The organism is Trinickia mobilis, from assembly GCF_017315705.1.
Classification (GTDB): Bacteria; Pseudomonadota; Gammaproteobacteria; order Burkholderiales; family Burkholderiaceae; genus Trinickia_A; species Trinickia_A mobilis.
In genome coordinates this window covers 57,672-114,776 of sequence record NZ_JAFLRF010000016.1, presented here as the reverse complement: position 1 = coordinate 114,776, position 57,105 = coordinate 57,672, and the positions used below count along the sequence as shown (strand labels likewise).

Sequence of the window (57,105 nt, the reverse complement as noted above, 5' to 3'; positions counted from 1 at the left end):
ATCATTTGACGGACGTGGGTAACAACATACAACGAACGATACAACGATAAAAGTCCGGATTCGACCGGCATTCACCGGATTTTCCGGGACGCTTCTGCGACAACAAAAAACCCGCGGAGCCAATAGCCACGCGGGTTTCGGGGTACTACAGCAGATCACTGCGGAACTGCTTGGAAGCAAGTCGCGAAACGGAATGGTGGGTGCTGAGAGGCTCGAACTCCCGACCTACGCCTTGTAAGGGCGCCGCTCTACCAACTGAGCTAAGCACCCATCCCGTGATTCGCATGAACACGTGGCTAACGTTCGTAGTAAACCGCACAACCCCGTCAACCAGCGAGTCGACTAGTTTAGCGCATCTTTCAGCGCTTTGCCAGGTCTGAACTTTGGAACTTTCGCTGCCTTGATCTTGATCGCCGCCCCGGTGCGAGGATTGCGGCCCGTGCGCGCTGTACGCTTGCCGACGGCGAACGTACCGAAACCCACGAGCGTAACCGAGCCGCCCTTCTTCAACGTGCCTTTGACTCCTCCGATCACAGCATCGAGCGCACGTCCCGCTGCCGCTTTCGAAATGTCGGCTTGTTGCGCGATGTGGTCGATCAATTCCGTCTTATTCATTCCAAGCCCCCGAGAATGGTTGTTGGGCAATCATGAAAAAAGCGCCATCAGGCGCGGGAAAATAGAGCACAGCAGGCGCTGAGCCTGCCCATTAGAAGTGGCCGAAACACCCGTGTCAACAAGGGTTGCGCCGGATTTGGAATACCTTTATTAGAGTTGTTTGACAGCGTTGCATGGGACCCGAGCAACCGCTGAAGCGCCGACTCGGGTCGACATAAAAAAGCCCGCGGCTAGGCCGCGGGCGATCAGTGCAAATCGGCTGCCGATCAGTGTTTGACGACTTCGGCAGCGCCGGCGTCCGTTGCTGCTTCGGCGACCGGCGCCGCTTTCGGCTCCTCTTCGGGCAGCGCCTCGGGCACCCGCTCGAGCGCGAGTTCGAGCACCTTGTCGATCCAGCGGACCGGCACGATTTCGATGGCGTTCTTCACGTTGTCCGGAATCTCCGTCAAATCCTTGACGTTTTCTTCCGGGATCAGTACAAGCTTGATGCCGCCGCGGTGCGCCGCGAGCAGCTTCTCCTTCAAGCCGCCGATCGGCAGCACTTCGCCACGCAGCGTGATTTCGCCCGTCATTGCGACATCGGCGCGCACCGGGATACCCGTCAGCACCGACACCAGCGCGGTCGTCATCGCGATACCAGCCGAGGGACCGTCTTTCGGCGTCGCGCCTTCCGGCACGTGGATGTGGATGTCATGCTTCTCAAACGCCTCGTCCTTCACGCCAAGACGACGCGAGCGCGAGCGCACGACCGAACGCGCGGCCTCGACCGACTCCTTCATCACGTCGCCGAGCGAACCAGTGCGGATCACGTTGCCCTTGCCCGGCATGACCGCCGCCTCGATCGTCAGCAGATCGCCGCCGACTTCCGTCCACGCGAGCCCCGTGACCTGGCCGATCTGGTTTTCCTTCGCCGCCAGACCGAAGTCGTACTTGCGTACGCCGAGGAAAGTGTCGAGGTTGCTGCCGTCGACCTTCACCGCACCCTCTGCCTTCTTCAGCAGAAGCATCTTCACGACCTTGCGGCAGATCTTCGAAATTTCACGCTCGAGCGAGCGCACGCCTGCTTCACGCGTGTAGTAACGAATGATGTCGCGAATCGCTTGTTCCGCGACCTCGATCTCGCCTTCCTTCAGGCCGTTGTTCTTCTTCTGCTTCGGCAGCAGGTAGCGCTGCGCAATGCTGACCTTCTCGTCCTCCGTATAGCCGGACAAACGAATGACTTCCATCCGGTCAAGCAACGGCGGCGGAATGTTCAGCGAGTTCGACGTCGCGACGAACATCACGTCCGACAGATCGAAATCGACTTCGACGTAGTGATCGGCGAACGTATGATTCTGTTCGGGGTCGAGCACTTCGAGCAACGCCGACGACGGATCGCCGCGGAAATCCATGCCCATCTTGTCGACTTCGTCGAGCAGGAAGAGCGGATTGCGCACGCCGACCTTGGTCAGGCTCTGCAGAATCTTGCCCGGCATCGAGCCGATGTAAGTGCGGCGATGGCCGCGAATCTCGGCCTCGTCGCGCACGCCGCCCAGCGCCATGCGCACGAACTTGCGATTGGTTGCGCGTGCAATCGATTGGCCGAGCGACGTCTTGCCGACGCCCGGAGGCCCGACGAGGCACAGAATCGGCGCCTTCACCTTGTCGACACGCTGTTGCACCGCGAGGTATTCGAGAATGCGTTCCTTCACTTTCTCGAGACCGAAGTGATCTTCGTCGAGCACGCGCTCGGCGTTCGAGAGGTCGTTGTTGACCTTGCTCTTCTTGCGCCACGGAAGGCCGATCAGCGTATCGATGTAGTTGCGCACGACCGTCGCTTCAGCCGACATCGGCGACATCAGCTTCAGCTTCTTCAGTTCTGCGTCGGCCTTCTTCTTCGCTTCCTTCGGCATGCGCGCGGCGCTGATGCGCTTCTCGAGCTCTTCGAGATCCGCGCCCTCTTCGCCTTCGCCCAGTTCCTTCTGGATCGCCTTGACCTGCTCGTTCAGGTAATACTCGCGCTGGCTCTTTTCCATCTGACGCTTCACGCGTCCACGGATGCGCTTTTCGACCTGGAGAATGTCGATCTCGGCTTCGAGTTGCGCGAGCAGATGCTCGAGGCGCTCGACAACCGGGAACATCTCTAGGATGTGCTGCTTCTGGTCGAGCTTGAGCGGGAGGTGTGCGGCGATCGTATCTGCGAGGCGGCCGGCTTCATCGATGCCCGACAGCGACGTGAGAATTTCCGGCGGAATCTTCTTGTTCAGCTTCACGTACTGATCGAATTGCGACACGATCGCGCGGCGCAGCGCTTCCGTTTCGGCGCTGTCGGCGTGGTCGGGTTCGAGCGGCATCACTTCGCACGAGAATTGCGTTTCCTGCTCTTCGATCGACAGCGTCTTCGCGCGCTGCAGACCTTCGACGAGCACTTTCACCGTGCCGTCGGGCAGTTTCAGCATTTGCAGGATGTTCGCGATACATCCTACTTCGTACATATCTTTTTCGGTCGGCTCATCCTTGGCCGCCGTCTTTTGTGCGACCAGCATGATGTGCTTGCCGCCCTCCATGGCCACTTCGAGCGCCTTGATCGACTTCGGGCGGCCGACGAAGAGCGGTATCACCATGTGCGGGAAAACAACGACATCGCGCAGCGGCAGCAGCGGGAGCGTGGTGCGCTCCGAAGGGAGGAGTTGGGTTCCTGACATTTCATTTCCCCATGAGTGGAATCAGTTCTTTCAGTAATTGAGGCCAGCGCTAGCGATTGCAAGCCTTCGCAAGTGGGAAAAGTTCAGTGCAGTCAAAAAACAGTCAGTGTTACCCACACGATAAACGAAAAAAGCCGCTCACGTCGCCATGAACGGCTTTTTTATGAAACTCACCGAAAGCCGATCAGTTCGAACCCGCCACTTTCGGCGCGTCCTCATAGATCAATAACGGTTTGCCATCGCCGTCGATGACATTGTCATCGATGATGACTTTGCTGACCCCTTTCATCGTCGGCAGCTCGTACATCACATCGAGCAATGCCTGTTCCAGAATGGAGCGCAGCCCGCGCGCGCCGGTCTTGCGTCGAATCGCCTTGCGCGCCACGGCCTGCAGCGCGGCCGGCCGGATCTCGAGCTCGACGCGTTCCATCGCGAACAGCTTGTGATATTGCTTGACGAGCGCGTTTTTCGGCTCGACGAGAATCTTCATCAGCGCGGCCTCATCGAGCTTGCCGAGCGTCGCGACCACCGGCAGACGGCCGATCAATTCAGGGATCAGACCGAATTTGATCAAGTCTTCGGGCTCGACCTCGCGCAGCACTTCGCCTGCGTCACGATCCTGCTTGCTTTTCACGGTCGCGCCAAAGCCGATGCCGGTTTTCTCGGTACGGTCGGTAATGACTTTTTCCAGGCCGTCGAACGCGCCACCACAGACAAACAGAATGTTGGTCGTATCGACCTGAATGAAATCCTGGTTCGGGTGCTTACGGCCGCCTTGCGGCGGCACCGACGCCATCGTGCCCTCGACGAGCTTCAGGAGCGCCTGCTGCACGCCTTCACCCGACACGTCGCGGGTGATCGAGGGGTTATCGGACTTGCGGCTGATCTTGTCGATTTCGTCGATGTAGACGATCCCGCGCTGCGCCTTATCGACTTCGTAATTGCAATTCTGGAGGAGCTTCTGAATGATGTTCTCGACGTCTTCGCCGACATAGCCGGCTTCGGTCAGCGTCGTCGCATCCGCAATCACGAACGGCACGTTCAAGAGGCGCGCGAGCGTCTGCGCAAGCAGCGTCTTGCCCGAACCGGTCGGGCCGATCAGGAGAATGTTGCTCTTCGACAGCTCGATGTCGTCTTTCTTGTCGAGATGCTTGAGCCGCTTGTAGTGGTTGTACACGGCCACAGCAAGAATCTTCTTCGCGCGCTCCTGCCCGATCACGTATTGATCGAGGATGTCGCGAATTTCCTGCGGACTCGGCAAGTCCGATTTGGACAGGCCCGCGTCGGTACCCGCGCCCGCTGCTTCGTCGCGAATGATCTCGTTGCACAGATCGATGCATTCATCGCAGATGAACACCGACGGGCCCGCAATCAGTTTTTTCACCTCATGCTGGCTCTTCCCGCAAAACGAGCAATACAACAGCTTCTCGCTGTTCGAACCTTTCTTGTCCGCCATGGATATATGAGCCTCCGGACACTCGAATGACATGGTACGCCGTTTCCCGACCTCTCCAAACACGGGGTCGGAACAAATTGGCGAAACGTGCGTATGACGGCGTCTTGCCGCCGGCGCTCAGACCTATTATCGACTATTTCACGGCGCCGCTTGAGTCGGCATTCGCCCTATTTAGGGACGAATGCCGATTGGATCAAGGACGCTTGTGCATCACCTGGTCGACGAGCCCATAAGCCTGCGCGTCGTCGCCCGACATGAAGTTATCGCGATCGGTGTCGCGCGCAATGCGCTCGACCGGCTGCCCCGTGTGGTGCGCCAGCAACTGGTTCAGCCTTTCCTTCAAATACAGGATCTCGCGCGCCTGAATTTCGATGTCCGACGCCTGACCGCGAGCGCCGCCCAGCGGCTGATGGATCATCACGCGCGCATTGGGCAGCGCGAAACGCTTGCCCTTCGCGCCGGCAGCCAGCAGGAACGCGCCCATGCTGGCGGCGAGGCCCATGCATAGCGTCGAGACGTCCGGCTTAATGAACTGCATCGTGTCGTAGATTGCCATCCCGGCCGATACCGAACCACCCGGGCTGTTGATGTACAGGTTGATGTCCTTGTCCGGATTTTCGCTTTCGAGGAACAGCAACTGCGCAACCACGAGATTCGCGGTCTGGTCGTTCACTTCGCCGACCATGAAGACGATGCGCTCTTTCAGCAGCCGCGAGTAGATATCGTACGAACGCTCGCCCCGGCCGCTCGTTTCCACGACGATCGGAACGAGCCCGAGCGCCTGCGCTTCCAGATCCCGCGGCGCGTGGGAGGCCAACGTGTCCAGCAATTGAGCGCGTGAGGTCATGCAATGGGTCCTTGTTCGGAATTAGTCTTGAAACGGCAAGCAAAGCGGCGAGCGACTCTGCAGCACACGCTGCGCCCAACGCCGCAACAGAAAAAAAGGCGTGCAGGCCGTCGCTCCGACAGCCGGCACGCCGTTGCACCGACGCTTAAGCTTGCGCTTGCGCCGTTGCGCTTGCCAGTGCTTCGAAGCTTACTTCCTTGTCCGTCACCTTGGCCTTGCCGAGCACGAACTCGACGACGTTGCTCTCAACGACGTACGCTTCCATTTCAGCAAGGCGCTGCTGGTTGGAATAATACCAGCGGACGACTTCCTTCGGGTCTTCGTAGCTTTTCGCGAATTCGTCGACTTCGGCGCGAATCTGCTCAGGCTTCGCTTCGAGTTTGTTCTCCTTCACGAGCTCGGCGAGCACGAGGCCGAGCTTCACGCGGCGCTCGGCTTGCTCCTTGAACATTTCGGCCGGAATCGGCGCGTCGGCTGCGTTCGGCACGCCGCGTTGCGCGAGATCCTGACGGGCCATCTCGACAAGGCGCTGCTGGTCTTGTTCGATCAGCGCGTTCGGCACGTCGAGCTCGGCGATCTTCAGGAGCGCATCCATCACTTGATTCTTGACGATGGCCTGCGTGCGGCGCTTCGCTTCGCGCTCGAGGTTCTCCTTGATCTCCGCGCGCATCTTCGTCAGATCGCCATCGGCGATGCCGAGCGACTTCGCGAATTCTTCGTCGATCTCCGGCAGGTGCGGCCATTCGATCTTCTTCATCGTGATCGTGAATTGCGCCGTCTTACCCGCCACTTCCTTGCCGTGGTAGTCCTCGGGGAACGTCAGGTCGAATTCGCGTGCTTCACCTGCCTTGACGCCGGTTGCCGCCTTTTCGAACTCCGGCAGCATGCGGCCTTCGCCGAGCACGAAGCCGAAGTCTTCGGCGCTGCCGCCTTGGAACGCGACGCCGTCGATCTGGCCGACGAAGTCGACCGTCACGCGATCGCCTTCTTGCGCCGCGGCGTTCGCGCCGCCGTCGCCGTGCTCGCCGGCTTCGCCGCGCGCGTGGTAGTGCACGCGCTGCTTGCGCAGGATGTCCAGCGTGCGGTCGATTTCCGCTTCCGTGATCGTGGTCACGGTGCGCTCGATTTCCGCTGCGGTCACGTCGCCCAGCTTCACTTCCGGATAGACCTCGAACGTGGCGTCGAACGCAAACGCTTCATCGCCCGCGCCCTCCTTCGGGCTGAAGCTCGGCTGGCCGGCCACGCGCAGGTTCTCGGCGCGACTGATGTCGAAGAATTGCTTGCCGACCTTGTCGCTCAACACTTCGGCCTCGACCTGGCCCGAATACTGTTGCGTCACCATCTTGAGCGGCACCTTGCCAGGGCGGAAACCCGGCATGCGAACGTTCTTCGCGAGTTGGCGGATACGCGAGTTCACTTCCTCCTGCACCACGTCTTTCGGAAGGGAAATCGTTACGCGGCGTTCGAGCTTGCCGAGGTTTTCTACAACGTTAGCCATGGCTTCAATCGTCCTAAAATTATTCAAGCGAATCAGTTATCTATTCCGCGCCGTGCCGATGTGTCGCGCCCGGATTCGCGCTGCAGCGGAGCGTCGGCATGCGCGTTGCGCAACTCGTGCGCCGCAGCCGCGTGCGCCACGAACCCGCGACCCAGGGCTTTACGCGACGTCCTCGCCTACCGATTTCTCGCGAGCAGCGTTCCCGCCGCTGTCCCGCTATTTGCTGCGCCTTTTGCCCGTTCGTTGCCGGATCTTCCTTGCCGGTTGTTTGCCGCTTAATCACCGGATTCTCACCCGCTTCCTTTGCTACCGGCAGCACGGTTTGGATCGGAAGAATCGAGTATTCTAGCAAACTATTTGTCCGGCCAGCCCAGATTCAGCGCTCTCGCACAACCCGCGCGCTGAATTGAGCGCCGTTCGGACTGTTTTTACATCTTGCGGACTAATCAAATCGGTCGGCGGCGCGCAATATAGCGCCAATCTCCGCTATGCCGTCAGGCTTATTCGGGGATGCACGTGCTGCTGATAAGCTAACGCACAAGGTCGCGACCGCGCCTGGCCCGGGGCCGGCCCGCGCGGCCGGCCGAGCCTTCGCAACGACACCAATTAATTCAGAGTCACTATGCCGAATCCAACGCCCTCGCCCGTCGTCGTCGTCGCTCCCGATTCCTTCAAAGGTTCGCTCTCCGCCGAGCAAGTCGCGCAAGCCATCGCCGACGGCATCCGGCGCGCGCGGCCGGACGCCGTGGTGCGCCTGTGTCCGATGGCCGACGGCGGCGAAGGCACGCTCGACGCGATGCTCGTGCGCGGCGGCGAGCGCCGCGTGCTGCGCGTGCGCGGCGCGTCGGATGCGGCGCGCGACGCGGCCATCGGACTTTTGCCTGACGGCAGCGCGATCGTCGAGACAGCCGAAATCGTCGGCATCACCGACGAAGTCGGTATGAGCGTGCCGGTCGAGGCGCGCGACTCGCGCGGGATGGGCGAAGCGATTCGCGCGCTGCTCGATGCCGGCGTGCGCAAGTTCTTTGTCGCGCTTGGCGGCAGCAGCACCAACGACGGCGGCGCGGGTCTCCTGGCCGGCCTCGGCGTGAAGTTCTTCGATGCCGGCGATCGCGAGCTCGCGCCGACGCCCGAACAGCTTGCGAAGCTCGCGCGCGTCGATGTGTCGCAACTCGATCCGCGGCTGGCACAGGCGTCGTTCGTGGGCATGTCCGACGTCGACAATCCGTTGACCGGCGAACACGGCGCAACCGCGGTCTTCGGCCCGCAGAAAGGCGTCAAGCCCGACCAGGTGGCGCCCATCGACCGTGCGCTCGCCAGCTTTGCCGATCTGATCGAGCCTGCACTCGGCCGCACGGTCCGGGATCAGCCCGGTGCGGGCGCGGCCGGCGGGCTCGGCTTCGCCCTTCACCTGCTCAGTGCGCGCTTCGAGCCGGGCGCGGAGGTCGTGGCGGCGCAAGTCGGGCTCGGCACCGCCCTCGAAGGCGCGAACTGGCTCATCACCGGCGAAGGCCGCTCCGATGTGCAGACCCTGCACGGCAAGGCGCCCTACATCGCATGCGCCCATGCGCGCGCGGCGGGCGTGCCGGCAACGCTCTTGTCGGGCGCAGTCGATGCCGCCGCGCTGCCGCGGCTGTCGGAGCATTTCACCGGCTGCTTCTCGCCGGCGCCCGGCCCGATCACGCTCGAAGTTGCGATTCGCGATGCTGCGCGGCTGCTTGCGAACGAGGCCGAGCAGCTCACGCGCTTGAAGTACGGTTCGTGAAGTTCGTGAAATAGTGCGTTGACCGGCCCACCGGATGCGGCAACAATTCCACCGCTAGCCGCATCCACCAAGACGACCAACGGGAGCACTATGAAGGCCGCCGCCAAAGCCGGGCTCGATCAGTTCTTGACATATCGCATGCATGTGCTGAACAAGTTGTCCGATCGCGGAATCAGCGAGCTCTATCAGACCAAGCTCGACATCACGCTTCCGGAGGCGCGGGTGATCGCATCGGTCGGTTCGTTCGGCCCGTTCTCGATCATGGACCTCGCAAAGCACGCGAACCTCGACAAGAGTCAGGCGAGCCGGGCCGCCGAGGCGCTGATCAAGCGCGGTCTGGTCGAACGGGAAACGAGCGTCGATGACGGCCGCGTCGTGCTCATTTCACTGACGGAGGAGGGCCGCGTGCTCTATCGCAAGGTCATGCCGATCGCGCGCAAGTGGAACGCCGATTTGTTCGATTGCCTCGACGAAAAAGAACGCGAAGCATTCGGACAGGCCCTCAACAAGGTGATCGCGCATGCGCTGCCGAATGCGCAATGACGTGGAGATCACGCAAGAAAAAGCGCGCCGCGGCGCCGAGCGTCACGCGCCAGTCACAGTCCGCTATTCGCAGCGCGTTGGCGCAGCAGGCCGAGCACGGCGTCGCAGAAAGGCGTCGGCACGCCGAGCTTGCGGCCCAACTCGGGAAACACGCCGAGTATCGGCCCGATTTCGAGCGGCCGCCCCGCCTCCATGTCCTGCAGCATCGATGTCTTGAACGCGCCGAGCTTGCGCGTCACCGCGACGCGTTCCGGCGCCGCCATGCCCGTCGACAACCCTAGCCGCGCGCCGATCGCCTCGGCCTCCTCCATCATCCTCAGCACGAGCGCATGCGTGAGCGGATCGTCGAGCAGGCGATCGGCCGTCGAACCGGTCAACGCGGAAAGCGGGTTCATGTTCATGTTGCCCCACAGCTTCGCCCAGATCTCGCTTCGGATGTCGTCCGACGCGCTTGCGTCGAAGCCTCCCGCCGCGAGCGCCGAAGCCAGCTCCTGCGCACGCCCGGCGAGTGACTTGCGCGACGCGCCGACGATCAGCCGGTTGCCGCGCCCTCGCCGGATCACGCCTGGCGCGTCGCAAGACGACGACAGATGCACGACACAGCCGATCGATTGAGCGCACGGCAAGGCCGCCGAAACCACGCCGTTCGGTTCGACGGCATCGATCGATTGGCCAGACAGCGGCCCCTCCTCGCCGTCGAGAAACCACCAGGGCAAGCCGTTCATCGCCGCGACGATCGTCGTGTCCGCGCCAACCAGCGGACGCAGGCTCGCTGCGATATCCGGCAACGCCTGCGCCTTGAGCGCGATCACGACGCAGTCTTGCACGCCGAGCACCGCGGCATCGTCGTTCGCATTGACAGCTACGCTCGTCTGGCTTTCGCCATCGATGATCCGAATGCCGTTCGCGCGAATCGCGGCGAGCGTCTTGCCGCGCGCGAGCACGCTGACGTCGTGCCCCGCGCGCGCGAGCGCCGCGGCGAGCAGTCCGCCGATCGCTCCGGCTCCCACGACTGTCGTCCGCATTGCCTGATCTGCTTGTGGCGCCATGAGATGTCACTCCTTGTAAGACGGGTCGATGCGCTCGACCCGGCGCAGCAGCGCGTCCAGCACGTCCTGGCCCGCGCCGTATTTCGGATCGAATTGCAGCGAGTCGCGCGCGCAGCGCGCGGCGACCTCTGCCGCGATGTGCCGCGCGGGACCCAGCGCCGCAGTCGCAAGCTGGATCTCGCAGGCGCGATTGAGCGTCCACAGACGCGCGAACGCCTGAGCGATCGTCGTACCGATCGCAAGCAGTCCGTGGTTGCGCAGGATCAGGAGACGCCTGTCGCCGAGGTTGGCGAGGAGCCGCGGACCCTCGTCGGCGCGCACCGTGATGCCCTCGAAGTCGTGATACGCGACCATCCCTTCGAGCTGTGCGGAATAGAAGTTCGAATTCTCGAGGCCGGCCTCGGAGCATGCGACGGCAAGGCCCGCCGTAGTATGCGTGTGCATGACGCAATGCGCGTCCGGCAGAGCCCGGTGAATCGCCGCATGCACGACGAAACCCGCCGGATTCACGCGATGCGTCGACTCACCGATCACGCGCCCCTGGAGATCGATCTTGACGAGATTCGACGCGGTGACTTCCGTGTAGTGCAAGCCAAACGGATTGATCAGGAAATGCGTGTCGGGGCCGGGAACGCGCAAGGTGATGTGGTTGTAGATCAGCTCGGTCCAACCGAGCATCGCGAAGATGCGGTAGGTGCCCGCCAATTGCTCGCGCAACGCGCGCTCGTCGGCGGTCAGGTTTGCGGATTCGGCGACTTCCATCTCGATCTCCTCGCGTGCAGCACGTGAGAACAGCGCTTCGATCGAACCAGAATAGGTGAAATTAGTTGTGCGCGCAACCAAATCGATGCGTTACGGCGCCAGTTTGAAAAGCCGGACGGATCACGTTCGCCTTCCAGAATCCTCAGAAAGAGCAGACAGCACAAAGCAAACGCGCATAAAGCGCGCGGGCCGTGCAAATGGCGACAAGCGGAGAATATCGATCGACAAAAGTCGTGGTGCGAGGAGCGGGACTCGAACCCGCACACCCTTGCGGGCGTCAGGACCTAAACCTGGTGCGTCTACCAATTTCGCCATCCTCGCAATCGGCTGCCGCGCATTGCACGCGGCGTCCGCTGTATGGCGCGCTTTTCGCTGCTCGCCCCGCCTCGCGGGCCGGGCGATCTTCGCATCGAAAAGTGCAAGCGCGAGATTCTAACTGATTCGCACGGCGTTGTCTGCAACTCTCGACACGCCTCGATGCTAGAATTCCCGACTGCCCGCATGGCGACATGCGCGCCCCTTGCGGCGCAATCCGCATCCTCCAAGTCCCCGCTCAAGTGAATTTCGACGAATATTGCCAGCAAAAAGCGGCGCCGCCCGGCTCGAGTGCTTACTACGCGCTGCGCCAGGCGCCGCTGGCACGCCAGCCTCTTCTCACCGCGCTCTTTGCGCTTCGCCGCGAACTCGAAGAAACCGTGCAGGAAACGAGCGACCCGACCGTCGGCCGCACCAAGCTCGCCTGGTGGCAAAAGGAGACGGCGGCGCTGGCCGCGGGGCAGCCATCGCATCCGGTATCGCTCGCACTCGCCGCGCACTGCAGCGACGTGCGCGCGGAAGAAGACGCGCTGCAGGCGCTCGTCGCCGGCTTCCAGATGGACCTCGATCAGGCGCGCTACCTCGATTTTCCGAATCTGCGCCGCTATATCGAGCACGTCGGCGGAACCTTCGCCGCGACGGTCGCGCGCGCCACCGCGCGCGATCCGCACCATGCCGCCGAATGGGCGAAACCGATCGGCAATGCGCTGATGCTCGCGCAGTTCGTGCAGGAACTGGGCAATGACGCTCGACACGGCCGCATCTATGTTCCGATCGATGAATTGCAGCGCTATCAGGTGACGGCAGCCGATTTGATCAATCGGAAATACAGCGCAGCGTTTACCGAACTGATGCGCTTCCAGACGGGTCGCGCCCGCGACGCGCTGAAGACGGCGCTGGCCGGCATTCCGATCGCGGAACGCGGCACCCAGCGCACGCTGCGCGCGCAGGTGGCGCTCGCGCTGTCCGTGCTCGACGAAATCGAACGCGACGGCTACCAGGTGCTGCACCAGCGCATCGCACTGACGCCGATCCGCAAGCTGTGGATCGCCTGGCGCGCCGCGCGCAAACGCTAGCCGGCGCGATCCTGGCGGTGCCGCGAAATGCCGTCCGCGCCGCGCGCTAGACCCGCAGCAATGGCAGCGGCTCGAAGCGCTGTCCAAGAACGCTCGACGCGTCGAGCCCCCACCACGGTCCGAGCACGGTCGCATAGATCTGCCGGAAGTCCACGCCGACGGGCAGGTTGCCATTCCCATCGAGCCGGGCAAGATCAGGCGCCGCGCCGTATAGTCCGCCGCGCACGAGTCCGCCCGTCACGAAGTGAGGCGCCGCCGTCCCGTGATCCGTGCCGTTGCTCTCGTTTTCGCGCGGGCGCCGGCCGAATTCCGCGTACGTCACCACGAGCGTGTTGTCCCAACGGCCGAGCTCGATCAGCGCCGAACGCATCGACGCGAAGCCGTCCGCAAGCTGCTTGAGCAAGGCGGCCTGTTGGCCGGGCTGGTTCTGGTGAGTATCGAAGCCGTTCAACGTGAGACGGATCACCGCGACGCCTTGCCCTGCTTTCGGCCGTCCCTGCGGCGTGTCGCATGCCGCGAGCACCTGCATCGCCGTCTTGATCGACGTGCCGAACGCCCCCGGAGCAAAGGCGGTCTTCAACGGATACTGGCCGTCGCGCGCCGCGCCGTTGACGGCGGGCCGCAACCGGTCGGCTGCCTTCACGATGTCGTTCTCGACGTCGAGTATGTGCTCGAGCTCGGGGTTGCGTTCGTGCAGCGAAACCGGCGTCGCGAGACGCGACGCGCGCACGAACTGCGTCGGATTCACGAGCGCGATCGCTCGCGCGCCGTTGGCGAGCGGACCCATTTCCGCGCTGCCGATCACTACGCCATCGGCCGCGAAAGTCGACGGCACGGGCGCTTCCGCGAAGGCACGCGTCAGCCACCCCTCGCGCAGATATTCGTCGGAGCGCGACGCCGTATCCCAGATCTCGATCGAGCGGAAATGTGACAAGTTCGGTTGCGGATAGCTGAGGCCCTGGACGATCGCCAATTGCTTGGCCTGCCAAAGCGGCATCAGCGTTTGAAGCGACGGATGCAGCGCGGTGCGATCGTCGAGCGGAATCATCTGCTCGCGCTTGATGCCGATGTTCTTGCGCAGCGTCCGGTAGGCTGGATCGGCGTAGGGAATGACGGTGTTCAGCCCGTCGTTGCCGCCCTTCAGCTCAACGAGGATCAGGAGGTTGCGGTAAGTTCGCAGCGACGCGCCCGCGGCATTGCGCCGCGGCTCGCCGGCGAACGACAACGGCCGCCAAAGCGATGCGCCGCTAGCGGCGGCTGTCGCAAGGAAATCGCGTCTCTTCATTGCAGCTCCTCGTTCGATTGTCGCGTTGCAAGCGAAGTGCCCCCACACGTTCGCGGCGTTTTCATCGCTGTCGCCCGCTCCTGCGCGCGCGTTCGTTGAGCGCGCGGGCGGACTTATTTAAGCTGGTAGGCCGGGTCCATCAAAAGCGCCTCGAGATAGGCACTGCCGGTCGAGTCGGTATCGATCGCATCGACCGGCGCAATCGGCAGGACCGCATGCTGCAATTGCAACTCGGCCGACAGCCCCGGCTTGCCGCTCGGCGCCGCGCCGAATTGCGCGAGCCAGCCGTCGAGATCGAAGCGCATGCTGCCGGGTCCGGCTTTTGCCATCGCTTTCTGCGCTCGCGTGTTTGCCGCTACGGTCGGGCTCGCGGCGGCCATTCCGCCACCGGCCATGCTGATGCCGGGAGAGCCTGCGCCCGCCGCGCCGAGCTTCATCGGATGCAGCTTGCCCGGCTCGGTCGCGCGGAACAACTGCTCGACGAATTGCTTGCGCGCGAGCAGCGTCGAGCTGTTGATCCACGCCTGCCCGCCCGGCCATCCCTTCACGTTCGGCGGATAGAACAGGTTTTCGCCGAGGTTGCGAATGGCGCCTGCGAATGGCTCCGTGCCGTCATAGGCAACGTCGAATTCGCGCAGCGTCCCGACGACGAATTCGACCGGCGACTTCACCAGCACGCCGCGGTTGTCCTCGTTCCAGAACGCGTCGGAAAGGAACAGCCCGCGCAGCGCCACTTTGATGTCGTAGCGGCTCGCCCTGAAGCGATCGGCGATCGGCGCGATCTGCACCGCGTCCGGCGCCTCGGAAACGAACTCGCGCCAAAGCTCCGTGGTCACGAGCGTCGCCGTCTCGGGCTGAGCGAGCAGGATGTCGAGCACCTGGTCGCCGTCGAACGGGCCGGTTCGGCCAAGCACGGTCTTCAGGCCGTCGTCATGCAACTGCGGCCGGAAGACGAACGCCTGCGTGTCGGGATCGACGGCCCAGCCGGTATACGCGCGCGCCGCTTCCGATACGTCGTGCTGCGAGTAGTGGCCTTCGCCGAGCGTGAAGAGCTCCATCGCCTCGCGCGCGAAATTTTCGTTCGGTCGCCCCTTGCGATTGCTCGCACCATCGAGATAAAGCAGCATCGCCGGGTCTTTCGCGACGTCATGCAGCATGACCCCGAAGTTGCCGAGCGCTTCGCGCCGCAATAGCACGTCCTGCGCGAGCATCACCTGCGGATAGCCGACCTTGTCCTGGCCCGACGTGAAGTGGTTGTGCCAGAAGAGCGTCATCCGTTCGGTGAGCGGCGACGGCGTGACCACCATCTCGCGCACCCACCACGCGCGCAGCGCTTCGTAGCGCTGACCGCGCGTCTGCTGTTCGGCGCGACGCTCGTCGGGCATCCGTTCGCGCTGCTCGGCGCGCGTCGGGATCGGCTCGCTGGCCCAGACCGGCAACGGCGTGACGGCTTGCGTACGCGCAGCCCCGAGCACTTTATCGACCGCCTGCTCGCGCGAGAGGCCAACGTATGGAGCGACTTCGTTGGAATCGGGCGCGAAGCCCACGCGGGTCAAAAAGAAGCGCGCGTCGTTCGCGTCGAGAAGCGGCTGATCGGGGCCATCGGGCACGGCAACGTGTGCCTTGTGATGCTTCGCCTTGAGCGAATGAACGGCGCTCGCGGCTTGCGCTTGCGCGTCGGGCATCGTCAATGCCGACACGGCGGCCGCCAGCGCCAGGACGCACGTGGCCATCGACAGCCTGATCTTCAAAGCGGATTGGATTTTCATCGTGTGTCGCTCGGAGCATCGGATCGATAGTCTGCCGGCAACCTAAATCACTACGGGGATTGTGCTACTCAACGGCACGTTCCGCCGTCAAGTTGACGATGAAATTGCTACGAAATTTTTCGACGAGCACCAACGTTTAATCTGTTGAGTTAAACGTTTGCGAAGTGAAATTTACGCATTGGAATTGCGCAATATCGAGCGGAGCGAATCAGCGCTTGTAAAGCTCGCGCACCGCGTCTTCAATATGCTGGCGCAGCAAGCGCCGCTCTTCCGGCGTCATGTGGCCATCGCGGCGCTGTCGATCAAGATCCGGCGGGACGGCCGCACGCACGATGGCTTCGGACGCGGGGCGATCGGGTGGCGTGGGGTGATCCGCACGCACCGCCTGAGCCACCTTGCGGCGATATGCCTGATGCCACTGGGATGGATGTTCTTTGAACGATTCGGCGTGAACGCAAATCGGACTGGCCGCGCTGGCGAGTCCGCCGGCCAAAGCTAGCGCGACCACTTTGATGCGCGCATTCGGCCAAACCCCTCCGGTCATCTTGTTCCCTTCGTCGTGCGGCAACCGGCTACCTCGAATTACTTGTGCGAACCCGGTGAGAAAGTCGGGTGTATCGGATGTGAATAAGTGATATGGGTTGAAGTATCTACTGAACGGCCGCCATCCGTAAAGGAGTGTATGCAAGCATGCTTTACGCCGTGCCACTTGCCAGGTAAATTTTGTAACTGACTGTAACCCAGGAAATCCCGCGCCCGCGCTCACCTTTCTAATCGCGCTAAGATGCCGACCATGGAAACCAAAAACCCTTCGAAAATCCTTGTAGTCGACGACGATCCGCGCTTACGCGACCTGTTGCGGCGCTATCTCGGCGAGCAAGGCTTCAACGTGTACGTTGCCGAAAACGCCCCGTCGATGAACAAGCTGTGGGTCCGCGAGCGCTTCGACCTGCTCGTGCTCGACCTCATGCTGCCCGGCGAGGACGGGTTGTCGATCTGCCGGCGCCTGCGCGGCAGCAACGACCGCACGCCGATCATCATGCTGACGGCCAAGGGTGAAGACGTCGACCGCATCGTCGGCCTCGAAATGGGCGCCGACGATTACCTGCCGAAACCTTTCAATCCGCGCGAGCTCGTCGCTCGCATTCACGCGGTGCTGCGCCGCCAGTCGCCGTCGGAACTGCCGGGCGCGCCGTCGGAAACGACCGAAGTGTTCGAGTTCGGCGAGTTCGCGTTGAATCTCGCCACGCGCACGCTCACGAAGTCGGGCCAAGAAATTCCGCTCACCACCGGCGAGTTCTCCGTGCTGAAGGTGTTCGCCCGCCATCCGCGCCAGCCACTGTCGCGCGAAAAGCTGATGGAGCTCGCACGGGGCCGCGAATACGAAGTGTTCGATCGCAGCCTCGATGTGCAAATTTCGCGTCTGCGCAAGCTGATCGAGCCCGACCCGGGCAGCCCGCGCTTCATTCAGACCGTTTGGGGCCTCGGCTACGTCTTCATTCCCGACGGCGCGGCTTGACGCGCTTTCTGGCGTACTCACTCCATAAGAAGGGCTCATGCGCATCGACCGGCGCCTGATGACGCACGCGTTCGGCGGGCTCTTCTGGCGAACCTTCCTGCTGATCGCCCTGCTCATCGCAGTCAGCCTTGCCGCGTGGTTTCAAAGCTTTCGCGTGATCGAGCGCGAGCCGCGCGCGCAGCGCGTCGCGCTGCAGCTAGTCGCGGTCGTCAAGCTCACGCGTACCGCACTTCTCTATTCCGATCCCGACTTGCGGCGCGCGCTATTGCAGGATCTGGAGAGCAATGAGGGCGTGCGCGTCTATCCGCGCGAAACCACCGACAAGTACAAGCTGCAGCCCGACGAATCGCTCAACCGGCTGATCGAGCATGACATCCGCGGGCGCCTTGGCGAGGATACGGTCATCGCGCAATCGGTCAACGACATCCCCGGCGTCTGGATCAGTTTCAAGATCGACGACGACGATTACTGGGTCGCCCTCGACCGCGATCAGCTCGATAATGTGACGGGCCTGCAATGGGCCGGCTGGGGTGTCTTTGCGCTCGCGCTGTCGCTCTTCGGCGCAGCGTTCATCACGAGTCTCGTGAACCGGCCGTTCGCGCGTCTTGCGATAGCGGCGCGCAAGGTCGGCTCGGGGCAATCGCCTGAGCCGCTGCCCGAGAAAGGCATGGGCGTGGCGGCGGAAACCAACCGCAGCTTCAACCAGATGGTGCGCGACCTCGAGCAGCTCGACGCCGACCGCGCCTTGATGCTCGCGGGCATCTCGCACGACCTGCGCACGCCGCTCGCGCGTCTGCGTCTCGAAACCGAGATGAGTCCGTCCGACCAGGCGACGAAGAACGCGATGATCGACGACATCGAGCAGATGGACATGATCATCGGCCGGTTCCTTGACTACGCTCGTCCCGTGCAGCGCATGCCGGAACCCGTCGACCTTTCGTTGATCGTAGGAGAAATGGCGTCACGCCTGGCCACCGAAGATGGCGTGCGGCTGATCACGCGGCTTGCGCCGTCGGCAGTGATCGAAGCCGATGCGACCGATGTGCGGCGCGTGGTCGGCAATCTGCTGGAAAACGCCCGCAAGTACGGGCACAGTGAAAACGACGGCATCCCGCACATCATGCTCGAGACGCGCGTGTCGCATTCGCGGGTCGAGTTGTCGGTGCTGGACGAGGGCCCAGGCATCCCTGAGGATCAACTGCCGCTCGTCACCCGCCCGTTCTATCGCGTCAATACGGCGCGCACGCAGGCGAGCGGCACCGGTCTCGGCATGGCGATCGTGCAACGGCTCGTGGGCCGCCACCGCGGCGCGCTGCGGCTGCGCAACCGGTCGCCCGGCCCGGGACTGGAAGTCACGATCGAGTTCCCGCTCGCCCGAGGCGGCTAAAGCCGCCCAGTCACCCATCCCCTAGCACAGGAGCAGTGGCGGGCGCCACCGCGAGGTCTTTCGCTGCACCGCAATAAAAACTATCCGCCTCATTAGGAAAAATCTATTGGTGGAATAATATAATAGAGCCATAGCTTGACCTGTGTAACGCAGACGTTACAGCGAGCAAGTAGCTTGAACCGGAAGTTTTCCCAACCTCACACAGGAGTATCCGCATGAAGACCGTGGGCGATAAACTCGAAGCTTTCACTGTTACTGCCGCCAAGCCTGGCTTTAACCACCCCGAAGAAAACGGCCAATCGGCGTTCGAAGAAATCACCGAAACGTCGTTCCCGGGCAAGTGGAAAATCATCTATTTCTACCCGAAGGATTTCACGTTCGTCTGCCCGACGGAAATCGTCGAGTTCGCGAAGCTTCAAAAGGACTTCGCTGAGCGCGACGCCGTTCTGCTCGGCGGCAGCGTCGACAATGAGTTCGTGAAGCTGGCATGGCGCCGCGAGCACAAGGACCTGAACAAGCTGAACCACTACGCGTTCGGCGACGTGAAAGGCGAGCTGATCGACCAGTTGGGCGTGCGCGACAAGGAAGCCGGCGTGGCCCTGCGCGCGACGTTCATCGTCGACCCGGACAACACGATCCAGCACGTTTCGGTGAACAACCTGAACGTCGGCCGTAACCCGGAAGAAATCCTGCGCCTGCTGGACGGCCTGCAAACGGACGAGCTGTGCCCGTGTAACCGTGCAGTCGGCGGCGCAACGATCTAAGCCTTGCTTCGGAAAAAGCCCGCTAAGCTTCAAAGCCGGCGGGCTTTTTTATCGGCAAACCGATAGGAGAAGTCAATGGAATTCTTGGCGTGACCGCACGACCTTCATTTCGGCTGGACGCGCGCGAGCAGCACCGCCGCCTGAGCCTCGATTCCCTCGCCTCGCCCCAGATAGCCGAGCTTCTCATTGGTCTTCGCCTTCACGTTCACGCGGTCGAGCGGTAAGCCAAGATCTTCGGCGACGTTCGCCCGCATTGCATCGATGTGCGGCGCAAGCTTCGGCGCCTGCGCGATCACCGTGCTGTCGACGTTCTGGATCGCAAAGCCCGCCTGCGCAATACGCGCCGCGCACTCGCGCAGCAGCACCCGGCTGTTCGCGCCGGCAAAGCGCGTGTCGGTGTCCGGAAAGTGGCGGCCGATGTCGCCGAGCGCGGCCGCGCCGAAAAGCGCGTCGGTGATCGCGTGCAGCAGCACGTCGGCGTCCGAGTGGCCGAGCAGGCCCCGGTCGTACGGCACCGTCACGCCGCCGATGATGAGCGGGCGCCCCGGCACCAGCGCGTGCACGTCGTAGCCTTGTCCGATTCTGAAATCCATCCGTGAGTCCGTTTATTCGAGTGAGTTGCAGGATAGGGGGTGCTCGATCAAGCGCCGGCAGTGTGGCGGCTCGCGGACCGGCTGAGGATCGCCTCCGCGAGATCGAAGTCTTCCGGATACGTGACCTTGAAGTTGCGCAGGCTTCCCTGCACGAGACGCGGCGCGTGGCCGAGCCATTCGATCGCGCTCGCCTCGTCGGTCAGATCGTGGCCATCCTGCTGCGCGCGCAGGATCGCCTCGCGCAGCATGCCGGCGCGGAACATCTGCGGCGTCTGCGCCTGCCACAGGCCGTTGCGCGATTCCGTGCGGGCGATATGCTCGCCCGTGCCGGCGTCGACGCGCTTGAGCGTATCGGCGACCGGCAGCGCCATGATCCCGCCTACCGGATCGTCCTTCAGCGCAGCGATCAGCGAGCGGATCAGCGCCGGCGTAATCCCGGGGCGCGCCGCGTCGTGCACGAGCACCCAGTCGGTGTCGGCTGCGCCGAAGTCGGCGAGCGCGGTCAGGCCGTTCAGCACCGACGCCTGGCGCGAAGCGCCGCCGCAACGGCGCACGGCGAAGCGCAGGCCGGCGAAGCGGCGTGCGTCGAAGTGCTGATCGTCGGGGGCGATGACGACGAGCGTCTGCGCGAATTCGCTGCACGCGTCGAACGCGGCCAGCGTGTAGTGCAGCAGGACGCGGCCGGCGACGGTCCGGTATTGCTTGGGCATCGGGGCGCCGGAACGGCTGCCGGTGCCTGCGCAGGGAATCAGGGCGAAAAGACGCGGGGTCACGGAAGTCACTGAGGTCGATGAGGTTGCAGGGTAAGCGAGCCGCGAAGTCAAAAGTAAAGGACGGATTTTATAATAGGCCTTCGCCTGATTGCCGAGACCCGCGTAGACTTGCGGATTCCGCTTGTGCCGGGTGGTTTCGCCTGTATTAACGGCCGCACCTCTTCATCTATGTCCCCAAACGCCGCACCGTCTTCGCCGTCTTCCTCGCCCGTCGCGCTCGTCAAGCCCGGCCAGCGCTTCGCTTTCGACGGCACGCATGGCTCGTCCGACGCCCTTCTCATCGCCCGCTATCACCTGACGTGGCGTGAAGAGGTGCCGCTTCTCGCCGTGGTCTGCGCGAGCGCGGTCGACGCGCAGCGGCTCGCCCAGGAAATCGCCTACTTCGCGCCGAACGCGCGCATCCGCGTGCTGCCGGACTGGGAGACGCTGCCCTACGACACGTTCTCGCCGCACCAGGACCTCGTGTCCGAACGGCTCGCGACGCTGCACGATCTCGGCGAGGGCCGCTGCGACATCCTGCTCGTGCCGGCCACGACCGCGCTCTACCGGATGCCGCCCGCCGCGTTCCTGGCCGCGTATACGTTTTCGTTCGCGCAGGGCGAGCGCCTCGACGAGGGGAAGCTCAAAGCGCAATTGACGCTCGCCGGCTACGAGCACGTGAGCCAGGTCGTGCGGCCCGGCGAATACTGCGTGCGCGGCTCGCTGATCGACCTCTATCCGATGGGCTCGCCGCTGCCGTACCGGATCGATCTGTTCGACGACCAGGTCGACTCGATCCGCGCGTTCGATCCCGATACGCAGCGCAGCCTCTATCCGGTCGGCGACGTGCGGCTCCTGCCGGGCCGGGAATTTCCGTTCGACGAAGCGGCGCGCACCGCGTTTCGCAGCCGCTGGCGCGAGGAGTTCGAAGGCGACCCGAGCCGCTCGCCGATCTACAAGGACATCGGCAACGGCGTGCCGTCCGCGGGCATCGAGTACTACTTGCCGCTTTTTTTCGACGAGACGGCCACCCTCTTTCACTACTTGCCGGAACGCGCGCAACTGGCGTTCGTCGGCGACCTGGACAGCGCGATCCGGCGCTTTACCGCCGATACGAAGCAGCGCTTCAACTTCCTGTCGCACGACCGCGAGCGCCCGATTCTCGAACCGCAGCGCCTGTTTTTGACCGACGACGATTTCTACACCCTCGCGAAGCCGTTCGGGCGGCTCGTGCTGCCCATGAACGGCGGCGGCGCATGGGCCACGCCGTTGCCGAATCTCGCGATCGACCGCCACGCCGAGGATCCCGTTCTGGCACTGCGCGCCTATCTGGACGCGACGCCCAACCGCGTGCTGTTCGCCGCCGAATCCGCGGGCCGCCGCGAGACCATCGCGCAGCTGCTCGCCGAAAACCACGTGCGCCCCACGTCGAGCGACAGCTTCGAAGATTGGCTGACGAGCGACGAGCGCTTCGCGCTCGGCGTCGCGCCGCTTGCCAACGGCTTTGCGCTGCCGGGCGAAGGCTACGCGATCGTCACCGAGACCGAGCTGTACGGCCCGCTCGCGCGCCGCGCCGGACGCCGCCGGCAGGAACAGGCGAGCAACGTCGACTCGATGGTGCGCGATCTGTCGGAGCTGAAGCTCGGCGACCCGGTCGTGCATTCGCAGCACGGCATCGGCCGCTACATGGGCCTCGCGACGATGGACCTCGGCGAAGGCGACACCGAGTTCCTGCACCTCGAATACGCGGGCGACAGCAAGCTCTACGTGCCCGTCGCGCAACTGCATGTGATCTCGCGCTACAGCGGCGCCGATCCGGAAAGCGCGCCGCTGCATTCGCTCGGCTCGGGCCAGTGGGAAAAAGCGAAGCGCAAGGCCGCCCAGCAGATCCGCGATACCGCCGCCGAACTGCTGAACCTGTACGCGCGCCGCGCGGCGCGCGAAGGCCACGCGTTCAAGCTCGATCCGCGCGACTACGTGAAGTTCGCCGAGAGCTTCGGCTTCGAGGAAACGCCCGATCAGGCCGCGGCAATCGCAGCCGTGATCGGCGACATGACGAGCGGCAAGCCGATGGACCGGCTCGTCTGCGGAGATGTCGGCTTCGGCAAGACCGAGGTCGCGCTGCGCGCCGCGTTCATCGCGGTGATGGGCGGCAAGCAGGTCGCGCTCCTCTCGCCGACCACCTTGCTCGCCGAACAGCACACGCAGACCTTCTCCGACCGCTTCGCCGATTGGCCCGTGCGCGTGGCCGAACTGTCGCGCTTCAAGTCGGGCAAGGAAGTGAACCAGGCGATCTCACAGATCAACGAAGGCAGCGTCGACATCGTCATCGGCACGCACAAGCTGCTCTCGTCCGACGTGCAGTTCAAGCGGCTCGGCCTCGTCGTCATCGACGAAGAACACCGCTTCGGCGTGCGGCAGAAAGAGGCGCTCAAAGCGCTGCGCGCCGAAGTCGACGTGCTCACGCTCACCGCGACGCCGATTCCGCGCACGCTCGGCATGGCACTCGAAGGCCTGCGCGATTTCTCGGTGATCGCGACCGCGCCGCAAAAGCGCCTCGCGATCAAGACCTTCGTGCGGCGCGAGGAAGAAAGCGTGATCCGCGAGGCGATGCTGCGCGAATTGAAGCGCGGCGGCCAGGTGTACTTCCTGCACAACGAAGTCGAGACGATCGAGAACCGCCGCGCGATGCTCGAAGAACTCGTGCCCGAAGCGCGCATTGCCGTCGCGCACGGACAGATGCACGAGCGCGAACTCGAGCGCGTGATGCGCGATTTCGTGGCGCAGCGCGCGAACGTGCTCTTGTGCACGACGATCATCGAAACCGGCATCGACGTGCCGAGCTCGAACACGATCCTCATCCATCGCGCCGACAAGTTCGGCCTCGCGCAGTTGCACCAGTTGCGCGGCCGCGTCGGGCGCTCGCACCACCAGGCGTACGCCTATCTGCTCGTGCACGATCCGCAGGCGCTCACGAAGCAGGCGCAGCGCCGGCTCGAAGCGATTCAGCAGATGGAAGAGCTCGGCTCGGGCTTCTATCTGGCGATGCACGACCTCGAGATCCGCGGCACCGGCGAGGTGCTCGGCGACAAGCAATCGGGCGAGATCCAGGAGATCGGCTTCCAGCTCTACACCGACATGCTCAACGACGCGGTGAAAGCGCTGAAAGACGGCCGCGAGCCCGACTTGACCGCACCGCTCGCCGCCACCACCGAAATCAACCTGCACGCGCCGGCGATCCTCCCTGCCGACTATTGCGGCGACGTGCAGGAGCGCCTGTCGCTCTACAAGCGCCTCGCGAATTGCGAGCACAACGATGCGATCGACAACATCCAGGAAGAGCTGATCGACCGCTTCGGCAAGATGCCGCAGCAGGCGCATGCGCTGATCGAGACGCATCGGTTGCGGCTCGCGGCAAAGCCGCTCGGCATTTCGAAGATCGACGCAGGCGAGGCCGTGATCGGCCTGCAGTTCATCCCGAACCCGCCGATCGACGCGATGCGGATCATCGAGATGGTGCAAAAGCACAAGCACATCAAGCTCGCCGGCCAGGACAAGCTGCGCATCGAGACGCGCAGCCCCGATCTGGCGGTGCGCGTCTCGACGGTCAAGGAGACGCTGCGCGCGCTCGGCACGCCGTCGAAGCAAGGCGCGCAGGCGGCTGCCACGGCACGCTGAGCGAAGCAGCGCCGACGCTGCACTGCCGCATCGCATCCTCTCCCTGCGATCGCCGCGCGCCGATGGCCGCCCGGCGAGAGTCGCCCCGCGCAAACTCCCTGCCGGTCGCAAGCGCCGTACCTCGCTCGCGGCGCAAAGAGCGTTCGCCGCCTCGCGAGCGCTTTGGGGCGCACTGATTTTTCGGTATGATCGAAAGACTAACGAGCCGGAGTCTTCTCATGTCACAGATCGCTGAAACGGCGCATCTCGTCACCCCCGCCTCCTCGCATCTGCAGCCTTCCTCCCCCGCTTCTTCTCCTCCGTCGCCCGTCAGCCTGCCTTGGGTCGAGCGTCTCGTATCGATGAATACGACGAGCCGCTTGCCGAACCTGGGCCTGATCGAAACCGTGCGCGACGCGTTGCGCGAGCGCGGCGTCGAAGCGACGCTCACGCACGATACGCGCGGCCACTGGGCCAACTTGTTCGCCACCGTGCCCGCGCACGACGGCGGGACGAACGGCGGCATCGTGCTGTCGGGGCATACGGACGTGGTGCCCGTCGACGGCCAGCCATGGGACAGCGACCCTTTCAAACCGGAAACGCGCGACGGCAAGCTCTACGGGCGCGGCACCTGCGACATGAAAGGCTTCATCGGCGCCGCGCTCGCGCTTCTGCCCGAGATGCAGGCGACGAAGCTGGCAAAGCCGATTCACTTTGCGCTGTCGTTCGACGAGGAAATCGGCTGCGCCGGCGCGCCGCTCATGATTGCCGATCTGCAAAAGCGCGGCGTGAAGCCGGACGGCTGCATCGTCGGCGAGCCCACGAGCATGCGCCCGATCATCGCGCACAAGGGCATCAACGCGTACCAATGCTGCGTGCGCGGCCATGCGGCGCATTCGTCGCTGACGCCGAAGGGGCTCAACGCAATCGAATACGCAGCGCGCTTGATCTGCCATATCCGCGACATCGCCGAGCGCTTCCGCGCCGAGGGTCCTTTCGACGAGCTCTACGACGTGCCGTTCACGACCGCCCAGACGAGCACGATCGAAGGCGGCAACGCGCTCAACACCGTGCCCGCCGAGTGCCGCTTCGTGTTCGAATTCCGCAACCTGCCGACGCTCGATCCCGAGCCGATCTTCAAGCGCATCGAAGACTACGCGCAGCGCACGCTGCTGCCGCAGATGCAGCGCGAACATCCGAACGCCGCGATCGAGTTTTCGAAGATCGCCGCGGCGCCAGGTCTCGATGCGTCGGAACAGGCGGCGATCACGCAGCTCGTGCGCGCGCTCACCGCGAATCAGGAGAAGCGCAAGGTCGCCTACGGCACCGAAGCGGGTCTCTTCGCGCTCGCCGGCGTGCCGAGCATCGTCTGCGGCCCCGGCAACATCGAGCAGGCACATAAGCCCAACGAGTACGTCGAACTCGATCAGCTGGTTGCCTGTGAGCGCTTCTTACGCAAGTTCATCCATAGCATGTCGGTGGAGGCGCACGCCTGACGCGTGCGCCGGTTAGCGCGACCGAGCACCGCCGATCCCCAACAAAACACACGCCCATGTCCACTGCCACGCCGCAGCACACGAATCACACGATTGACGGCGAACCGATCCCCACGCTGGACGCGATCGCCACGCAGCACTTCGCGCTCACGCCGTGGGTCATGCGCACGCCGGTGTTCGAGCGTCAGGATTTTCCGTCGCTCGAAGGCACCCACGTCAACTTCAAGTTCGAACTGCTGCAGGCGAGCGGCAGCTTCAAGGCGCGCGGTGCGTTCACGAACCTGCTCGCGCTCGATGCCGCGCAGCGCAGCGCAGGCGTGACGTGCGTGTCGGGCGGCAATCATGCGGCGGCCGTGGCGTACGCCGCGATGCGTCTCGGCATCAGCGCAAAAGTCGTGACCTTCCGCACGGCGAGCTCCGCGCGCATCGCGTTGTGCAAGCAATATCGCGCGGAAGTCGTGACGGCCGATACGGTCGCCGAGGCGTTCGAACTCGTGCGCCGTATCGAAGCCGAAGAAGGCCGCTACTACGTGCATCCTTTCAACGGCTACCGCACCGTGCTCGGCACCGCGACGCTCGGCTACGAATGGGCCACGCAAACCCCCGATCTCGACGCGGTGATCCTGCCGGTCGGCGGCGGCGGCCTCGCAGCCGGCGTCTCGACGGCGCTGCGTCTCGCCAATCCGCGCGTGCACGTGTATGGCGTCGAGCCGGAAGGCGCCGATGCGATGGGCAGGAGCTTCGCCGCGAATCACACGGTCAAGATGGGCACGATGCATACGATTGCCGATTCGCTGATGGCGCCTTATACCGAGCAATACAGCTACGAGCTTTGCCGGCGGCATGTCGACCGCCTCGTCACCGTGTCGGACGATGAATTGCGCTCGGCGATGCTCAAGCTCTTCGCTAATCTCAAGCTCGCGGTGGAGCCCGCCTGCGCGGCGTCTACGGCGGCGTTGCTCGGGCCGCTGCGCGAGACGCTGCAGGGCAAGCGCGTCGGCTTGCTGTTGTGCGGGACCAATACGGATCCGGTGACGTTCGCGGCGCAGATCGAAAGCGCAAAGCCCTGACGCGCGTTTGCACGCACCGCTGCGCCGCCCTGCCCTTATCCACAGATTGTGTTGACAGAGTTGTTGATAAGCTCTGGGCTAATCGCGTAAGTGGTTGAGCACGCAACGAATTCCGGCGCTGACTTCCGACGCTGAAAATGAAGCGGCCCGCGGTGCGCTCAGTCGCGCGTTCCGCGGGCCGCATCCATCGCATGGGTTGCGTGGCGTGATGTCAGATCAAGGCTTGTTGTCCTCGAACAGGTTCATGATCTGCTGCTTCTCGGTCGACGACACGTCCGGCGTCTGAAGCCCCGCCGGTCCGATGCTGCCCACTGCATCGCTCGCCGCCGCGAGCGCGTTCCCCGATTCGAGGCCGATGCTCGCAACGAAGCCGTTGCCCGGCACCATGTCCGCGTAATACAGCTCGCCGTCGACGGTCGTCACGCCATCGGGCATCGGCATCTCCTGCTGCGGCACGCCGCGCAGCGCGAGTCCCATGTAGTCGACCCAGATCGGCAGCGCGAGCTGCGCGCCGAATTCGCGGCTGCCGAGGCTCTTCGGCTGGTCGTAGCCCATCCAGGCGACCGCGACGAGCGACGGCTGATAGCCCGCGAACCAGCCGTCCTTCGCATCGTTGGTCGTCCCCGTCTTGCCCGACAGGTCCGAACGGTGCAGCACGTTCGTGCCCGCGCCCGTGCCCGACGTCGCCACCGAATGCAGGAGGCTGTTCATGATGTAGTCGTTCGCGGCGCTGATCGTGCGCGGCGCGTTCTGCCCGGCGACGATCGGCTGCGCCTTCGAGACCGGCTGGCCGCGCGCGTCGTCGACTTCGGCGATCAGATACGGGTTGATCCGGTAGCCGCCGTTCGCGAACACGCTGTACGCCCCCGCCGATTGCAGCGGCGTGACGAGACCCGCGCCGAGCGCCATCGGCAGGTACGGCGGCGTCTTGTCGGGATCGAAGCCGAACTTCTGCGTGACGTAGTCCTGCGCGTACTTCGTGCCGATGTACGAGAGGATGCGGATCGACACGAGGTTCTTCGACTTCTCGAGCGCGACGCGCAGCGGCATCGGGCCATCGGGCTGGTCGTCGTCCTTCGGCTCCCACGGGTCGCCGCCCGGCGTGCTCGGCGGGAAGTACAGCGGCGCATCGTTGATGATCGTCGCCGGCCCGAGGCCCTTGTCGAGCGCGGCCGAATAGATGAACGGCTTGAAGCTCGAACCCGGCTGGCGCCACGCCTGCGTCACGTGGTTGAACTTGTTCTTGTTGAAGTCGAAGCCGCCGACGAGCGCGCGAATCGCACCGTCCTGAGGCGTCAGCGACACGAGCGCGCCCTCCACCTGCGGCAACTGCGTGATCTGCCATTCGCCATCCTTCGCCCCCGGCATCACGCGAATGATCGAGCCGGGCCGGATGCGCTGCGTCGGGTTCGCGCGCGGGCTCAATGCGGCCGCGACGAACTTCAGGCCATCGCCCTTCACCGTCGCGGTCGTGCCGTCGACGAATTGCGCCGTCACCGACGCCGGGCTCGCCGCCGTCACGACAGCCGCGACGATCTCGCCGTTGTCGGGGTGATCGGCGAGCGCGTCGTCGATCGCCTGATCGCGGTCGTCGGCGTCGCCCGGGAGCTGGATGTAGCCTTCCGGGCCGCGATAGCCGTGGCGCCGCTCGTAGTCCATCACGCCCTTGCGCACCGCGCGATACGCGGCGTCCTGGTCGGCCGAATCGATCGTCGTGACGACCGAGAGGCCGCGCGTGTAGGTCTCGTCCTTGTATTGCGCGTACATCAACTGGCGCACCATTTCGGCGACGTACTCGGCATGCACGCTGTACTCGTTGCCCGCGGCCTTGGTGTGAATCTCTTCCTTCACCGCTTCGTCGTATTGCGCCTGCGTGATGTAGTTCAGGTCGAGCATGCGCTTCAGGATGTATTCCTGGCGGATCTTCGCGCGCTTCGGATTGACGATCGGGTTATACGCGGACGGCGCCTTCGGCAGGCCCGCGAGCATCGCCGCCTGGGCGAGCGTGATGTCTTTCAGGTCCTTGCCGAAGTAGACCCGTGCCGCAGCCGCGAAGCCGTAGGCGCGCTCGCCCAGATAGATCTGATTCATGTAGAGCTCGAGAATCTGATCCTTCGTGAGCGCACTTTCGATCTTGTACGCGAGCATCATTTCGTAGATCTTGCGCGTGTAGGTCTTCTCGCTCGACAGGAAGAAGTTGCGCGCCACCTGCATCGTGATCGTGCTCGCGCCCTGCGATGCGCCGCCGTGCATGAAGTCGGCGAGACCCGCGCGCAGGATGCCGATGAAATCGACGCCGCCGTGCTCGTAGAAGCGGTAGTCCTCGATCGCGAGCACCGCTTTCTTTTGCATGTCCGGAATGTCCTGGAAACGCACCAGGCTGCGGCGCTCTTCGCCGAACTCGCCGATCAGCACGTGGTCCGCCGTATAGACGCGCAGCGGCACCTTCGGCCGATAGTCGGTCAAGGCGTCGAGCGACGGCAGCTGCGGCGCCATCACGACGAGCGCGTAGCCGACGATCAGCGCGCCGACGACAGCGAGCGTCGCGAACAGACCCGCAAACGTGAGCGCGATGCGCGCGCCAAATGAGCGGCCGCGCGGTGCGGATGGGCGTTCGGTGCTGCGTCGGTTGTGATCTCGGTCGTCTGCCGATTCTTGCGAGGATTGCGGTCGTTTAATGATAGGCATGACTGGAAAGTTGGACGCGGCTCGCCGCGCCTAGTGCGCGCTGGCTTGCGCGCGAGTGGATCGTGATCGTAACGTCATGGCATCGTGCGTGCGTGGCACGCGTGTCCCGTATGTCCATTTAGGCCGGCTGTATTTTCGAGACCTGCCCGGCAGCGCTCCGCCCCCCGGCGAAGCCCGCCGCACGGAGCCAGACGTGCGATGCAACAGCGCATTTTAATAAAACCGGACGGCTGTCAACAAACTTTTTTTGTAAGAATTCCCTAGTGGTCGGACCCTGTGCCGCCGTACCGAGGGCTGCCGCACAGACCGGGGCGATCGGCCTAACTTATCAACAGAATATGTTGAAAGCCCTGTGGAAAAAAGGCAGAAAACGTCATCAACTCGTTGATGCCGCAGACATTTGGCGGGCTGCACGTTTCGCGCCTCCTGAACTCGCCTTATGATGGAAAACGTTCTGCACCGCCCGCCGTCAGGCGCACAACGTCTAGCGCATCAGAGTCGAACGAACGCCCGCGAGCCGACCATGAACAAATCCAGTGAACGCATCGTCATCTTCGTCACGCCTGCGCAGAAGCTCGCCATTTCGACGAGCGCGCAGCGTCTTGGCATCAGCGTGAGCGAGTTGATCCGGCGTGCCGTGCTCGAATTCGAGGCGACGGGCGATCAGGTCAAGGCGGCGAGCATCGTCGACCGTCTCCATGCGCCGCAAGCGCCCAATGCGCTGAACGAGACCTTGCGGCGCGTGGCGAAAGGAGCGCCCGCCGTGCGCCATGCGGCGCCGGCGGCTTCGGCGGACCGGCCCGACGACGGCACCCCGCCGCGCGCTTCGCTCGGCGCGTCGGTCGCGCGTGCGATCGCCAAGGCCAACGACGAGACGCGCTTCACGCAGGAAGCGGTCGAAAGGGTTACGGCAAAAAAAGCGGCGGAGCAGACGCGTCCGCCCGCCAAAGCTGCCGCTCCGAAAGCGGTCCCGCCGAAGCTCAGCCCGCCGCAAGCGCGGATCGAGACCGACGGATCCGGCGCCGAAGTTGCCTCCAATTCGGCTGACGGCGACGTCCCCGGCGCCGCCGAAGAAGGTGGCAGTTTCGCTTGATGTGAATGCTTTCAAATCGAAAGTATTCATAACGGATTAAAGGGGCGATTCGCTAAAGCATTCCATTTTCATGCCGGATTCCATGGCGTATTTTTACCGTTTGCCTCGCTTGATCCTGCGACGCCCAAAATCTTCGCCATCCGCTGAAATCGATACGCAGCGTGCGTTTAAGCATTTTTTAAGCGATCGCATGCTGTAATATCCGCCGCGTAAAGCACGAATCACACTGACACTTATGCACCGAGCGCAGGCGCGCCTGTCACGGCATCCTCATAAAATGGCCGCACGACTATTGCAATTCGCCCGCCTGCCCCGACATCAGCGTCGCGTGCGTCCATGCGGCGCACGCAATGCGGCGCAACGGCGCACCGGCGTAAAGTATCGATTGCTCGCAGCGCTATTCGGCTTTGGCGCCGATTTCAATCCACGGAGGAATTCATGTCGCTTTTCGATAGCATTTCGCGCACGGTCAAAGGTCTTTTGAACGACGCTGCCGATTCCGTGCAAGACCCGTCGCGCGACGCGCGCCAGATCGTGCGCGAGCTCGACGACAGCATCGCCAAGGCGGAAAACTCGCTGATCGAGATCGAAGCGCAGGTCGCCACGCAGCAAAGCAAGCACGATGTGGCTGCGGAAAAGGCGAAGAAGTACGAAGACGGCGCGAAGCGCGCGCTGCAAACGGGCGACGAAGGCCTCGCCCGCGAAGCGCTCGCCGCGCAGGCGAATGCGGAAACCGAGCGCGATGCGCTCGCGAGCGAGCTCGCCAAGCTCGAACCGTCGGTCGCTCAGTTGAAGTCGCAGATCGCCGACATGCGCCAGCGTCGCAACGACCTCAACGCGCGCTCGAGCATCCTGCAAGCAAAGCAGGAAATCGCGCAGGCGAAGGACGTCGCCGCGACCGCGCTCGGCGGCATCGGCGGCAAGAACCTGTCGGAAGACTTTCAGAAGCTCGAAGACAAAGTCGAGCTGTCCAACGCGCGCTCCGATGCGCGCCTGAATTCGGCCGATACCGCAAGCGGCAAGGCGCTCGACGACAAGCTCGCCGCGCTGAACCGCGGCCCGTCGGTCGAGGATCGCCTCGAAGCGCTGAAAAAGCAGTTGAATACGCCGGCGGAGTGACGCCGCAACGGCGCTGCCGCTGACGCCGCTTGCGTCAGCCGCCTGACCATCGGGCATCGCTCGCGCAGAACTTCCGCGCGCGGTGCCCGTCGCAAGAATATGTCGATTGCCATGGAGACGGGCGCTCGCCGCCCGGTCCGCATCATGAAGAAATTTCTCGCAGCCGCTGGGATGTCGCTGATGCTGGTGTCGGCCGCGGCCTTTGCCGTGCCGAGCGCGCAGCAAGTCGAGCGCGCGATGGCGCAGGGCAACTGGCAGCAAGCCGATACGGAACTGAGCCAGGTGCTCGAAGCGCATCCGAACAACGCGCACGCGCATTACCTCTACGGGCAGGTGCTCGATCGCGAGGGACGCTACGCCGACGCGCTCGCGCAAATCCAGCAGGCGAAAGCGCTCGATCCGCAGATCCGCTTCACCAATCCGACGAATTTCGCGCAAGTCGAGGCGCGCATCCGGTCCCACGCGAAGACGGGCAGCGTGCCGCAGCCGCGCACCTCGGTTACGTCCGGCACGGCGAATTCGTTCGCGCAAACGCAAGCGATGCCGCAAACGAGCGAACGGCATGGGCCGTCGACGGCGGCTTGGGTCGGCATCTTGCTGCTGTTCGTCGTGATCGCGTTCGTGCTGCGCTGGACACTGCGCCGCGCCCGCTCGACCGAAGACGGCCGTGCCGGCGAAGATCGCCGCGCCCAATTGAAGCGCGCGACCGATTTGCTGAACGCAGTGCGCTCCCTGAAGCTCGACGTGCGTCTTTCGACGGCGCCGGGGCATGACGCGCTCGCGAACGAAGTCGAGGGTGCGGAGAACCAGTTGCGCGATCTCGTCGAAGCGCTCTCGAACGGCAAGAACCCGGTGGCGCCGTACCAGATCGAGGCGCTCGAAAAGCAGGTCGCGAGCCTCAAGGCGCGCGCCGAAGGCCGGCCCGATCCGAACGCGGCGCCCGCGCCCGGGCAGTCCGCGTATGCGCAGGAAGCCGAACGCTTCGGGCAGGCGCAGCAACCGCCCTACGCCCCTCAGTATCCGCAGCAGCAACAGCCGACGATCGTCGTGCAGCAAGGCGGCGGTTTCGGCGGCGGCATGGGCGGCCTGCTCACCGGCGTGCTGCTCGGCGAAGCGCTGTCGGGCAACCGCGACCGCGTGGTCGAGCGCGACGTGATCGTCGATGACGAAACACGCCGCCGCGAAGCCAGCGACGCCGATAACGGCGGCGTCGATTTCGGCCAAGGCTCAAACGACTGGAACGACGACGGCGGCGGCACCGACATGGGCAACAACGACGACTCGGGCGGCTGGACCGATACGTGAAGCCGCGCCCCTCGCCCCGCATCGCGATCGTCGGCAGCGGATTCGCCGGCATCGGCATGGCGATTCACTTGAAACGCTTGGGGCTGACCTCGTTTACGGTCTACGAGGCGGCGCACGACATCGGCGGTACCTGGCGCGACAACACGTATCCCGGTACCGCCTGCGATATCCCTTCGCACCTCTATTCGTTTTCGTTCGAGCCGAACCCGTCGTGGTCGCGCGCGTTCGGGCAGCAGCACGAAATCCTCGCCTACCTCAAAGGCTGCGCGCGCAAGTACGCGATCGAGCCGTTCATTCGCTGCAATACGCGCGTCGAGGCGGCCCGCTTCGACGACGCACGAGGTCTGTGGCGGCTCGAACTCGGCGGGGGCCCCGGCGCTCAGGACCCGGCGAGCGTCGAAGCCGACATCGTGATCGCCGCGAGCGGCGCGCTATCGCGTCCGGCGATGCCGCAGATCGAAGGCATCGAACGCTTCGAAGGCAAGCTCTTTCATTCCGCGCGCTGGGACCACGGCTATCCGCTCGAAGGCAAGACGGTCGCCGTGATCGGCACCGGCGCGAGTGCGATTCAGTTCGTCCCGCAGATCCAGCCGCTCGTCGCGCGCTTGCATCTGTTCCAGCGCACCGCGCCGTGGATCATGCCGAAACAGGACCGCGCGCTCGGCGAGCGCACGCAGCGCCTCTTCAAGCGCGTGCCGTTCACGCAGCGGCTCGTGCGCAGCGCGCTCTATTGGCAGCACGAATCGCGCGCGCTCGCGTTCGTCGCGCATCCGAACCTGATGAAGTGGCCGATGAAGTTCAGCTTGAGCTACCTGGAGCGGCGCATCGCCGACCCGGTGCTGCGCGCGAAGCTCACGCCGAACTATCACTTCGGCTGCAAACGCGTGCTCTTGTCACGCGACTTCTATCCGGCAGTCAGCCAGCCCAACGTCGACGTCGTCACGACGCCGATTCGCGAGATCGTCGGCGGCGGCATCGTGACCGATGACGGCACGCACTATCCTGTCGACGCCATCATTTGCGGCACCGGTTTTCAGGTGGGCGACGCGGGTGCGCCGTTCGAAGTGATCGGCGCGCAAGGCGCGGATCTCGACGCACTGTGGCGGCAACAGGGCCCCGAAGCGTATCTCGGCACGAGCGTCGCCGGCTTTCCGAACTTCTTCATGCTGACGGGCCCGAACACGGGCCTTGGCCACAATTCGATGATCTACATGATCGAGTCGCAGATCGCGTACATCGCCGATTGCCTGCGCGCGTTGCGACGGCGCGGCGCGCGCACGATGACGCTCAAGCACGACGTGCAGCGCGCATTCAACGAGCGGCTGCAGCGCGGCACGCAACGTTCGGTGTGGGCCACCGGCTGCCACAGCTGGTATCTGTCGGGGAGCGGCAGGAACACGGCGCTGTGGCCCGGATTCACGTTCACGTTCCGGCGCCGCACGCGGCGCGTGCGTGCCGCCGACTATCACTTCGCGCGCTGAGCGCGCCCCACGTAGACGAGCGTGTCGTAGACGAAATCGACGAAGCCGTCTTGCGCGTCCTTGTCGAACAGCTCGCGCAGGCTCGCCATCATCGGCTCGTAGTTCGCATGTCCGGGCTTCGGCGCATACGACGACGACGCGAGACGCCCCCTGAGCCCGTCGAAATCGAGCCGCTGGACGTTGTCGAACACGCCCTTCTTCACGAAGTCCGCGCCGAACCACTCGGACATCCACACGTCGCCCGGATAGCGGTCGGCGACTTGCGCGTAGTCGAGCGAATAGCGGCGCAGCAGCGCTTCGTAGTCTTCGAGAAACGGCGTGCCGGCCACGCGCCGGAGATTCCAGATCAAGGCGATCGATCCGTCCGGTTTCAGGATCCGCGCGAACTCGCGCTTGGCGGCCGCCGGATCGAACCAGTGGAACGCCTGCGCCGCGATGACGAGGTCGACGCTCGCATCGGGCAGCGTCGTCGCTTCGCCGGTACCGGACACGCTCCGGTAATGGACGAAACCGCTAAGCCACAGATCGGCCGCCTGCCGCATCGCTTCGTTCGGCTCGACGGCGGCGACCGGATGGCCCGCGTCGAGAAAAAGCTTGGCCGAGATGCCGGTGCCCGCGCCGATATCGGCGACGCGCGCATCGGCAGCGAGCTTGCAGGTGTCGTGCAGGAACGCGACGATCTCGCGCGGATACGTCGGCCGGTATTTGACGTAGTCGGCGACGCGGTCGGTGAAGCGTTGGGTGGAGTCGATGATCATAGGCGTGGTCCTGGGTCGGCGGGAGCAGTGGGCTGACGTCGAACGTTACCGCAAGCGCGCCTCGCGTGCAGCCGCGCCGTGCCGGTCGCGTGTCCCGCCGGCAGCCGCATTCGAGCGCGCCGATCGATCCAATCGCTCAACGCCCTCCCAAAAGCTGCAGCAAGCGCCACAGGAACTTGCACACCAGCACGATCAGCTCCCACAACTGCGCGAGCTGGTGCCAGCCTGCGGCACGCGGCGCATCGATCACGTCAGTACGCGGCGCGACGCGGCCAAGCGCGGCATATCGGCCGCATGCTCGGCCACGCGAAACACGGCCACCGCCGCTTCCAGCTGCGCCGCCTGCTCCTCGAGCGAAGCCGCGGCCGCCGCCGCTTGCTCGACGAGCGCGGCGTTCTGTTGCGTTACCTGGTCCATTTGCACGACGGCGCGATTGATTTGCTCGATCCCTGTCGATTGTTCGGTCGAGGCGGAGCTGATCTGGCCGATGATGTCGGTCACGCGCCGCACCGCCGCGACGACTTCCTCCATCGTCGAACCCGCGCGCGCGACAAGCGCGCCGCCCGCCTCCACCCGGTCCGCCGACGCGACGATCAGCGCCTTGATCTCCTTCGCGGCGCTCGCGCTGCGCTGCGCGAGGCTGCGCACTTCACCCGCGACGACTGCGAAGCCGCGCCCTTGCTCGCCCGCGCGCGCCGCTTCGACGGCGGCGTTCAACGCGAGGATGTTGGTCTGGAACGCGATCCCTTCGATCACGCCGATGATATCGCCGATCTGATTCGAGCTCGCGGCGATCTCGTTCATCGTCCGCACGACGTTGCCGACCACTTCGCCGCCGCGCGCGGCCGTCTCCGACGCGTCGGACGCGAGCGCGCTCGCCTGTTTCGCATGATCGGCGTTCTGCTTCACCGTCGACGTCAATTGCTCCATGCTCGACGCGGTCTGCTGCAGCGACGCGGCCTGCTGCTCCGTGCGCTGCGACAGATCGGCGTTGCCGGAGGCGATTTCGCGCGCGCCGTGCGTGATCGCCGCCGACCCGCCGCGCACTTGCGCAACCGTTGCGCAAAGCGCGGTCTGCATGCCCTCGATGCCCGCGAACAAGCGGCCCATCTCGTTGTTGCGCGACGTGTTGACCACGCCCGTGAGGTCGCCCGACGCGATACGCTCGAAATGGCGCACGGCCCCGTCGATCGGCCGCACGACCGCGGCGATGAGCGCCGCGCGCGCCAACACGCCGATGACGAACGCCGCTGCGGCAATCACGGCGGCCGCGATCAGCAGCCGACGAAACTGCGCCTGCGCGCCGTCATAGCGCGCTTCCTGATGCGCGACCTGCAGCGCTTCGAGCGCCGTCATCGCTTGCGCGTAGCGGACGTAGAGCGCATCGGCCGTCTGCGCTTGGATCGTGCGGAACGTGTTGAAGTCGTTTTGCGTGAGCGCCTGAAACTCGGGCTCGATTGCCTGCGCGACGAGCGCCGCGCGCGCCGCCTGCACCGCGCCGGCCAGCTTCGCCTCTTCGCCGGCGCGCGGCTTGCCCAGGTACGCCGCTAAATGCTCGTCGCTCTCCTTCAGCACGGCGTGCGCCTTCGGCAGCAAGTCGTCGCTCGCGCGTCCCATCGAAAACAGCGTTTCGAAGTTGCCGAGCGCAAGGCGCACTTGCAGCATGCGTTCGGAACTCGTTTTCAGGTGTGTGAGCGCGGCCGTGTCGGTCGCGTACATCTGCTCGAGCGCATCGTTGCTTTGCTTGAGACCGAGCATGCCGACTGCCATCGTGGCAATCAGCGCGAGCGTGAAGCCCGCGATCGTGAGCGTGAGCCCGCCGCGTATCGTGAAGCGTTTGAACATGGCATTCGGCGTGCGGCCGCGCCCGGGGCGAGGCGGCGCACGTTCCCCTCCGTAGTGGTGTGGTGCGCGCACGGATGGCTCTCTGACGGAGCGTCTGGGTTGGCTGACCCGGCCTGCTGCGAGCGGTCTTATCGGGCGGCGTCGTGCGTGCGGCGCCGCTCAATCTATGCGTTTCCTCGCGATTGCGCAATGCACGAAAGTCTCTAGCGCTGCACGGTCCTCAAGATCGGCTACCGAGGACAGACTCTTCTACTGCGCCCGCTTATCCGAAAAAATTTTCGCTTGCGCCGCCTCCGTTCGCTATCATGACCGCCAACCCACGCGCGGCGAAGCCGGACGCTGCCGCGTGCGGCTCATCATCACGGAGGAAGCCACCCATGAGCATCGTCAAAGAATTTAAGGAATTCGCCCTCAAGGGCAACGTGATGGACCTCGCGGTCGGCGTCATCATCGGCGGCGCGTTTTCGACCATCGTCAATTCGGTCGTCAAAGACCTGATCATGCCGATCGTCGGCGTCGCCACCGGCGGGCTCGACTTCTCCAACAAGTTCATCCGCCTAGGCAACATTCCCGCCAGCTTCAAGGGCAGTCCGGATTCGTACAAGGATCTGCAGACGGCCGGCGTCGCCGTGTTCGGCTACGGCTCGTTCATCACGGTGGCGATCAACTTCATCATTCTCGCGTTCATCATTTTCATGATGGTGAAGTTCATCAACAACCTGCGCAAACCGGCCGAGGCCGCCCCGGCCGAGCCGCCGCCCCCGGCCGAAGACGTGCTGCTGTTGCGCGAGATCCGCGATTCGCTGAAGACCTCGCCGCGCTGAACGCGCGCCGTCACGCGGGCGCCGCGCCGCTCATCCCCTGCGACTTCGCGCTCGCGGCGCTCTGAATCACCTCTTCGAGCTGATTGAAGTTCACGGGCTTGGTCAGATGCGACGTAAAGCCGGCTGCGAGGCAGCGGCGTATGTCGTCGTCGGTGCCGAAGCCGGTCAGCGCGATCGCGGGCGCCTGCGAGCGCTCGCGGAACGCGCCGATGAAGTCGAGCCCGGTGCCGTCCGGCAAGCCCACGTCGCTCACGATCAAGTCGAACACCGCGGACTGCGCGGCCGCCAGCGCGTCGGCCACGCGACCCGCCACGGTCACGTCGTGGCCGAGCCCGCGGATCAGTTGCGCCATGACTTCGGCCGTGTCCTCGTGGTCCTCGATCAGCAGGACCGTGAGCCGCTCCTCCGCCCGGCGCTCCGCGGGGGCCGCCGGCACAGGTTCGATCGCGGGTGTGGGCGCCGTCGGCAGCGTGATCGTGAAGGTCGCGCCGCAGTGCGGCCCCGGGCTCGCGGCGCTCACGGTGCCGCCGTGCACGTCGGTCAGCGCCTTCGTGATCGCGAGACCGAGACCGAGCCCGCCGAACTGCTGCGTCATCGTCTGGCTGCCCTGCTCGAACGCGTTGAACAGTTTGCCGATCTGCTCGGGCGCGATGCCGATGCCGGTGTCTTCGATCTCGATCTCCACCTGCATGCGCGAATCGCGCGTACGCACGTAGATATGGCCGCCGTCCGGCGTGAATTTCGCGGCGTTGCGCACGAGGTTCCAAAACATCTGCTGCAGGCGCGCGCGATCGGCGAGCACGAAGTGGTTCGCCGCGCGCTTGTCGATATGCACGTCCTGCTGCTTGATCTGGATCTCGCTGCGGAACAAATCCAGCACGGCGTCGATGACCTCGTGCACGTCGACCGTTTCCAGCGACAGCCGCAGCTTGCCGTTCGCCACACGGGTCAAGTCGAGCAAGTCGTCGATGAGCCGCGCCTCGAGTTCGATGTTGCGGCGGATCATCTTGACGTTCGAGCGCGCCGCTTCAGGCAAGTCGCTCATGAGCTCCAAGAGGCGCGTGCCGGCCAGCACCGGCGTGAGCGGCGTGCGCAGCTCGTGCGAGAGCATCGCGAGAAAGCGGTCCTTCGCGCGGTTCGCCTCTTCTGCCGACTGGCGCGCGCTTTGCTCGCCCGCAAGCAGCCGCTCGCGGTCCTCGATCGCCTCGCGCTGCGGATGAATATCGGTGCAGCTGCCGAACCATTTGCTCACGCGGCCGCCCGCATTGCGCACCGCGACGATGCGCGCGTCGAACCAGCGGTATTCACCCTCGCGCGAGCGGATGCGCAACTCGTGGCGGTAGTCGGAGGCGTCCATGCGGACCGTGTCGAGCCAGGTGCGGCGGATCTCCTCGCGGTCGTCGGGATGCACCGCGTCGAGCCACGCGAGGCCGCGCGACAGGTCGGCGTCGAGCCCCGTGTACTCGTACCACTGGGTCGAGAGGAAGTCGCAATCGCCGTTCGCGTTCCACGTCATCACGAGGTGCGGCAGCGCCTCCGACAAGCTGCGGTAAAACTGCTCGCGCTCGCGCAAGAGCGCCGCCTCCGCCGAGGCGCGCTGCAGCCGCACTTGCGACAGCACGCGCTCCACCGCTTCGGGCAGATAGTCGAGATAGCCCTCGGATTTCGGCACGACGTCGGAGACGCCAGCGCGCAGCGCCTCGATCACGCGCGATTCGTCGGCGAAGCCCGTGACGAGAATCGCGGGCAGCCGCACGCCTTCGATGCGCAGGCGGCGGAAGAAGTCGAGCCCGGTTTCCACGCCGTTCAGCTGATAGTCGAGCACGAGCAGATCGGGCGCATCGTTGGCGATGCACTCGCGCGCGGCGTTCACGCTCGCGCACGCGAACACGCGGCAGCCCGCGCGTTCGAGCGATTTGCGCGCGAGCCGGAGAATGCCCTCGTCGTCATCGACGACGAGCACATGGGCGGGTTCGGGAAACGAGACGTCGTCGGTCATGCTGGTCTTATCGTTGCGTTTTTTGCCTTCGTCATGACGGCGCGCGCATCGGCTGCTCCGGCAGCGATACGAAGAAGGTCGCGCCGGCGCCTTCGGCCGATTCGACCCAGACGCGTCCGCCATGCCGCTCGGTCATGCGCCGCACGAGCGCGAGGCCGATACCGTCCCCTTTCGCCACATCGCCGTGCAGCCGCTGGAACGCGTTGAACATTTTCGGCATGCAGGCGGCCGGAATGCCGAGCCCATTGTCGCGCACATAGTAGGTCCGCATCTGCGGTGTATCGGACGCAGGGGCAACCCATGCTGCGCCAGCCGATGCTTCGGCGGCCGATGCCGCAGCGCCCGGCGCAATGGCGCCCGCCCTCTCCGCCCTGGCTTCGGCCTCCCCATCGTCCTCGGGCGCGGCGAGCGTGCCGATCTCGATGCGCCCGGGCCGTTGCGGATCGAGATAGTTGACGGCATTGCCGATCAGATGGCTGAAAATCTGCTCGACCGCGCCCGCGTCGCCCCAGGCCGGCGGCAGCTCGGCCACTTCGAGCGCGGCGCCGCGCTCGGCAAGCGCCGGCTGCAGCCGCTCGACGATGCGCTCGACCACCCGCCCCACGTTCACGCGTTGCCACTGGTATTCGAGCCGGCCCGCGCGCGAAATCCGCAGGAGCGCGTCGATGATCGACGCCGAGCGCGCCACGGCGGTGCGCAAATAGTGCAGCGACTCGCTCAGGTCGCCGTCGAGCACGCTCGCGAGGCGCCCCCGGTCCGGCTCGCTCACGTGCGCGGCATCGAGCGTCGCGCGCAATTCGTCGCACGATACCTGCAGCTCCTGCGAAAACCCTTGCAGGTTCACGAGCGGCGAGCGCAGATCGTGGGACACGCTGTAGATGAACATCTCGTTGTCCTGCGTCTGCTGCCGCAGGTCGTCGTTCAGGCGCGTCAGTTCTTCGGCGCGCGCCTCCAGCTTTTCTTTCAGCGCGCCCTGGTCGCCCTCGGCCTGGCGCAATCGCTCGCTCGTCTGGTGCAGCACCGCGTCGAGCTGCGCGATCTCGTCGTCGCCGGAGAGCGGCGTGCCGAGCGATTGCCCGCGACCCAGGCGCTCGGCCTTGGCCGTCAGCGCCCCGAGCCGCCGCCCGATGTTGCCCGCCAGCGCGAGCGCCGCCAGCCCCCAGATCAGCATCGAGCCGGCGACGGCCGCGATCAGCGCGTCGCGCTGCGCCTCGCGCGTGCCCGCGAGCGCCTCGCTGCGCTCGCTGTCGAGGCGCGATTCCTCGGCGACGAAGGCGTCGAGCTGCTGGCGGAACTCCTGGATTTGCGGGGGCAGCGGCGTGCCCTCGAAGGCCGCGAGCACGATCGGGCGCTCACCGTCGGCCAGCGCCTCGTACACCTGGTTGGTCTGCGCCCGGTAGATGTCGACCGCCTCGCGCATGCGGTGCACGCGATCGAGCTGCAGCGGATTGTCGGCGACGAGACTTTGCAACTGCTCGAGCCGGTCGTTCAGGTCGATCCAGACCGCGTGCTTGTCGATGAACGAGGCATCGTCGACGATGATCGCCGCGCGCAGGCGCGAGGCCTGGCGCAAGAGCGGGTCCATGATCGTAGAAGCCTGATAGAGCACCTGCTTGCTGCGCGAGGCCCACAGCGCGGCCTGCGCCGCCTGCCCCTGCGTCTCGAACAACACGCCGAGCAGCGCAAGCTCGACGATGCTCGGCACGGCAATCAGCAACAAACCCTTGGTGAACAGTTTCATGTGCCCTTGGCAACCCTCTTGAGGCGCGCGCAGCGCACGAGCCGCCCGCTGGCCGATACAGAAGAACGGAGCAAGGAGCTGCGAGGCCTGATCGAGCGCCGCCAGGGCGCCGCACCAAGTGTGCGTGAGCCCGGACGGGCTCATTATCGATGCAGTTTTGAGATATTACAACGGAGCCAAAAGTAGCGACGCCGCACAGAAAGATGGCTTTTTTATGTCGTCGAAGCGCACGCGGACGAATCTCGGGCCTATTATTGAGAAACACGCCGAATTCAGCAGGGTGCGCGAACCGCGGCGATTCGGCAGGCAGTGTGCGAGCATCCGGAGAGCACGGGTGAGACGTCGAATGACCGTGAATCCCCAATTTTCGTATGCTATAAAAGATCGACGTGCGGCGCGCGAAGCCGGGAGTGGTCGCATGAAGACGCTGTGTTTCTTGCAATTCTTTTTCAGGCGAATTTTTATGTCCTTCCCGAGAAAGCGCAGGCGCGCGCGAGTGGACAACGAGGAGTCGTTCCTCGCTGTGCTGCGTCATTTCAAGCCGTTCGGCCAACTCGATACGAAGATCGCGCGTGCGCGAGCCCAGGACGAACCGGTTCTGTATGCCCACGTCCTGCCGGGCCTGGACGTTCTGCTTTGTAGCGTGCGCGGCGCGCAGCCGCCCTATCCGGCCATCGAGGAACTCCACCGGCGCTGCGTCGAGTCGATCGCGAACGCGCTCGAGCAGCCGCTCGACGGGCTCGAGAACGGCGGGTACTGGTACGAGGCAAACGGCTTCGGTTTTCTCGTGTTCGCGAGCCGCGCGCGGGCGCGGATTCTGCCGGAGTTCGGCGCGGGCGTCGTGCGACGCGGCACGCGGCGCCAGGATGCGGGAGACGCGGCGCCGCGCTCGCTCCGGTAAAGCGTTCCCCCGCCGGCTCAGCGCCTCGGCCGCACCACGTCGATGAACGCGGAGAAATCCGCGTCCGAGAGGCCCATCGCCCCCGCGAGCCGCAACACCTGCTGCACCGCCCCCGATACCGGCATCGCCGCGCCAACCTCGCGCGCGGCGTCGGCCACCGTGTCGACATCCTTCTGATACGTCTTCAGCGCGCCGATCGGCGCAAAGCCCGCGCTCGTCATGCGCGGCACGAACGTCTGCAATAGCGTCGAATCCGCCCAGCCGCCCGCGAGCGCTTCGGCAAGACGCGCGGCGTCGATGCCGGAGAGTTGCGCGAGATTCACCGCTTCGGCAATCGCCGCAATGGTCGCGGAGACGATCGCCTGGTTGCACAGCTTGGTGGTCTGACCGGCGCCGGCCGGGCCCATGTGCGTAACGCGCGCGGCATACGCGCGGATGGCCGGCGTGAGCGCGGCGACGTCGTCCGCCGCGCCGCCCGCCATCACCGCGAGCGTGCCCGCTTCGGCGCCCGGCACGCCGCCCGATACCGGCGCGTCGACCCAGCCCACGCCCGCCGCTGCCGCGCGCTCGGCGTACGCGCGCGTGGCCGACGGCGGAATGCTCGAATGATCGACGATCCAGCGCACGCGGCTCGCGCCGGCGTCCGCCGTGTCCTCGCCGATCACGCCCCCAAGGCCGAACACGACTTCCTCGACTGCATGCGCGTCCGTCACGCACAGGAACACCGCGTCCACGCGAGACACGAGCTCGCGCGGCGTATCGACGGCACGCGCGCCGTCTGCGGCAAGCGCGTCGGCTTTCGCGCGCGTCCGGTTCCAGACCCACACGGTATGGCCCGCGCGCAACAAGCGCCGAATCATCGGCGCGCCCATGAGCCCAGGTCCGCAAAATCCAATTTCCATTCCGACTCCTTCACTGCCGCGATCACTTGAACCGGCCCTCATGATACCGGCCGCCTCGCCGCGCGGCATGCTGCTTGCGCTATGGACGGTGTCGCACCGAGCGTTACCTATACTTGTCCAACAATCGGAGTCATCCCAGGAGGAGGCATCATGAACGACCACGTCTACAAGCAGATCGAACTCACCGGCTCGTCGACGCAATCGAGCGACGACGCGATTCGCTGTGCGATCGCGAAGGCGTCGAAGACGCTGCGCAACCTGCATTGGTTCCAGGTGACGGACACGCGCGGCCAGATCGAGAACGACAAGGTCGTCCACTGGCAGGTGACCATCAAAGTCGGCTTGCGCATCGACGATTAGCGCCAAGCCGCGCGCGTGGCATCCCGAACGCCGGCGCGCGGCGCTGACGTGCGGGCAAGAAAAAGGGCTGCGCCCCTCGAGACGCAGCCCTTGGATAGGGCATTGCCATCGGCGATGGCAACCGCGCGCGCGTTCGGCCTTATCTGCCGCCGCGCGCGTGACTCAGCAGGCTTACTTCGGCAGCGCACCGTCGACGCCTTCGACATACCAGTTGAGCCGCTGCAGCTCCGGATCGGCGAGCGTCTTGCCTGCCGGAATCTTCATGGCGCCCGACTGATCCTTGATCGGGCCCGTGAACACGTCCCACTTGCCGCTTGCCAGTTCGTCGCGCTTCGCGGCCACCGCCTGCAGCGCATTCGCCGGGATCGCCGCGGTGTTCAGGTCCTCCAGATTGACGGCCTTCTGCGGAAGCCCCCACCACACCGGCGCGTTCGTCCACTTGCCGTCGAGCACCTGCTGAATCGCGGCGACGTAGTAGACGCCCCAGTGTGCGACAACCGAACCGAGGTGCGCGTCAGGCCCGAACTTCTTCATGTCCGAATCCCAGCCGAACGCGTGCACGTGCTTCTCGGACGCGGTCGCGAGCGTGGCGCTCGAATCGGTGTTCTGCAGGAGCACATCGGCGCCCTGCCCGATCAGCGTCTCGGCCGCCTGCTTTTCCTTGCCCGGATCGAACCAGCTGTTGATCCAGATAACCTTGGTATGAATCTTCGGATTCACCGAGCGCGCGCCGAGCGTATACGCGTTGATGTTGCGCACGACCTCCGGAATCGGCACCGACGCGACGAAGCCAAGCGTATTCGTCTTCGTCACATAGCCCGCGGCGACGCCCGCGAGGTACGCGCCCTGATACATCCGCACGTCGTAGGTGCCGAAGTTCGGCGCCTTCTTGTAGCCGGTCGAGTGCAGGAAGACGGTGTCCGGGAAATCCTTCGCGACCTTCAGCTCGAAATCCTGATAGCCGAAGCTCGTGCCGATGATGATCTTGTTGCCCTTGCTCGCGAGGTCACGGAACACGCGCTCCGAGTCCGCCGACTCGGGCACGTTCTCGACGCGCGTGATCTTGATCTTGCTGCCGAGCTTCGCCTCGGCTTCCTTCGAGCCCTGGTCGTGCGCGAAGGTCCAGCCGGCGTCGCCCGGGTTGCCGAGGTAGACGAACGCGACGCCCGGCACGTCGGCGGCTTGCGCGCCCTGCAACAGTGCGCCGCCGCAGGCGAGCACCGCGGCCGCGGCAAACGTGGTCAATACTTTTCTTCTCATTAGGATTCTCCAGTCGTGTGATTGATGTGCGAAAGGGACGTTGAAGGGATAGTGAAACTCATGGGTGCGAGGCGCCTCTCGAACTCAGCTCGTCGCAAAGAACGGTTTGCCGAGCGACGCGGGCGCGTTCAGCTTGATCGTGTTCGGATTGCGCGAGATCACGGCCAGCACGACGACGGTCGCGACATACGGCAGCATCGCGAGAAACTGCGTCGGTACCGGCACGCCGATCGCCTGCGCGTAGAACTGCAGGCCCATCACCGCGCCGAACAGCAGCGAGCCGATCACGAGGCGCCCGGGCCGCCACGTCGAGAACACGACGAGCGCAAGCGCGATCCAGCCGTAGCCCGCGGTCAGCTGCTCCTGCCACAGATGCAGATAGACGATCGAGTAGTAGCCGCCTGCGAGCCCGGCCATGCCGCCGCCGAACAGCACCGCGCCATAGCGCACGCCGATCACCGGAAAGCCGACCGAATGCGCGACCTGCGGCGACTCGCCGACCGAGCGCAGCACGAGCCCGGCGCGCGTGCGATAGAGGAACCAGCCGACCACGCCGAACATCGCGAACGCGAGATAGCCGAGCGGCGTCAGGCTGAAGAACGCGGGCCCGAGCACGGGGATTTGCGAAAGGCCCGGAATCGGCCACACGCCGATCGTCGCGCGCACGGCCGCCGACGTATAGGGCTTGCCGACATACGCCGACAAGCCGATGCCGAAGATCGTCAGCGACAGGCCCGTGGCGACCTGATTGGCGAGCATCGTGAGCGTGAGGAAGGCGAACAAGAGCGCCATCGCGACGCCGGCCACGATGGCCGCGACCACGCCGAGCCACGGGCTGCCCGTGATGGCCGTCACCGCATAGCCGCTGACGGCGCCCATCAGCATCATCCCTTCGAGGCCCAGGTTGAGCACCCCCGATTTTTCGGCGACGAGTTCGCCGACGCCGGCGAGCATCAGCGGAATCGCGGCGATGACGGCGGTCGAGGCGAGCGTGCTGGCTTGTTGAATGTCCATGTGTGAGATCGGGTTCCGGATCGAATCGGTGGCGGTAATTTGCGGGATGCGTCAATGAGCCGCGGCGGCCGTTCTGCGGCGCACGCGGTAGTTGACGAACAAGTCCGCGCCGAGCAGACAGAACAGCAAGAGGCCCTGGAACACGCCGCTCAGCGCTTGCGGCAACTGCAGCGACGTCTGCACCGATTCGCCGCCGAGATACAAGAGCGCCATCAAGAGGCTCGCGAGCACGATGCCGACCGGATGCAGCCGGCCGACGAACACGACGATGATCGCCGTGAAGCCGTAGCCCGGCGACCACGTCGCCTGCAACTGGCCGATCGGGCCCGCGATCTCGCCCATCCCCGCGAGGCCGGCGAACCCGCCGCTGATGAGGAGCGACATCCAGATCGTCTTCTTGTCCGAGAAGCCCGCGTAGCGTGCGGCGAGCGGCGCCAGGCCGCCGACGTTCATCCGATACCCGGCGAAGCTCTTGCGCATGAAGATCCACACGAGCGGAATCGCGGCCAGCGTCAGCACGATCGACGCGTTCAGACGCGTGCCGCGCAGGAAATGCCAATGCCAGTCGCCGCCGAACGTCGGGTACAGGGCGTCGCCCGAGAACATCTCGGAGAGCGGAAAGTTCATCCCTTGCGGATCGCGCCACGGGCCGCTCACGAGGTAGATCAGCAATTGCGTCGCGACGTAGGTGAGCATCAGGCTCGTCAGGATTTCGCTCGTGTTGAAGCGGCTCTTCAGGAACGCCGGAATCGCCGCCCACACCATGCCGCCCACGATGCCCGCAAGCATCATCAGCGCGAGAATCCACCAGCCGGTCGATTGATCGAAGTAGATCGCGACGCCGCTCGCCGCAATGCCTCCCAGCAGCATCTGCCCTTCGGCGCCGATGTTCCAGACGTTCGCCCGGTAGCCGATCGCGAGCCCCAGGCCGATCAGGCACAACGGCGACGCTTTGAGCAGCAGCTCTGACCAGCCGTTCACGGTCGAGAGGGGATCGATGAAAAACGCGCGCATCGCATCGGCCGGATCTTTGCCGACCAGGCCGAAGATCAAAAAGCCGATCACGAGCGTGAGGAGCGCGGCGATCAGCGGCACCGCAAGCTGCATCTTGCGGGACGGCGTGGTGCGCGCTTCGAGTCGATAGGGGAAGTGCATGGTTTTCCAGGTAGCGTGTCGTGTTATCTGATCTCTCGTTGCGCTCCGGCGCTTGCCGCGCTATCCGAGGGATGCACGGGATGCGCGCGGCGCGCTATACATGCGCCGGCTCTTCCGCAGGCGGCGGCACGGCGCCGCCCTTGCCGTCGAAAAGACCCGCCATCCAAAGGCCGATTTCCTCGGCGTTCGTCTCGCCCGTCTTGCGCGACGGCGACAAGCGTCCGCGCGCAAGCACGGCGATCCGGTCGCAGATGTCGAACAGCTCGTCGAGCTCTTCGGAGATCACGAGCACCGCGACGCCGCGCGCCGACAAATCGAGCAGCTGCTGGCGAATGAACGCCGACGCGCCCACATCGACACCCCAGGTCGGCTGCGCGACGACCAGCACCTTCGGCGCCTGCAGCATCTCGCGTCCGACGATGAACTTCTGCAAGTTGCCGCCTGAGAGCGACTGCGCGAGCGCATCCGGGCCGCCGCAGCGCACGTCGAACGCCTCGATGCAGCGCTGCGCAAACCCGCGCATCGCCTTCGCGCTGATCCAGCCGGAGCGCACCATCTGCTGACGGTGTCCGGTGAGCAGCGCATTCTCGGCAAGCGACATCGCGGGCACCGCGCCGCGCCCCAAGCGTTCTTCCGGCACGAACGCGAAGCCGAGCTTGCGCCGCCCGCCCGCCCCGAGCTTGCCTGCCGGCTTGCCGCAGATCGTCACCGCATCGGCCTTTTCGCCATGCGCCGGCCCGCCCTGCTTCTCGCCCGAAAGCGCCGCGAGCAGTTCCGCCTGCCCGTTGCCCGACACGCCCGCGATGCCGAAGATCTCGCCCGCGTGGACGTCGAACGAGACGTTCTCGAGCGACGTGCCGAACGGATCTTCGCTCGCGACCGACAGTTGCTTCACGCTCAGCAGCACGTCGCCCGGCTGATGCGGGCGGCGCGTGTAGTCGGGCAGCGAATGCCCGACCATCAACTGCGCGAGCGACGCATGCGTTTCGTTGCGCGGCTTCACGTTGCCTGTCACGCGGCCGCCGCGCATCACGGTGGCCGTATCGCACAGCTCCTGGATCTCGTCGAGCTTGTGGCTGATGTAGAGAATGCTGCAGCCCTCCGCCGCGAGCCGCCTGAGCGTCTCGAAGAGCTTCCTCACCGCTTGCGGCGTGAGCACCGAGGTGGGCTCGTCCATGATCAGGAGGCGCGGATTCTGCAGCAGGCAGCGCACGATCTCGACGCGCTGCCGCTCGCCCACCGTCAAGCTGTGCACGTGGCGCTGCGGATCGATATCGAGCCCGTATTCGGCCGACACCTCCCTGATGCGCTTGCCCAGCGCCTTCAAGTCGAACTTTTCGTCGAGCGCGAGCGCGATGTTCTCGCCGACGGTCAGCGTCTCGAACAGCGAAAAGTGCTGGAACACCATGCCGATGCCGAGCTTGCGCGCGGCGGCCGGATTCGCGATGTCGACGACTTGCCCTTCCCAGCGGATCTCGCCGGCATCGGGCCGCACCGCGCCGTAGATGATCTTCATCAGCGTGCTCTTGCCCGCGCCGTTCTCACCGAGCACAGCGTGGATCTCGCCGGGTGCGACGACGAGGCTCACGTTGTCGTTGGCGCGCACGGCCGGGTATTGCTTGCTGATGCCCGCAAGCGCGAGGCGCGGCACGGCGGTAGTCGCGCTTGCGCCCGCCGCATGGCCGTCGAGAGTGGTGGAGTCGCTCATGTGATTCAGTCGTTTAGCCTAAAAAAACAGCTTGATTAATCCAACGTCACGCGATCGGAACGAAACTATTTTGAGTTGAAAATGAAATGAATCAGTAAGAAACAATCAAGATCGGTTCGAATATGCCGCCGCGTTCCGCCATGCACGGCCGTCCGGCGCAATTGCCGGGTGACGATACCGAAATCGGGCCATACCGTCGAGCCGTCAAAATTCGCTGCGGACAAGGCGCTAAGCCCCGCCCCGCCGCGCTCTGCGGGTATCCCACTCTTGACGCAACTTTCTGCGCATATTAAAAACGATATACCCCCGCCCCCGTTCGATCAGCCCGAATATATAACCCGGAGAAATCATGAGTCAGCAACGCGAGGCGATCGACACCTATTTACTGCGCGTCTTGCATACCCTATTGATGGAACGCAGCGTGACGCGTGCGGCCGTCAAGCTCAATCAGTCGCAACCCGCAATCAGCGCGGCGCTGCGGCGCCTGCGCGACATCACGGGCGACCCGCTCCTCGTGCGCGGCAAGTCCGGCATGGTGCCGACCGAATACGGCCTGCGTCTGCTCGAGCCCGTGCAGAACGCGCTGCGCGAAATCGAGCGCATCAAGTTCCAGCAGCACAACTTCGATCCGGCGACGTCGATCCGCTGCTATCGGATCGGCTGCCCCGACTACCTGAACGTGCTGTTCGTGCCGACGGTGGTCGAGCGCTTCCGCCAGGCGGCGCCGAACGCGACGCTCGAATTCCATTCGCTCGGCCCCGCGTTCGACTACGAGCTCGCGCTCGAAGACGGCAAGCTCGACATCGTCGTCGGCAACTGGCCCGAGCCGCCCGAGCAGCTGCACTTGTCGAACCTGTTCGTCGACCAGATCGTCTGCCTGATGAGCAACACGCATCCGTTCGCCAAGCGCGGCAGCCTCACGCTCGACCAATACCTGAACGCCCCGCATCTCGCGCCGACGCCCTACTCGGTCGGCCAGCGCGGCGCGATCGACGTGCATCTCGCGCGCGAGCGCTTGAAGCGCCACGTGGTCGTCACGCTGCCGTACTTCAACCTCGCGCCGTACGTGCTCGTCAAATCCGATCTGATCTTCACGACCACCCGCCTCTTTGCCGACCATTACGCGAAGTTCCTTCCGTTGACGGTTATCCCGGCGCCGCTCGATTTCCCGCCGATGCAGTACTACCAACTTTGGCACGAGCGCTGCCACTATTCCGACGAAGTGCGGTGGCTGCGCGGGCTCGTCGCCGAGGCAACCAAGACGCTGATCGATCGCCCTTGAGGCGAGCTGCTGTCAGCGGCTCGCGCTCAGCGCGCCGCTTCGTACAAATCCTTTGCCAACCGGTTGTGCCGCTCGACGACGGGCCCCAAGTCGACCGTCGCGAGCCGGCCTTCCCGCACCACCACCTTCCCGCCGATCACGCTATAAGCCGCCTGCGACGGCGCGCAAAACACCAGCGCCGCGACCGGATCGTGCAACGCGCCCGCAAAGAGCGGCTGGCGCAGATCGAACGCGACGAAATCCGCCGCCATGCCCGGCGCCAGCGCGCCGATGTCGTCGCGGTTGAGCACCTTTGCGCCGCCCAGCGTCGCGATTTCGAGCGCTTCGCGCGCGGTCATCGCATCGGGCCCGAAGCCGACGCGCTGCAACAGCAGCGCCTGGCGCACCTCGGCGACCATCTGCGCGCCGTCGTTGGACGCCGAGCCGTCGACGCCCAGCCCCACCGGCACGCCCGCCAAGCGCATCTTGCGGACCGGCGCGATGCCGGACGCGAGCCGCATGTTCGAGCACGGACAATGCGCGACGCCCGTGCCGGTGCGTGCGAAGAGCGCGATGCCGGGCTCGTCGAGCTGCACGCAGTGCGCGTGCCAGACGTCGCGCCCGACCCAGCCCAGGTCCTCGGCATATTCGGCCGGCGTCATGCCGAACTTTTCGCGGCTGTAGGCGAGGTCGTTGACGTTCTCGGCCAGATGCGTGTGCAGCGACACGCCGTACTGGCGTGCGAGCGCGGCCGATTCGCGCATCAAGTCGCGGCTCACCGAAAACGGCGAGCACGGCGCGACCACGACGCGCAGCATCGCGTAGCGTCCTTCGTCGTGATACGTCTCGATCAGGCGCTGTGTGTCCGTCAGGATGTCGGCCTCGCGCTCGACCACGGAATCCGGCGGCAGGCCGCCGTCCTTCTGTCCGACGCTCATGCTGCCGCGGCTCGCGTGAAAGCGCATGCCGATGCGTTTTGCCGCCGCGATGCTGTCGTCGAGCCGGCTGCCGTTCGGGTAGAGGTACAGATGGTCGCTCGACGTCGTGCAGCCCGAGAGCAGCAGCTCGGCCATCGCGGTCAGCGTCGAGACTTCGATCATCTCGGGCGTCAGGTTCGCCCAGACCCGGTACAGATTCGTCAGCCAGCCGAAGAGTTCGGCATCCTGCGCGGCGGGAATCGCGCGCGTCAGGCTTTGGTACATGTGGTGGTGCGTGTTGACGAGCCCGGGAATCACGAGATGCCCGCGCAAATCCAGCACTTCGTCGGCCGTCTGCGGCAGCTCGGCCGTGGGGCCGACCGCGACGATCCGGTTGTCCTCGATATAAAGGCCCGCGTCGCGCAATTCGCGCCGCGCGCCGTCCATCGTCACGAGCACGTCCGCGTGCCTGACGAGCATCGTTTTGCCGTCTGCCTTGCCCTGGGTGTCCCGGCCGCTCGGATTGCCGGCCGCAGCGCCCATGTGCTGCTCCATCGTCATTCGTGTCTCCGCTTCAAAGGTGCCTGTCTAGGCGGTAAGCAAAGCCGTCCGAACGCGATCCGCGGGGAGCACGCCGCCGGTGCCCTCGCGTTCGTGTCGTTCGAACGCACTGGCCCGGTTACCCGGCGTGCTGCGCCGTCTTCGGGATGCACAGCCGCGCTGCGCATGTCGCTACGATCTGAAGCCAAAATAGCGCTGGCAATGTCCGCCGTTGCGATACCCGGATTCACACCTCCAATATATTCAGCGAATTTTGGTGTGGATAGGATTGGAAACGGACGGGTTTACCAGGCGCGCGGCGCGCCGCGATGCCTTGCCCACCAAGGCTTTCAACACGTCGTCATGCGCCGTCTATTATCTTTCTTATCGCTCTCGCACACGCTGTCGCAAATTCCTACAATTGCCACCACGGCGCTCGCTTCAACTCGCCGACGGGTATGTAGCCACTGACGTGGAGCCTCGATCCGCCGCACATCGTTGTTGGATCGAGTCGCCGCCGAAACCTCGCATTCATCACAAGGAAAATTGCGAATGGGCAAGCTGACTACCCACGTGCTCGACACCTCGCATGGCCGCCCGGGCGCCGGCGTCAAGGTCGAACTCTTTGCGCTTGACGGCGACGCGCGCCGCGCGCTCAAAACCGCCACCACCAACGACGACGGCCGCTGCGACTCGCCGCTGCTCGAAGGCGCCGCGCTCGTCCCGGGCGAATACGAACTCGTGTTCCACGCCGGCGACTACTTCGCCGCCGCGGGCGTGAAAGTGCCCGAGCCGCGCTTCGTCGACCGCGTCGTGCTGCGCTTCGGCATCGCCGACGCCGCCGCCCACTATCACGTGCCGCTCCTCGTTTCGCCTTGGGCGTACAGCACGTATCGCGGCAGCTGACATTGCATCGGCTGCGTACCGCACTGCATTGGCGCCCTTTGGGCGCAGATAAAAAATCAGGAGTTTGGAGGCATTAAATGGAAGGCTTTATCACTGACGGCCTGAATCTCATCCTTCGCTGGCTGCACGTCGTCGCCGCGATTGCGTGGATCGGCGAATCGTTCTACTTCGTCGCGCTCGACAACAGTCTGAAACCGCCGAAGGACCCCGTGCTGCGTCAGCGCGGCGTGTTCGGCGAACTGTGGCACGTGCACGGCGGCGGCTTCTACAACATGCAGAAGTACATGGTCGCGCCGGCCGAAATGCCGGAAGACCTGCACTGGTCGAAGTGGCCCTCGTACACCACGTGGATGTCGGGCTTCGCCCTCTTCACCGTGCTGTACCTGTTCTCGCCGGAAACCTATCTGATCGACAAGAACGTGCTCGACATGGGCCCGGTCGTCGCGATCTTCTCGGCGCTCGGCTTCCTCTTGGCGGGCTGGATCGTCTATGACTCGCTGTGCCGGATGCTCGTCGGCAAGGACAAGATTCTCGGCGCGTGCGTCGCGGTCTACATCCTGATCGCGGCCTGGCTCGCGTGCCACATCTTCGCGGGCCGCGCGGCTTACCTGATCGTCGGCGCGATGATGGCGACGATCATGTCGGCGAATGTGTTCTTCGTGATCATCCCCGGCCAGCGCAAGATGGTCGACAAGATGCTGAAGGGCGAAGAGCCGAACCCGATCTACGGCAAGCGCGGCAAGCAGCGCTCGGTGCACAACACGTACTTCACGCTGCCGGTGGTGTTCGCGATGCTCTCGAACCACTACGCGATGACGTACACGCATCCGTACAACTGGGCGATCCTCGTAATCATCATGGCGGCCGGCGCGCTGATCCGTCAGTTCTTCGTCATGCGCCATCGCGGCCAGGTGCTCTGGTACCTGCCGCTCGGCGGCGTCGCGCTGATGGCCGGCGCGCTCGTGTGGATGATGCCGCGCCCGATCACGCCCGAAGCTCAGGCCGCCAATGCGCCGACCGTCAGGGTCGCGGATATCCAGCCCGTGCTGCAGCAGCGCTGCGTGGCGTGCCACTCGGCACACCCGACGCTGATGGGCGCGGCCCCGGCAGGCGTGCTGTTCGATACGCCCGACGAGATCTCGAAGAACGCGCAGCGCATCTATCAGCAGGCGGTCACGCTGAAGGCGATGCCGCTTGGCAACGTCACGCACATGACCGACGAGGAGCGCATGAAGATCGCTGCCTGGTTCCAGGAAGGCGCGAAGTAAGCGCATTGCCCGGGGGAACCGCACTCCCCCCGTTGTTGCCGATGTTCACCATGCAAGGCCCGCTCTCATAGCGGGCCTTGTTTTTTGGCGGCGAGCGGCCGGCGGCCGGCGGCCGGCCGGTTATCGCCGACGACATGACGGTGAAGTTCGTCGCGCAGATGCGCCGTCAAGACTCACGTCCGCAATCCGATAAGAAACCGGCGACGCCATGAAAAACGCCCGCGGCATGGCCGCGGGCGTCGATCACACTGTTCGAGGAGCCAAACCGTCCGCCCCTCCTTCCATCACGCGGGCCATCCGCCCGCTGGCGCCCCTCAGGCCGCCACCGCGTTCAGCGCGTCTTCGGTCAGCCACAGCGATTCGGGCAAATCCTGCTCGTTGAGGTTGAGCCCCTCGCCGCCGCGATCGACGACGATGAAATCACTCACGTCGTTAAGCGCGATCAGCGGATGGTGCCAGACGCCCTTCGCGTAGTTCACGCCCTGCCAGCCGCTCGTCACGAACGCGCGGATCTTCGCCGGATCGAGTGCGCCGGCAGGCGCGACGACGACGAGATACGGCTTGTCGTTCAGCGGCACGAAGGCCTGGCTGCCGAGCGGATGGCGCTCGAGCATCCTGACCTCGAACGGCAGCGTGCGCGGTTGCCCGCGAAACAGGTTCACGAGCGTGCGGCCGCCCTCGTCGTCGACATCCACCTTCGCAAGATCGTGATAGCGGATCGTCGTGCCGAGATTGATCGGGATCTGCTTCGCGCCTTCCAGTTCAATGACGTCGCCGAAGGGCGCGAACGCCTCGCGCGTGAGCGGTTCGATTGCGAGCGCTTTCATGGCTATCTCAGTCATGGCCGCCTCAGTCCAGCGTGCCCCACAGACGCAGACGCGAAACGCCGCCGTCCGGGATGATGTTCAGGCGCACGTGCGTGACCGGGCCAAGCGTCGTGACCTCGCTTTCGAAGTCGTGCTGCTTGTCCATCTGCAGCTTCTGCTCGTCGAGCAAAAGCGGCCAGAACATCGCCTGCGTGACGAGCGAGCTGTCGGTGCCGCCTTGCACATAAGCGGCCTGGATCGAGAAGCGGTCCGGATAGTTGCCCTTGAAGTGCGCGGTGTCGACTTCGATCTTCTTGATGATGCCCGGCTGCGCAAGCGCGATGATCGCCCAGTCGTTGCCCGGCTCGCGGCGCCGCCGCGTTTCCCAGCCGTCGCCCATGTTCACGCCGCGCCCCGGCATCAGGATGTTCGAAGCCGACCCGAAGTGCTGGTTGTTCGCGGCCACCACGTAAGCGCCGTTTTCCATCGCGGCAAGATCGAACAGTTCGCTGCGGCTCGCGCCCGCCCAGTCGACTTGCGGCTGGCCGTAGACGCGCAGACGCGCGATGCCGCCGTCCGGATAGAGGTTCACGCGCAGGTGCGTGTAAGCGCCTGTGTCGGTCACGTCGACATAGTGGTGGCTGTTGCCTTGCAGCGTCGTCGACGGCACGATTTCGACCCATTGCGTCGACGCGTTCGGTGCGCCGTCCGCCACGCGTGCCGCCTCGACCGAAGCCGCCGGCGGGAAGTTGCCGGTGAAGTGGCTCGTGTCGAGGTCGAGGCCCTTGATCACGCCGGGACGCGCGAGCTTCACGATGCACCAGTCGTAGCCGGTCGTGCGCTTGCGGCGGGTTTCCCAGCCGTCCATCCACTTGCCGTGATCGTCGTACTTGCCCGGGATGAATACGGCCGGCTCCGGGTTCAGCATGCGGTCTTTCGGCGCGAAGAAGTCGTCGCTTGCTTCGAGCGCCTGCGCTCCGAGACGCGGGTCCGCGAGATTCACATAACGGCGCGTGAAGTCGGGAGCGTTGGGGTCGAGAATCGGGAGAGCCATTGTTGTCGTCCTTCCAGTCTGTTTGTGCTTGAGATGACACCCGCGTAGAACGGGTCTTGCGCGGCCGGCGCGGCACCTGCCGCGCGAGCCGATTCGGCAATTAGTGCGACGGCTCGATGCGCCGGCTTAAGCGCCGGCCAGATCGTCGAGTCTGAAGCGCGCGATGCGGTAGATCTGGTCCAGGCTCGCGCGCAGTTCGTCCGCGCGGCTGTTGTTCACGCGCGCTTCGAAGTTGGCGATGATCCCGTGACGGTCGTAGCCGCGAACCGCGAGGATGAACGGGAAGCCGAACTTCTCGCGATACGCGCGGTTCAGGCCCAGCAGCTTGTCGAACTCTTCCTGCGTGCACTGCGAAAGGCCCGCGCCGCTTTGCTCGCGCGTCGACTCCTCGGTCAGCTCGCCGCGCACCGCGGCTTTGCCCGCGAGTTCCGGGTGGGCGTTGATCAGCGCGAGCTGCTTTTCCTCGCCCGCGGCCTCGACGATGCCCGACATCGTCTTGTACAGCGCGTCGACGCTCGCATACGGGCGCTTGCCCGCCGCTTCGACCGCCACCCACGGCGAGTGCTCGAAGATGCCCGAAAGCGCCGCCGTAAAGGCGTCGGCCGACATCGTGTTCAATTGTTCCAACGTGTATCGCATCGCTTTCATGCGGCTGCCCCGCAGTTCGTCTGGGTTTGATAGGGATGATGTTCGCGCCAGTGCTTGGCGATGTCGACACGCCGCGTGACCCACACGCGGTCGTGCTTTTCGAGGTGATCGAGGAAGCGCTGCAGCGCGCGAAAGCGCCCCGGACGGCCGAGCAGGCGGCAATGCATGCCGATCGACAGCATTTTCGGCGCTTCGTCGCCCTCTTCGTACAGCACGTCGAACGCGTCGCGCAGGTACGTGAAGAAGTGGTCCGCCGTGTTGAAGCCTTGCGGCGACGCGAAGCGCATGTCGTTCGTGTCGAGCGTGTACGGCACGATCAGTTGCGGCTTGTTCTCGCCGCCCGTCACTTCGACGTCCATCCAGAACGGCAGGTCGTCGCCGTAGTAGTCGGAGTCGTACAGGAAGCCGCCGTATTCGGCGACGAGCCGGTGCGTATTCGGGCTGTCGCGCCCGGTGTACCAGCCGAGCGGCCGCACGCCGGTCACGCGCTCGATCGCTTCCATGCCGACACGCAGCAGCTCGGCCTCGCGCTCCGGCGCCATGTCCTGATAGTGGATCCAGCGGTGGCCGTGGCAGGCGATCTCGTGACCCAGCTCGACGAACGCCCGGCCCAGCTCCGGATGACGCTCGATCGCCATGCCGACGCCGAA

The 57,105-nt window shown here is 64.8% G+C and carries 46 protein-coding genes and 2 tRNA genes (1 of these 48 cut by a window edge); 19 read left to right on the top strand and 29 right to left on the bottom strand.

The annotated features are described in order from the left end of the window. Positions 1-194: 194 nt before the first annotated feature. The 6 genes from J3489_RS21820 to tig all read right to left on the bottom strand — a co-directional run bounded on the left by J3489_RS21820 (position 195) and on the right by tig (position 7,100). Positions 195-270, bottom strand: a tRNA-Val gene (locus tag J3489_RS21820). Positions 271-342: 72 nt separating this feature from the next. Further along, complete coding sequence (locus J3489_RS21815; protein ID WP_007585907.1) at positions 343-615, bottom strand: HU family DNA-binding protein; 273 nt, start codon at positions 613-615, stop codon at positions 343-345. Positions 616-881: 266 nt separating this feature from the next. Then, a complete protein-coding gene (gene lon / locus J3489_RS21810) occupies positions 882-3,299 on the bottom strand; it encodes an endopeptidase La (protein ID WP_207001539.1) in 2,418 nt (805 codons plus the stop codon). Positions 3,300-3,483: 184 nt separating this feature from the next. Continuing rightward, the gene (clpX, locus tag J3489_RS21805) at positions 3,484-4,755 is read right to left on the bottom strand and encodes an ATP-dependent Clp protease ATP-binding subunit ClpX (protein WP_207001538.1); all 1,272 of its coding nucleotides are present in this window, start codon (positions 4,753-4,755) and stop codon (positions 3,484-3,486) included. Positions 4,756-4,948: 193 nt separating this feature from the next. After that, on the bottom strand, positions 4,949-5,602 hold the full coding sequence (gene clpP, locus J3489_RS21800) for an ATP-dependent Clp endopeptidase proteolytic subunit ClpP (protein ID WP_136896416.1): 654 nt from the start codon (positions 5,600-5,602) through the stop codon (positions 4,949-4,951). 145 nt (positions 5,603-5,747) lie between these two features. Continuing rightward, positions 5,748-7,100, bottom strand: coding sequence for a trigger factor (gene tig, locus J3489_RS21795; protein ID WP_207001536.1), 1,353 nt, complete (start codon positions 7,098-7,100; stop codon positions 5,748-5,750). A gap of 622 nt (positions 7,101-7,722) precedes the next feature. Here tig and J3489_RS21790 point away from each other — a divergent pair. Both J3489_RS21790 and J3489_RS21785 read left to right on the top strand, forming a co-directional pair. Then, entirely contained in the window at positions 7,723-8,865 is a 1,143-nt protein-coding gene (locus tag J3489_RS21790; protein WP_207001534.1) for a glycerate kinase, read from the top strand. Positions 8,866-8,955: 90 nt separating this feature from the next. Further along, positions 8,956-9,408: a MarR family winged helix-turn-helix transcriptional regulator gene (locus J3489_RS21785; RefSeq protein ID WP_207001532.1), complete on the top strand. Its 453-nt coding sequence runs from the start codon at positions 8,956-8,958 to the stop codon at positions 9,406-9,408. 53 nt (positions 9,409-9,461) lie between these two features. Here the strand turns inward: J3489_RS21785 and J3489_RS21780 are convergent, their stop codons facing one another. From J3489_RS21780 to J3489_RS21770, 3 genes are all read right to left on the bottom strand, one after another. Then, positions 9,462-10,457, bottom strand: a complete 996-nt coding sequence (locus J3489_RS21780; RefSeq protein WP_242540194.1) for a 2-dehydropantoate 2-reductase — start codon at positions 10,455-10,457, stop codon at positions 9,462-9,464. A 6-nt stretch (positions 10,458-10,463) separates the two neighbouring features. Next, complete coding sequence (locus tag J3489_RS21775) at positions 10,464-11,219, bottom strand: class II aldolase/adducin family protein (RefSeq protein ID WP_207001530.1); 756 nt, start codon at positions 11,217-11,219, stop codon at positions 10,464-10,466. Between the two features lie 234 nt (positions 11,220-11,453). Further along, positions 11,454-11,540 (bottom strand) — tRNA-Leu (locus J3489_RS21770). 236 nt (positions 11,541-11,776) lie between these two features. Between J3489_RS21770 and J3489_RS21765 the strand changes: the two genes are divergently transcribed. Further along, entirely contained in the window at positions 11,777-12,610 is an 834-nt protein-coding gene (locus J3489_RS21765; protein ID WP_207001571.1) for a squalene/phytoene synthase family protein, read from the top strand. Between the two features lie 46 nt (positions 12,611-12,656). Here the strand turns inward: J3489_RS21765 and J3489_RS21760 are convergent, their stop codons facing one another. From J3489_RS21760 to J3489_RS21750, 3 genes are all read right to left on the bottom strand, one after another. Further along, positions 12,657-13,895, bottom strand: coding sequence for a DUF1501 domain-containing protein (locus J3489_RS21760; RefSeq protein WP_207001528.1), 1,239 nt, complete (start codon positions 13,893-13,895; stop codon positions 12,657-12,659). 113 nt (positions 13,896-14,008) lie between these two features. Continuing rightward, a complete protein-coding gene (locus J3489_RS21755; RefSeq protein ID WP_242540192.1) occupies positions 14,009-15,664 on the bottom strand; it encodes a DUF1800 domain-containing protein in 1,656 nt (551 codons plus the stop codon). Between the two features lie 208 nt (positions 15,665-15,872). After that, positions 15,873-16,232: a hypothetical protein gene (locus J3489_RS21750; RefSeq protein ID WP_374193472.1), complete on the bottom strand. Its 360-nt coding sequence runs from the start codon at positions 16,230-16,232 to the stop codon at positions 15,873-15,875. A 216-nt stretch (positions 16,233-16,448) separates the two neighbouring features. On the opposite strand from J3489_RS21750, the gene ompR reads away from it, so the two are divergent. The 3 genes from ompR (at position 16,449) to J3489_RS21735 (ending at position 19,334) form a co-directional block, all read left to right on the top strand. Continuing rightward, positions 16,449-17,183 carry an osmolarity response regulator transcription factor OmpR gene (gene ompR, locus J3489_RS21745; protein ID WP_374193471.1) on the top strand — a complete coding sequence of 245 codons (735 nt, stop codon included), beginning with the start codon at positions 16,449-16,451 and terminating at the stop codon, positions 17,181-17,183. Positions 17,184-17,220: 37 nt separating this feature from the next. After that, the gene (locus J3489_RS21740) at positions 17,221-18,570 is read left to right on the top strand and encodes an ATP-binding protein (RefSeq protein ID WP_207001527.1); all 1,350 of its coding nucleotides are present in this window, start codon (positions 17,221-17,223) and stop codon (positions 18,568-18,570) included. Between the two features lie 215 nt (positions 18,571-18,785). Further along, positions 18,786-19,334, top strand: a complete 549-nt coding sequence (locus J3489_RS21735) for a peroxiredoxin (protein ID WP_207001525.1) — start codon at positions 18,786-18,788, stop codon at positions 19,332-19,334. A gap of 104 nt (positions 19,335-19,438) precedes the next feature. Here J3489_RS21735 and ispF read toward each other — a convergent pair whose 3' ends face one another. Further along, positions 19,439-19,927, bottom strand: coding sequence for a 2-C-methyl-D-erythritol 2,4-cyclodiphosphate synthase (gene ispF / locus J3489_RS21730; protein ID WP_207001523.1), 489 nt, complete (start codon positions 19,925-19,927; stop codon positions 19,439-19,441). Positions 19,928-19,974: 47 nt separating this feature from the next. Continuing rightward, complete coding sequence (gene ispD / locus J3489_RS21725) at positions 19,975-20,700, bottom strand: 2-C-methyl-D-erythritol 4-phosphate cytidylyltransferase (protein WP_207001521.1); 726 nt, start codon at positions 20,698-20,700, stop codon at positions 19,975-19,977. 168 nt (positions 20,701-20,868) lie between these two features. On the opposite strand from ispD, the gene mfd reads away from it, so the two are divergent. From mfd to J3489_RS21710, 3 genes are all read left to right on the top strand, one after another. Further along, entirely contained in the window at positions 20,869-24,357 is a 3,489-nt protein-coding gene (gene mfd / locus J3489_RS21720; protein WP_207001518.1) for a transcription-repair coupling factor, read from the top strand. 218 nt (positions 24,358-24,575) lie between these two features. Next, positions 24,576-25,832 (top strand): acetylornithine deacetylase, encoded by a 1,257-nt coding sequence (gene argE / locus J3489_RS21715; protein WP_207001516.1) that lies wholly within the window; start codon positions 24,576-24,578, stop codon positions 25,830-25,832. A gap of 56 nt (positions 25,833-25,888) precedes the next feature. Further along, positions 25,889-26,902, top strand: a complete 1,014-nt coding sequence (locus J3489_RS21710; protein ID WP_207001514.1) for a threonine/serine dehydratase family protein — start codon at positions 25,889-25,891, stop codon at positions 26,900-26,902. 216 nt (positions 26,903-27,118) lie between these two features. Here the strand turns inward: J3489_RS21710 and J3489_RS21705 are convergent, their stop codons facing one another. After that, positions 27,119-29,590, bottom strand: coding sequence for a penicillin-binding protein 1A (locus J3489_RS21705; protein WP_207001512.1), 2,472 nt, complete (start codon positions 29,588-29,590; stop codon positions 27,119-27,121). Between the two features lie 523 nt (positions 29,591-30,113). Between J3489_RS21705 and J3489_RS37735 the strand changes: the two genes are divergently transcribed. The 4 genes from J3489_RS37735 (at position 30,114) to J3489_RS21685 (ending at position 34,588) form a co-directional block, all read left to right on the top strand. Beyond that, positions 30,114-30,683, top strand: coding sequence for a plasmid mobilization protein (locus J3489_RS37735; RefSeq protein ID WP_242540190.1), 570 nt, complete (start codon positions 30,114-30,116; stop codon positions 30,681-30,683). Positions 30,684-31,121: 438 nt separating this feature from the next. Further along, complete coding sequence (locus J3489_RS21695) at positions 31,122-31,802, top strand: PspA/IM30 family protein (RefSeq protein ID WP_207001510.1); 681 nt, start codon at positions 31,122-31,124, stop codon at positions 31,800-31,802. Between the two features lie 144 nt (positions 31,803-31,946). Continuing rightward, a complete protein-coding gene (locus tag J3489_RS21690; protein ID WP_207001508.1) occupies positions 31,947-33,107 on the top strand; it encodes a tetratricopeptide repeat protein in 1,161 nt (386 codons plus the stop codon). Next, complete coding sequence (locus J3489_RS21685) at positions 33,104-34,588, top strand: flavin-containing monooxygenase (RefSeq protein ID WP_309491399.1); 1,485 nt, start codon at positions 33,104-33,106, stop codon at positions 34,586-34,588. The genes J3489_RS21690 and J3489_RS21685 overlap by 4 nt, the downstream gene beginning before the upstream one ends. Here the strand turns inward: J3489_RS21685 and J3489_RS21680 are convergent. Then, a complete protein-coding gene (locus J3489_RS21680; RefSeq protein WP_207001506.1) occupies positions 34,573-35,346 on the bottom strand; it encodes a class I SAM-dependent methyltransferase in 774 nt (257 codons plus the stop codon). The two genes, J3489_RS21685 and J3489_RS21680, sit on opposite strands and share 16 nt — an antisense overlap. Positions 35,347-35,592: 246 nt before the next feature. Continuing rightward, the gene (locus J3489_RS21675; protein WP_207001504.1) at positions 35,593-37,191 is read right to left on the bottom strand and encodes a methyl-accepting chemotaxis protein; all 1,599 of its coding nucleotides are present in this window, start codon (positions 37,189-37,191) and stop codon (positions 35,593-35,595) included. A gap of 377 nt (positions 37,192-37,568) precedes the next feature. Here J3489_RS21675 and mscL point away from each other — a divergent pair, with 377 nt between their 5' ends. Continuing rightward, a complete protein-coding gene (gene mscL / locus J3489_RS21670; RefSeq protein ID WP_207001502.1) occupies positions 37,569-38,015 on the top strand; it encodes a large conductance mechanosensitive channel protein MscL in 447 nt (148 codons plus the stop codon). Between the two features lie 10 nt (positions 38,016-38,025). On the opposite strand, the gene J3489_RS21665 is transcribed toward mscL, so the two are convergent. After that, the gene (locus J3489_RS21665) at positions 38,026-40,014 is read right to left on the bottom strand and encodes a hybrid sensor histidine kinase/response regulator (RefSeq protein ID WP_207001500.1); all 1,989 of its coding nucleotides are present in this window, start codon (positions 40,012-40,014) and stop codon (positions 38,026-38,028) included. A gap of 31 nt (positions 40,015-40,045) precedes the next feature. After that, positions 40,046-41,755, bottom strand: a complete 1,710-nt coding sequence (locus J3489_RS21660; RefSeq protein WP_207001498.1) for a sensor histidine kinase — start codon at positions 41,753-41,755, stop codon at positions 40,046-40,048. A 418-nt stretch (positions 41,756-42,173) separates the two neighbouring features. Here J3489_RS21660 and J3489_RS21655 point away from each other — a divergent pair, with 418 nt between their 5' ends. Continuing rightward, positions 42,174-42,656 (top strand): hypothetical protein, encoded by a 483-nt coding sequence (locus J3489_RS21655; RefSeq protein ID WP_207001496.1) that lies wholly within the window; start codon positions 42,174-42,176, stop codon positions 42,654-42,656. Between the two features lie 17 nt (positions 42,657-42,673). On the opposite strand, the gene J3489_RS21650 is transcribed toward J3489_RS21655, so the two are convergent. Further along, a complete protein-coding gene (locus tag J3489_RS21650) occupies positions 42,674-43,558 on the bottom strand; it encodes an NAD(P)-dependent oxidoreductase (protein WP_242540189.1) in 885 nt (294 codons plus the stop codon). Between the two features lie 150 nt (positions 43,559-43,708). Here J3489_RS21650 and J3489_RS21645 point away from each other — a divergent pair, with 150 nt between their 5' ends. Continuing rightward, positions 43,709-43,918: a dodecin gene (locus tag J3489_RS21645; protein WP_207001492.1), complete on the top strand. Its 210-nt coding sequence runs from the start codon at positions 43,709-43,711 to the stop codon at positions 43,916-43,918. Between the two features lie 171 nt (positions 43,919-44,089). On the opposite strand, the gene J3489_RS21640 is transcribed toward J3489_RS21645, so the two are convergent. From J3489_RS21640 to J3489_RS21625, 4 genes are all read right to left on the bottom strand, one after another. Continuing rightward, positions 44,090-45,178, bottom strand: a complete 1,089-nt coding sequence (locus J3489_RS21640) for a BMP family ABC transporter substrate-binding protein (RefSeq protein WP_207001490.1) — start codon at positions 45,176-45,178, stop codon at positions 44,090-44,092. An 84-nt stretch (positions 45,179-45,262) separates the two neighbouring features. Continuing rightward, positions 45,263-46,192, bottom strand: coding sequence for an ABC transporter permease (locus J3489_RS21635; RefSeq protein WP_207001489.1), 930 nt, complete (start codon positions 46,190-46,192; stop codon positions 45,263-45,265). 51 nt (positions 46,193-46,243) lie between these two features. After that, complete coding sequence (locus J3489_RS21630) at positions 46,244-47,347, bottom strand: ABC transporter permease (protein WP_207001486.1); 1,104 nt, start codon at positions 47,345-47,347, stop codon at positions 46,244-46,246. A 94-nt stretch (positions 47,348-47,441) separates the two neighbouring features. Then, entirely contained in the window at positions 47,442-49,055 is a 1,614-nt protein-coding gene (locus J3489_RS21625) for an ABC transporter ATP-binding protein (protein ID WP_207001484.1), read from the bottom strand. Positions 49,056-49,404: 349 nt separating this feature from the next. On the opposite strand from J3489_RS21625, the gene J3489_RS21620 reads away from it, so the two are divergent. Beyond that, positions 49,405-50,337: a LysR substrate-binding domain-containing protein gene (locus tag J3489_RS21620; RefSeq protein ID WP_207001482.1), complete on the top strand. Its 933-nt coding sequence runs from the start codon at positions 49,405-49,407 to the stop codon at positions 50,335-50,337. A 26-nt stretch (positions 50,338-50,363) separates the two neighbouring features. Here J3489_RS21620 and J3489_RS21615 read toward each other — a convergent pair whose 3' ends face one another. Beyond that, complete coding sequence (locus J3489_RS21615) at positions 50,364-51,794, bottom strand: 8-oxoguanine deaminase (RefSeq protein WP_207001480.1); 1,431 nt, start codon at positions 51,792-51,794, stop codon at positions 50,364-50,366. 531 nt (positions 51,795-52,325) lie between these two features. Here J3489_RS21615 and uraH point away from each other — a divergent pair. Further along, positions 52,326-52,679 (top strand): hydroxyisourate hydrolase, encoded by a 354-nt coding sequence (gene uraH / locus J3489_RS21610; RefSeq protein WP_207001478.1) that lies wholly within the window; start codon positions 52,326-52,328, stop codon positions 52,677-52,679. Between the two features lie 77 nt (positions 52,680-52,756). Continuing rightward, complete coding sequence (locus J3489_RS21605) at positions 52,757-53,947, top strand: urate hydroxylase PuuD (RefSeq protein ID WP_207001476.1); 1,191 nt, start codon at positions 52,757-52,759, stop codon at positions 53,945-53,947. 314 nt (positions 53,948-54,261) lie between these two features. On the opposite strand, the gene J3489_RS21600 is transcribed toward J3489_RS21605, so the two are convergent. The 4 genes from J3489_RS21600 to puuE form a co-directional block, all read right to left on the bottom strand. After that, the gene (locus J3489_RS21600; protein WP_207001474.1) at positions 54,262-54,774 is read right to left on the bottom strand and encodes an ureidoglycolate lyase; all 513 of its coding nucleotides are present in this window, start codon (positions 54,772-54,774) and stop codon (positions 54,262-54,264) included. A gap of 22 nt (positions 54,775-54,796) precedes the next feature. Further along, on the bottom strand, positions 54,797-55,807 hold the full coding sequence (gene alc / locus J3489_RS21595) for an allantoicase (protein WP_207001472.1): 1,011 nt from the start codon (positions 55,805-55,807) through the stop codon (positions 54,797-54,799). Positions 55,808-55,933: 126 nt separating this feature from the next. Then, entirely contained in the window at positions 55,934-56,455 is a 522-nt protein-coding gene (uraD, locus tag J3489_RS21590; protein WP_207001470.1) for a 2-oxo-4-hydroxy-4-carboxy-5-ureidoimidazoline decarboxylase, read from the bottom strand. After that, positions 56,452-57,105: the 3' portion of an allantoinase PuuE gene (puuE, locus tag J3489_RS21585; protein ID WP_207001468.1), read on the bottom strand. The gene runs 300 nt beyond the window's last position; 654 of the gene's 954 nt are visible here — the last part of the coding sequence; its start codon lies beyond the right edge, outside the window — the gene reads right to left on this strand; the stop codon is at positions 56,452-56,454. The genes uraD and puuE overlap by 4 nt, the downstream gene beginning before the upstream one ends.

What these genes read in the sequence shown, in the direction of transcription:
- J3489_RS21645 (WP_207001492.1), top strand. Translation starts at nt 43,709, where the DNA reads ATGAACGACCACGTCTACAAGCAGATCGAACTCACCGGCTCGTCGACG.
- lon (WP_207001539.1), bottom strand. Translation starts at nt 3,299, where the DNA reads ATGTCAGGAACCCAACTCCTCCCTTCGGAGCGCACCACGCTCCCGCTG.
- J3489_RS21690 (WP_207001508.1), top strand. Translation starts at nt 31,947, where the DNA reads ATGAAGAAATTTCTCGCAGCCGCTGGGATGTCGCTGATGCTGGTGTCG.
- tig (WP_207001536.1), bottom strand. Translation starts at nt 7,100, where the DNA reads ATGGCTAACGTTGTAGAAAACCTCGGCAAGCTCGAACGCCGCGTAACG.
- J3489_RS21605 (WP_207001476.1), top strand. Translation starts at nt 52,757, where the DNA reads ATGGAAGGCTTTATCACTGACGGCCTGAATCTCATCCTTCGCTGGCTG.
- J3489_RS21655 (WP_207001496.1), top strand. Translation starts at nt 42,174, where the DNA reads ATGAAGACGCTGTGTTTCTTGCAATTCTTTTTCAGGCGAATTTTTATG.
- J3489_RS21775 (WP_207001530.1), bottom strand. Translation starts at nt 11,219, where the DNA reads ATGGAAGTCGCCGAATCCGCAAACCTGACCGCCGACGAGCGCGCGTTG.
- J3489_RS21625 (WP_207001484.1), bottom strand. Translation starts at nt 49,055, where the DNA reads ATGAGCGACTCCACCACTCTCGACGGCCATGCGGCGGGCGCAAGCGCG.
- J3489_RS21755 (WP_242540192.1), bottom strand. Translation starts at nt 15,664, where the DNA reads ATGAAAATCCAATCCGCTTTGAAGATCAGGCTGTCGATGGCCACGTGC.
- mfd (WP_207001518.1), top strand. Translation starts at nt 20,869, where the DNA reads ATGTCCCCAAACGCCGCACCGTCTTCGCCGTCTTCCTCGCCCGTCGCG.
- J3489_RS21790 (WP_207001534.1), top strand. Translation starts at nt 7,723, where the DNA reads ATGCCGAATCCAACGCCCTCGCCCGTCGTCGTCGTCGCTCCCGATTCC.
- J3489_RS21620 (WP_207001482.1), top strand. Translation starts at nt 49,405, where the DNA reads ATGAGTCAGCAACGCGAGGCGATCGACACCTATTTACTGCGCGTCTTG.
- J3489_RS21735 (WP_207001525.1), top strand. Translation starts at nt 18,786, where the DNA reads ATGAAGACCGTGGGCGATAAACTCGAAGCTTTCACTGTTACTGCCGCC.
- J3489_RS21675 (WP_207001504.1), bottom strand. Translation starts at nt 37,191, where the DNA reads ATGTTCAAACGCTTCACGATACGCGGCGGGCTCACGCTCACGATCGCG.
- J3489_RS21780 (WP_242540194.1), bottom strand. Translation starts at nt 10,457, where the DNA reads ATGGCGCCACAAGCAGATCAGGCAATGCGGACGACAGTCGTGGGAGCC.
- J3489_RS21760 (WP_207001528.1), bottom strand. Translation starts at nt 13,895, where the DNA reads ATGAAGAGACGCGATTTCCTTGCGACAGCCGCCGCTAGCGGCGCATCG.
- J3489_RS21615 (WP_207001480.1), bottom strand. Translation starts at nt 51,794, where the DNA reads ATGACGATGGAGCAGCACATGGGCGCTGCGGCCGGCAATCCGAGCGGC.
- J3489_RS21630 (WP_207001486.1), bottom strand. Translation starts at nt 47,347, where the DNA reads ATGCACTTCCCCTATCGACTCGAAGCGCGCACCACGCCGTCCCGCAAG.
- mscL (WP_207001502.1), top strand. Translation starts at nt 37,569, where the DNA reads ATGAGCATCGTCAAAGAATTTAAGGAATTCGCCCTCAAGGGCAACGTG.
- clpP (WP_136896416.1), bottom strand. Translation starts at nt 5,602, where the DNA reads ATGACCTCACGCGCTCAATTGCTGGACACGTTGGCCTCCCACGCGCCG.
- J3489_RS21665 (WP_207001500.1), bottom strand. Translation starts at nt 40,014, where the DNA reads ATGACCGACGACGTCTCGTTTCCCGAACCCGCCCATGTGCTCGTCGTC.
- J3489_RS21660 (WP_207001498.1), bottom strand. Translation starts at nt 41,755, where the DNA reads ATGAAACTGTTCACCAAGGGTTTGTTGCTGATTGCCGTGCCGAGCATC.
- uraD (WP_207001470.1), bottom strand. Translation starts at nt 56,455, where the DNA reads ATGAAAGCGATGCGATACACGTTGGAACAATTGAACACGATGTCGGCC.
- J3489_RS21740 (WP_207001527.1), top strand. Translation starts at nt 17,221, where the DNA reads ATGCGCATCGACCGGCGCCTGATGACGCACGCGTTCGGCGGGCTCTTC.
- J3489_RS21710 (WP_207001514.1), top strand. Translation starts at nt 25,889, where the DNA reads ATGTCCACTGCCACGCCGCAGCACACGAATCACACGATTGACGGCGAA.
- argE (WP_207001516.1), top strand. Translation starts at nt 24,576, where the DNA reads ATGTCACAGATCGCTGAAACGGCGCATCTCGTCACCCCCGCCTCCTCG.
- clpX (WP_207001538.1), bottom strand. Translation starts at nt 4,755, where the DNA reads ATGGCGGACAAGAAAGGTTCGAACAGCGAGAAGCTGTTGTATTGCTCG.
- J3489_RS21680 (WP_207001506.1), bottom strand. Translation starts at nt 35,346, where the DNA reads ATGATCATCGACTCCACCCAACGCTTCACCGACCGCGTCGCCGACTAC.
- J3489_RS21705 (WP_207001512.1), bottom strand. Translation starts at nt 29,590, where the DNA reads ATGCCTATCATTAAACGACCGCAATCCTCGCAAGAATCGGCAGACGAC.
- J3489_RS21695 (WP_207001510.1), top strand. Translation starts at nt 31,122, where the DNA reads ATGTCGCTTTTCGATAGCATTTCGCGCACGGTCAAAGGTCTTTTGAAC.
- J3489_RS21600 (WP_207001474.1), bottom strand. Translation starts at nt 54,774, where the DNA reads ATGAAAGCGCTCGCAATCGAACCGCTCACGCGCGAGGCGTTCGCGCCC.
- alc (WP_207001472.1), bottom strand. Translation starts at nt 55,807, where the DNA reads ATGGCTCTCCCGATTCTCGACCCCAACGCTCCCGACTTCACGCGCCGT.
- J3489_RS21785 (WP_207001532.1), top strand. Translation starts at nt 8,956, where the DNA reads ATGAAGGCCGCCGCCAAAGCCGGGCTCGATCAGTTCTTGACATATCGC.
- J3489_RS21635 (WP_207001489.1), bottom strand. Translation starts at nt 46,192, where the DNA reads ATGGACATTCAACAAGCCAGCACGCTCGCCTCGACCGCCGTCATCGCC.
- ispF (WP_207001523.1), bottom strand. Translation starts at nt 19,927, where the DNA reads ATGGATTTCAGAATCGGACAAGGCTACGACGTGCACGCGCTGGTGCCG.
- J3489_RS21650 (WP_242540189.1), bottom strand. Translation starts at nt 43,558, where the DNA reads ATGGAAATTGGATTTTGCGGACCTGGGCTCATGGGCGCGCCGATGATT.
- J3489_RS37735 (WP_242540190.1), top strand. Translation starts at nt 30,114, where the DNA reads ATGAACAAATCCAGTGAACGCATCGTCATCTTCGTCACGCCTGCGCAG.
- J3489_RS21640 (WP_207001490.1), bottom strand. Translation starts at nt 45,178, where the DNA reads ATGAGAAGAAAAGTATTGACCACGTTTGCCGCGGCCGCGGTGCTCGCC.
- uraH (WP_207001478.1), top strand. Translation starts at nt 52,326, where the DNA reads ATGGGCAAGCTGACTACCCACGTGCTCGACACCTCGCATGGCCGCCCG.
- J3489_RS21815 (WP_007585907.1), bottom strand. Translation starts at nt 615, where the DNA reads ATGAATAAGACGGAATTGATCGACCACATCGCGCAACAAGCCGACATT.
- ompR (WP_374193471.1), top strand. Translation starts at nt 16,449, where the DNA reads ATGCCGACCATGGAAACCAAAAACCCTTCGAAAATCCTTGTAGTCGAC.